This is a genomic window from Amycolatopsis sp. NPDC024027 (assembly GCF_040638975.1).
GTDB lineage: Bacteria > Actinomycetota > Actinomycetes > Mycobacteriales > Pseudonocardiaceae > Amycolatopsis.
The window spans coordinates 166,415-222,603 of the sequence record NZ_JBEZYY010000003.1; the positions used below are offsets into that span (position 1 = coordinate 166,415).

At 71.1% G+C, this 56,189-nt stretch carries 51 protein-coding genes and 2 pseudogenes (1 of these 53 cut by a window edge); 33 read left to right on the plus strand and 20 right to left on the minus strand.

All coding sequences use genetic code 11. The annotated features are described in order from the left end of the window. Window positions 1-24: 24 nt before the first annotated feature. Window positions 25-2,703 (minus strand): RICIN domain-containing protein, encoded by a 2,679-nt coding sequence (locus AB0F52_RS10020; protein ID WP_360167186.1) that lies wholly within the window; start codon window positions 2,701-2,703, stop codon window positions 25-27. Window positions 2,704-3,442: 739 nt separating this feature from the next. Between AB0F52_RS10020 and AB0F52_RS10025 the strand changes: the two genes are divergently transcribed. The 7 genes and pseudogenes from AB0F52_RS10025 to AB0F52_RS10055 all read left to right on the plus strand — a co-directional run bounded on the left by AB0F52_RS10025 (window position 3,443) and on the right by AB0F52_RS10055 (window position 8,106). Further along, a complete protein-coding gene (locus AB0F52_RS10025) occupies window positions 3,443-4,024 on the plus strand; it encodes a hypothetical protein (protein WP_360167189.1) in 582 nt (193 codons plus the stop codon). Window positions 4,025-4,038: 14 nt separating this feature from the next. Continuing rightward, window positions 4,039-4,173: a hypothetical protein gene (locus AB0F52_RS10030; RefSeq protein WP_360167192.1), complete on the plus strand. Its 135-nt coding sequence runs from the start codon at window positions 4,039-4,041 to the stop codon at window positions 4,171-4,173. Next, a pseudogene (locus AB0F52_RS10035) lies at window positions 4,170-4,777 on the plus strand (LLM class flavin-dependent oxidoreductase). The gene AB0F52_RS10030 and the pseudogene AB0F52_RS10035 overlap by 4 nt, the downstream one beginning before the upstream one ends. 180 nt (window positions 4,778-4,957) lie before the next feature. Then, window positions 4,958-5,236: a hypothetical protein gene (locus tag AB0F52_RS10040; RefSeq protein WP_360167195.1), complete on the plus strand. Its 279-nt coding sequence runs from the start codon at window positions 4,958-4,960 to the stop codon at window positions 5,234-5,236. A 107-nt stretch (window positions 5,237-5,343) separates the two neighbouring features. After that, the gene (locus AB0F52_RS10045; RefSeq protein WP_360167198.1) at window positions 5,344-6,885 is read left to right on the plus strand and encodes an adenosine deaminase; all 1,542 of its coding nucleotides are present in this window, start codon (window positions 5,344-5,346) and stop codon (window positions 6,883-6,885) included. A 31-nt stretch (window positions 6,886-6,916) separates the two neighbouring features. Then, entirely contained in the window at window positions 6,917-7,591 is a 675-nt protein-coding gene (locus tag AB0F52_RS10050; RefSeq protein ID WP_360167200.1) for a hypothetical protein, read from the plus strand. Next, complete coding sequence (locus AB0F52_RS10055; protein WP_360167203.1) at window positions 7,588-8,106, plus strand: CAP family protein; 519 nt, start codon at window positions 7,588-7,590, stop codon at window positions 8,104-8,106. Before AB0F52_RS10050 ends, AB0F52_RS10055 begins: the two co-directional genes overlap by 4 nt. 43 nt (window positions 8,107-8,149) lie before the next feature. Here AB0F52_RS10055 and AB0F52_RS10060 read toward each other — a convergent pair whose 3' ends face one another. The 5 genes from AB0F52_RS10060 to AB0F52_RS10080 all read right to left on the minus strand — a co-directional run bounded on the left by AB0F52_RS10060 (window position 8,150) and on the right by AB0F52_RS10080 (window position 13,426). Next, window positions 8,150-9,289: a mechanosensitive ion channel domain-containing protein gene (locus AB0F52_RS10060; RefSeq protein ID WP_360167206.1), complete on the minus strand. Its 1,140-nt coding sequence runs from the start codon at window positions 9,287-9,289 to the stop codon at window positions 8,150-8,152. A gap of 300 nt (window positions 9,290-9,589) precedes the next feature. Beyond that, a complete protein-coding gene (locus tag AB0F52_RS10065; protein WP_360167209.1) occupies window positions 9,590-10,267 on the minus strand; it encodes a response regulator transcription factor in 678 nt (225 codons plus the stop codon). Beyond that, complete coding sequence (locus AB0F52_RS10070) at window positions 10,264-11,580, minus strand: sensor histidine kinase (RefSeq protein ID WP_360167212.1); 1,317 nt, start codon at window positions 11,578-11,580, stop codon at window positions 10,264-10,266. Before AB0F52_RS10070 ends, AB0F52_RS10065 begins: the two co-directional genes overlap by 4 nt. 71 nt (window positions 11,581-11,651) lie before the next feature. Further along, window positions 11,652-12,491 carry an ABC transporter permease gene (locus AB0F52_RS10075; RefSeq protein WP_360167215.1) on the minus strand — a complete coding sequence of 280 codons (840 nt, stop codon included), beginning with the start codon at window positions 12,489-12,491 and terminating at the stop codon, window positions 11,652-11,654. Next, complete coding sequence (locus AB0F52_RS10080; protein ID WP_360167218.1) at window positions 12,488-13,426, minus strand: ATP-binding cassette domain-containing protein; 939 nt, start codon at window positions 13,424-13,426, stop codon at window positions 12,488-12,490. The genes AB0F52_RS10075 and AB0F52_RS10080 overlap by 4 nt, the downstream gene beginning before the upstream one ends. Before the next feature lie 351 nt (window positions 13,427-13,777). On the opposite strand from AB0F52_RS10080, the gene AB0F52_RS10085 reads away from it, so the two are divergent. The 3 genes and pseudogenes from AB0F52_RS10085 (at window position 13,778) to AB0F52_RS10095 (ending at window position 15,874) form a co-directional block, all read left to right on the plus strand. Next, on the plus strand, window positions 13,778-15,247 hold the full coding sequence (locus AB0F52_RS10085) for an endo-1,4-beta-xylanase (protein ID WP_360167221.1): 1,470 nt from the start codon (window positions 13,778-13,780) through the stop codon (window positions 15,245-15,247). A 41-nt stretch (window positions 15,248-15,288) separates the two neighbouring features. Beyond that, window positions 15,289-15,450, plus strand: a pseudogene (locus AB0F52_RS10090) (hypothetical protein); the annotation flags it as partial. Between the two features lie 136 nt (window positions 15,451-15,586). Further along, window positions 15,587-15,874 (plus strand): RICIN domain-containing protein, encoded by a 288-nt coding sequence (locus AB0F52_RS10095; protein WP_360168281.1) that lies wholly within the window; start codon window positions 15,587-15,589, stop codon window positions 15,872-15,874. Window positions 15,875-15,939: 65 nt separating this feature from the next. Here the strand turns inward: AB0F52_RS10095 and AB0F52_RS10100 are convergent, their stop codons facing one another. Both AB0F52_RS10100 and AB0F52_RS10105 read right to left on the minus strand, forming a co-directional pair. Continuing rightward, on the minus strand, window positions 15,940-18,825 hold the full coding sequence (locus AB0F52_RS10100; RefSeq protein WP_360167224.1) for a glycoside hydrolase N-terminal domain-containing protein: 2,886 nt from the start codon (window positions 18,823-18,825) through the stop codon (window positions 15,940-15,942). Between the two features lie 370 nt (window positions 18,826-19,195). Then, window positions 19,196-19,735, minus strand: coding sequence for a TetR family transcriptional regulator (locus AB0F52_RS10105; RefSeq protein ID WP_360167227.1), 540 nt, complete (start codon window positions 19,733-19,735; stop codon window positions 19,196-19,198). A gap of 85 nt (window positions 19,736-19,820) precedes the next feature. Here AB0F52_RS10105 and AB0F52_RS10110 point away from each other — a divergent pair, with 85 nt between their 5' ends. The 4 genes from AB0F52_RS10110 (at window position 19,821) to AB0F52_RS10125 (ending at window position 26,166) form a co-directional block, all read left to right on the plus strand. Continuing rightward, complete coding sequence (locus AB0F52_RS10110) at window positions 19,821-20,822, plus strand: amidohydrolase family protein (protein WP_360167230.1); 1,002 nt, start codon at window positions 19,821-19,823, stop codon at window positions 20,820-20,822. Between the two features lie 217 nt (window positions 20,823-21,039). Further along, window positions 21,040-21,705, plus strand: a complete 666-nt coding sequence (locus AB0F52_RS10115) for a patatin-like phospholipase family protein (protein WP_360167233.1) — start codon at window positions 21,040-21,042, stop codon at window positions 21,703-21,705. A 59-nt stretch (window positions 21,706-21,764) separates the two neighbouring features. Beyond that, on the plus strand, window positions 21,765-22,118 hold the full coding sequence (locus AB0F52_RS10120) for a TraR/DksA C4-type zinc finger protein (protein WP_360167236.1): 354 nt from the start codon (window positions 21,765-21,767) through the stop codon (window positions 22,116-22,118). A gap of 145 nt (window positions 22,119-22,263) precedes the next feature. Beyond that, window positions 22,264-26,166: a family 78 glycoside hydrolase catalytic domain gene (locus tag AB0F52_RS10125; protein ID WP_360167239.1), complete on the plus strand. Its 3,903-nt coding sequence runs from the start codon at window positions 22,264-22,266 to the stop codon at window positions 26,164-26,166. Between the two features lie 342 nt (window positions 26,167-26,508). Here the strand turns inward: AB0F52_RS10125 and AB0F52_RS10130 are convergent, their stop codons facing one another. After that, window positions 26,509-27,243 carry an SDR family oxidoreductase gene (locus AB0F52_RS10130; protein ID WP_360167242.1) on the minus strand — a complete coding sequence of 245 codons (735 nt, stop codon included), beginning with the start codon at window positions 27,241-27,243 and terminating at the stop codon, window positions 26,509-26,511. Between the two features lie 109 nt (window positions 27,244-27,352). On the opposite strand from AB0F52_RS10130, the gene AB0F52_RS10135 reads away from it, so the two are divergent. Both AB0F52_RS10135 and AB0F52_RS10140 read left to right on the plus strand, forming a co-directional pair. Continuing rightward, entirely contained in the window at window positions 27,353-27,937 is a 585-nt protein-coding gene (locus AB0F52_RS10135; protein ID WP_360167245.1) for a helix-turn-helix domain-containing protein, read from the plus strand. A 99-nt stretch (window positions 27,938-28,036) separates the two neighbouring features. After that, entirely contained in the window at window positions 28,037-28,957 is a 921-nt protein-coding gene (locus AB0F52_RS10140) for a sigma factor-like helix-turn-helix DNA-binding protein (RefSeq protein WP_360167248.1), read from the plus strand. Between the two features lie 128 nt (window positions 28,958-29,085). Here the strand turns inward: AB0F52_RS10140 and AB0F52_RS10145 are convergent, their stop codons facing one another. Then, on the minus strand, window positions 29,086-29,547 hold the full coding sequence (locus tag AB0F52_RS10145; RefSeq protein ID WP_360167251.1) for a hypothetical protein: 462 nt from the start codon (window positions 29,545-29,547) through the stop codon (window positions 29,086-29,088). Next, window positions 29,544-29,714: a hypothetical protein gene (locus AB0F52_RS10150; RefSeq protein WP_360167254.1), complete on the minus strand. Its 171-nt coding sequence runs from the start codon at window positions 29,712-29,714 to the stop codon at window positions 29,544-29,546. Before AB0F52_RS10150 ends, AB0F52_RS10145 begins: the two co-directional genes overlap by 4 nt. 410 nt (window positions 29,715-30,124) lie before the next feature. Between AB0F52_RS10150 and AB0F52_RS10155 the strand changes: the two genes are divergently transcribed. From AB0F52_RS10155 to AB0F52_RS10165, 3 genes are all read left to right on the plus strand, one after another. Then, window positions 30,125-30,925: a hypothetical protein gene (locus AB0F52_RS10155; protein WP_360167257.1), complete on the plus strand. Its 801-nt coding sequence runs from the start codon at window positions 30,125-30,127 to the stop codon at window positions 30,923-30,925. A gap of 41 nt (window positions 30,926-30,966) precedes the next feature. Then, entirely contained in the window at window positions 30,967-34,173 is a 3,207-nt protein-coding gene (locus AB0F52_RS10160; protein ID WP_360167260.1) for a glycosyltransferase, read from the plus strand. A 118-nt stretch (window positions 34,174-34,291) separates the two neighbouring features. Next, the gene (locus tag AB0F52_RS10165; RefSeq protein ID WP_360167263.1) at window positions 34,292-35,341 is read left to right on the plus strand and encodes an acyl-CoA desaturase; all 1,050 of its coding nucleotides are present in this window, start codon (window positions 34,292-34,294) and stop codon (window positions 35,339-35,341) included. 276 nt (window positions 35,342-35,617) lie between these two features. Here the strand turns inward: AB0F52_RS10165 and AB0F52_RS10170 are convergent, their stop codons facing one another. After that, entirely contained in the window at window positions 35,618-36,487 is an 870-nt protein-coding gene (locus tag AB0F52_RS10170) for a hypothetical protein (protein ID WP_360167266.1), read from the minus strand. A gap of 478 nt (window positions 36,488-36,965) precedes the next feature. Here AB0F52_RS10170 and AB0F52_RS10175 point away from each other — a divergent pair, with 478 nt between their 5' ends. Continuing rightward, complete coding sequence (locus tag AB0F52_RS10175; protein WP_360167269.1) at window positions 36,966-38,387, plus strand: hypothetical protein; 1,422 nt, start codon at window positions 36,966-36,968, stop codon at window positions 38,385-38,387. 102 nt (window positions 38,388-38,489) lie between these two features. Here the strand turns inward: AB0F52_RS10175 and AB0F52_RS10180 are convergent, their stop codons facing one another. Genes AB0F52_RS10180 through AB0F52_RS10190 form a run of 3 tightly spaced genes read right to left on the minus strand, consistent with a single transcriptional unit; the run spans window position 38,490 to window position 42,111 of the window. After that, window positions 38,490-39,974 (minus strand): glycoside hydrolase family 130 protein, encoded by a 1,485-nt coding sequence (locus AB0F52_RS10180; RefSeq protein WP_360167272.1) that lies wholly within the window; start codon window positions 39,972-39,974, stop codon window positions 38,490-38,492. Beyond that, entirely contained in the window at window positions 39,971-40,987 is a 1,017-nt protein-coding gene (locus AB0F52_RS10185) for a hypothetical protein (RefSeq protein WP_360167275.1), read from the minus strand. The genes AB0F52_RS10180 and AB0F52_RS10185 overlap by 4 nt, the downstream gene beginning before the upstream one ends. Further along, window positions 40,987-42,111 carry a glycosyltransferase gene (locus tag AB0F52_RS10190; RefSeq protein ID WP_360167278.1) on the minus strand — a complete coding sequence of 375 codons (1,125 nt, stop codon included), beginning with the start codon at window positions 42,109-42,111 and terminating at the stop codon, window positions 40,987-40,989. The genes AB0F52_RS10185 and AB0F52_RS10190 overlap by 1 nt, the downstream gene beginning before the upstream one ends. Window positions 42,112-42,520: 409 nt before the next feature. On the opposite strand from AB0F52_RS10190, the gene AB0F52_RS10195 reads away from it, so the two are divergent. Next, entirely contained in the window at window positions 42,521-42,733 is a 213-nt protein-coding gene (locus tag AB0F52_RS10195; protein WP_360167281.1) for an RGCVC family protein, read from the plus strand. Window positions 42,734-43,226: 493 nt separating this feature from the next. Here the strand turns inward: AB0F52_RS10195 and AB0F52_RS10200 are convergent, their stop codons facing one another. The 4 genes from AB0F52_RS10200 to AB0F52_RS10215 all read right to left on the minus strand — a co-directional run bounded on the left by AB0F52_RS10200 (window position 43,227) and on the right by AB0F52_RS10215 (window position 46,159). After that, a complete protein-coding gene (locus AB0F52_RS10200; protein WP_360167284.1) occupies window positions 43,227-43,397 on the minus strand; it encodes a hypothetical protein in 171 nt (56 codons plus the stop codon). A gap of 296 nt (window positions 43,398-43,693) precedes the next feature. Next, window positions 43,694-44,152, minus strand: a complete 459-nt coding sequence (locus AB0F52_RS10205) for a DUF5994 family protein (protein ID WP_360167287.1) — start codon at window positions 44,150-44,152, stop codon at window positions 43,694-43,696. A 313-nt stretch (window positions 44,153-44,465) separates the two neighbouring features. Further along, the gene (locus tag AB0F52_RS10210; RefSeq protein WP_360167290.1) at window positions 44,466-44,762 is read right to left on the minus strand and encodes a hypothetical protein; all 297 of its coding nucleotides are present in this window, start codon (window positions 44,760-44,762) and stop codon (window positions 44,466-44,468) included. 221 nt (window positions 44,763-44,983) lie between these two features. Beyond that, window positions 44,984-46,159: a YbdK family carboxylate-amine ligase gene (locus AB0F52_RS10215; protein WP_360167293.1), complete on the minus strand. Its 1,176-nt coding sequence runs from the start codon at window positions 46,157-46,159 to the stop codon at window positions 44,984-44,986. Window positions 46,160-46,483: 324 nt separating this feature from the next. On the opposite strand from AB0F52_RS10215, the gene AB0F52_RS10220 reads away from it, so the two are divergent. From AB0F52_RS10220 to AB0F52_RS10230, 3 genes are all read left to right on the plus strand, one after another. Next, window positions 46,484-47,452, plus strand: a complete 969-nt coding sequence (locus AB0F52_RS10220; RefSeq protein WP_360167296.1) for a hypothetical protein — start codon at window positions 46,484-46,486, stop codon at window positions 47,450-47,452. A 169-nt stretch (window positions 47,453-47,621) separates the two neighbouring features. Continuing rightward, complete coding sequence (locus AB0F52_RS10225; RefSeq protein ID WP_360167299.1) at window positions 47,622-47,978, plus strand: HPF/RaiA family ribosome-associated protein; 357 nt, start codon at window positions 47,622-47,624, stop codon at window positions 47,976-47,978. Further along, on the plus strand, window positions 47,975-48,433 hold the full coding sequence (locus AB0F52_RS10230; protein ID WP_360167302.1) for an STAS domain-containing protein: 459 nt from the start codon (window positions 47,975-47,977) through the stop codon (window positions 48,431-48,433). The genes AB0F52_RS10225 and AB0F52_RS10230 overlap by 4 nt, the downstream gene beginning before the upstream one ends. Before the next feature lie 117 nt (window positions 48,434-48,550). Here the strand turns inward: AB0F52_RS10230 and AB0F52_RS10235 are convergent, their stop codons facing one another. After that, a complete protein-coding gene (locus AB0F52_RS10235; protein ID WP_360167305.1) occupies window positions 48,551-49,720 on the minus strand; it encodes an AI-2E family transporter in 1,170 nt (389 codons plus the stop codon). 419 nt (window positions 49,721-50,139) lie between these two features. On the opposite strand from AB0F52_RS10235, the gene AB0F52_RS10240 reads away from it, so the two are divergent. The 9 genes from AB0F52_RS10240 to AB0F52_RS10280 all read left to right on the plus strand — a co-directional run. Further along, on the plus strand, window positions 50,140-50,613 hold the full coding sequence (locus AB0F52_RS10240) for a DUF5994 family protein (protein ID WP_360167308.1): 474 nt from the start codon (window positions 50,140-50,142) through the stop codon (window positions 50,611-50,613). Between the two features lie 281 nt (window positions 50,614-50,894). Then, on the plus strand, window positions 50,895-51,101 hold the full coding sequence (locus AB0F52_RS10245) for an RGCVC family protein (RefSeq protein ID WP_360167311.1): 207 nt from the start codon (window positions 50,895-50,897) through the stop codon (window positions 51,099-51,101). Continuing rightward, on the plus strand, window positions 51,098-51,256 hold the full coding sequence (locus AB0F52_RS10250; RefSeq protein WP_360167314.1) for a DUF6307 family protein: 159 nt from the start codon (window positions 51,098-51,100) through the stop codon (window positions 51,254-51,256). The genes AB0F52_RS10245 and AB0F52_RS10250 overlap by 4 nt, the downstream gene beginning before the upstream one ends. Window positions 51,257-51,399: 143 nt before the next feature. Further along, window positions 51,400-52,431 carry an acyl-CoA desaturase gene (locus tag AB0F52_RS10255; RefSeq protein ID WP_360167317.1) on the plus strand — a complete coding sequence of 344 codons (1,032 nt, stop codon included), beginning with the start codon at window positions 51,400-51,402 and terminating at the stop codon, window positions 52,429-52,431. Between the two features lie 193 nt (window positions 52,432-52,624). After that, entirely contained in the window at window positions 52,625-53,245 is a 621-nt protein-coding gene (locus AB0F52_RS10260) for a hypothetical protein (protein ID WP_360167320.1), read from the plus strand. A gap of 19 nt (window positions 53,246-53,264) precedes the next feature. Then, window positions 53,265-53,828 carry a sigma-70 family RNA polymerase sigma factor gene (locus tag AB0F52_RS10265; protein WP_360167323.1) on the plus strand — a complete coding sequence of 188 codons (564 nt, stop codon included), beginning with the start codon at window positions 53,265-53,267 and terminating at the stop codon, window positions 53,826-53,828. Window positions 53,829-53,966: 138 nt separating this feature from the next. Beyond that, entirely contained in the window at window positions 53,967-54,704 is a 738-nt protein-coding gene (locus AB0F52_RS10270; RefSeq protein WP_360167326.1) for a GAF domain-containing protein, read from the plus strand. Between the two features lie 30 nt (window positions 54,705-54,734). Beyond that, the gene (locus AB0F52_RS10275; RefSeq protein WP_360168284.1) at window positions 54,735-55,481 is read left to right on the plus strand and encodes a GAF and ANTAR domain-containing protein; all 747 of its coding nucleotides are present in this window, start codon (window positions 54,735-54,737) and stop codon (window positions 55,479-55,481) included. Between the two features lie 131 nt (window positions 55,482-55,612). Then, window positions 55,613-56,189: the 5' portion of a phosphoribosyltransferase family protein gene (locus tag AB0F52_RS10280; protein ID WP_360167329.1), read on the plus strand. 80 nt of this gene lie beyond the right edge of the window; only the first 577 of its 657 coding nucleotides appear in the window; the start codon lies at window positions 55,613-55,615; its stop codon lies beyond the right edge, outside the window.

Genomic DNA, 56,189 nt, shown 5'->3' on the forward strand with positions numbered 1-56,189 from the left:
GCAGGCGGGAACCGGGTCGTCCGGTCAGGCCCGGTTCAGTTGCCACTGCTGGTTGGCCCCGCCGTTGGAGGCCCACTGCACGACCTGCGCCCCATCGCTCGTCGCCGCACCGGAGACGTCCGCAACCAGTCCGCTGTCGTGGCTGACGATGGTGTAGTAGCCGTTGCCGGTGGACCGCAGGTACCACATCTGGTTGGTGCCGCCGTTGGCCGTCCACTGCTGCAGTTGCAGCCCGGCCGTGCTGCTGTTGGCGTTGACGTCGAGCGCCTTTCCGCTCGGGACGTACTGGAGGGTGTAGGAGCCGTCGGAGGTCGTGGCAATGGTCCAGGTGGCGGTGCCGCTCTGCTGGACCACCTTGGCACCGTCCGCGGTGGAGTTGCCCGCGACGGCGAGCGGCTTGCCGCTGTTGCGGTTGACGATGTGGTAGGTGCCCGGTGCGGGTCCGTCTCCGCCGCCTCCGGCGAGGTTGAAGTACTCCACCGCGTCGGTGAAGACGGGGCTACCGGACTTCGTGGTCGACAGCTGCAGGTACACGCGGTTGCCGGTGGCCGGGGTGGTGAAGGACACCGGCTGGGTGACCCGCGAGCCGAGCGGGACGGTCAGGGTCGTGCTTCCGGACGCGACGACCGCGCCGTCCGGCGCGTCGAGCCGCGCCGTCCAGGTGAAGCCCACCGAGGTGTCGGCGAAGTCGTCGTTGAAGACGGTGATGTTGCGGGTGACCGTGGCGTTCCGGGCGTAGCTGGGCACGGCCTGCGGCAGGGGGAACGTGCCGTTCGAGTCCGAGGCGCCGGAGGCGGACCAGTACGGGAGGTCGACCGCGGCCACCGGGTTGTACGCCGCCTGCACGCGCTGGATCTGCGGGTTGCTCCAGGGGGCCGGGAGGTTGTCCGCGCCGTAGATGGGGTGACCGCCCTCCTCCGGGGTGAAGTCGGTGGTCCGCACTCCGGGCACGACACTGGCCCAGGCGGACAGCAGCGTGTACGGACGCAGGTCGGTGGCGTTCTTGCCGCGCTTGGCCAGGGTTGCCGTGGCGAACCACTCGAAGCCCTGCTTGTTGTTGCACGCCGGCCAGATGAACTCGCCCTCGCCGTCGGGCCGCCCATTCGCGGTGACCACGCCCTCCCCGTACCTGCCGAAGCCGTCGATGTAGTGCGAGATCACCGCGAAGTTGGGGTACGTCATCCCGGGGTAACTGTTGACATTCGCGCCGACGCCCAGCTCGGCAATGACCGGCCGGGTGCCGTCGGCGCCGTTCATCGCCGCGTACAGGTCCTTCTCGAACTGTTCGGAATCCTGGCCGCTCTGGTTCGGCTCGTTGTTCTGACTCCAGCGGATGACCGCGGGGTGGTTGCGGTCGCGCAGGACCAGCGCACGGGCGTGGCTGACCATGTTGTCGTGCCCGGCGATCCAATCCTGCCCGGACTGGGAGCCGCGAATCGCGACCTCGTCGATGACCATCAGGCCCATCTCGTCGGCGACATCCAACATGTACGGGCTTGCGGGCTCCTGGTGGACGCGTATCACGTTGTAGTTGAGGCGCTGGTAGTTGTCCACCGTCTGCGGCCAGCCGCCGTTGTTCGACGAAGGGGGCAGGAAGCCGGGCAGGGTGTCGTAGGCGTCGCCCTTGCCGCCGTTGTTGATCCGGTCGTAGTCGGCACCCTGCAGGTTGTCGCCGCGGAAGTTCACGCGCACGCCGTTGAGGTAGTAGTAATCGCCGTTCTGGGTGGCCTCCCGGAACCCGAACCGGTACGTCGCGTCGCTGGTGTGCCCGTCATCGGTGACGGCGTGCACCGCAAGCCGGTGCAGCTGCGCCCGGTACCCCGGCCGGTACGGCACGTTGGGCCACCAGTACGAGGTGCTGTCGAGGTTCCACGCGACCGGCCCGACGGTCACGGTCGCGGTCGAGTGGGCGGCCACGGTGACCGTACGGCTGGGCAGTTCCGGGTAGCTGAAAGCCGTTCCGTTGTCGGACGACAGCGACCCGGTCACCGTCACCGACCGGGAGCTGCCCGACGTGTTGCGCACCGACACGTCGTAGCTCAACGTCTTGTTCGCCACCGACGTACGCACGAATGTGTCGCTGACGGACACCGCCGGGTACGTCCGCAGGAACGCCGAACGGTAGATCCCCTGGGGGACCGCCTCGGACCACTCGGCGGCGTCGGGCACCAGGTACCGGCCGTTGGACGCCTTCAACGCCCCGCGGCCCTTCACGTCGACGCTGATCGTGTGGGTGCTGCCGGGGGCCGCGTAGGCGGTGATGTCGAAGTTCGACGGCGTGAACGCCGTGGTCTGCGTCGCCACCACCCGGCCGTCGACCGACAGCGTCGCCTGGTGGTTGACCGCCCCGAACTCGATCCACGTCGACTGCGGCTGACCCGAGTCGGGCACGGTGACGGTGCGCGAGTACACCGCCTGGTTCACGTCGGTGAAGCCCTGCTTGTACCAGCCGCCGCCGGGCACGGTGATCGAGGTCGCCCCCCGGCCCGCCGGCGTGAAACTCCACGTCCCGGCCAGGTCGACCGAGGCGATCGCGGCGGCGCCGGCAGCCGCGGCCGCGGCCGCGGGGGCCTGCTGTGTTGCGACGGCCGGCTGTGCTGCGGCGGCGGGTTGCCCCGCGTCGATGATCGCGAGGAGTGTGGCGCCGGCCAGCGCTGCGCGGGCGAAGCGCTGGGACAGCGTGCGAGGGCTGTTCTGACGCATCAAGAAATCCCTTTCGCGGGTGTCGCGTCTACGGGGATGCACCGATCATCGGACCCATCGTCACTGCCGCCGGGCCGTCGAAATGGAGAGGTCCACCATGGACTCGTCTACCGGCTCCATGCCCGCGGAGCAGGGCATCGGTCGGTAGGCAATCGTGTTCGAACCGGTTCGACCAGAACGATAAGCGGGGTCGACTCGTGGTGTCAAACATGTCTGTGGCTGGCGACGAAGGAAGAGCGCGATCCCGGGAAACTTTCAAAGAAGAGCGCGTTCCCGGGAAACTTTCAGGCCGCGACTGGGCGGGATTGGTGGCTGTAGTTTGTCGATAGTTGGTGGCGTGAAAGTTTCAGCGAGGACAAAGCCGGAAAGCAGAACCCGAGCCGGTGGCAACGTCAGGTGGTGAACGCCCCGCAGCGCGTCGGACGCGATGGTCTCGGGGGCCGGCCAAGACCGAGGAGTTCGCCGCTGCGCTCGGCGCCACAACGGGGACCTTCGGCGCCACCCCGTCGGGTGACATCGTCATCCTCGCCGTGCCACACGCGGGCGAGCGCGCACGTGGTCACACTTCCCCGGCGACATCACCACAGCCGGTCGACGGCACGGGGAGAACGGCAACTCCGCCCACCCTGACAGGGAGTACTGATGCGCGTCTTCGTCACCGGCGGAACCGGCCATTCCGGTTCGTTCATCGTCTGTCGTCCACGTCGCCCACCGGCAGGACCTGCTCCGCACCGGCGGGATGAGCGCCGTGGCCGCGGCGGAGCTCCCGATCATGCACGCCTACGGTGAGGCGCTCGCGGGCACCGGCAAGCCGCTGGTCGTGGCCGGGAGCATCGGATCACCCGGCAACCTCGGCCGACCGATCGTCGAGGAGGACCCGGCCCTGCCCGGCGGCGATGAGCACCAGGGCGCCCTGCGGGCTCGCAACGCCGTGGAAAGGGCCGTGATCGACCTCGCCGAGCGAGGGGTCCGGTCGTCGGTCGTGCGGATCGCCAACATCGTGCACGACACCACCGACGATGCCGGCTTCCTTCCCCTGCTGCTCGCACTGGCGAAGGAGAAGGGTTTCGCCGGGCACCCCGGAGACGGCACGAACCTGTGGAACGCGGTACACGTTCGCGATCTCGCCTCACCATTCCGCTTGGCGCTGGAAAAAGGACCGGCCGGCAGCTACTGGCACGACGACGTGGCCACGCTGGAGGACTTCGTCCGAGGCGGAGAGGGGGCGCTGGCGATGGTCGACGAGAACGCCGTCTGGCGGGAGGCGGAGAGCTGTCCTGGGGTGGGGAATGGCGAGGGCCGGACGGGTTCGCACGCCTGACCCGTGAGATCGACGTGCTGGCAGAGCTCACCGCACGCGGGCACGAGATCGTCCGGGCAGGCGACGTGGTGGTGCTGCGGCTCGACGCCGTTTTCACCTCTCGCAAGAGCGGGCGGCAGGCTGTCAACGACCTGGTCGAGAACGGTTGACTCGCTCGGTCTTCATCCGCGCCCCAGCCGGGAACGACCACGAATTCAATCCCTACAAGGCCGACTTCCTCGACACCTGGACTCTGCTGTGCTGGGCGGCCGCGCGGACCGAGCGCATCGGCCTGTCCGGCAACGTGCTGAACCTGCCGCTACGCCAGCCCCCCGCCGTGCTCGCTCGCGCGATGGCCAGCCTCGACCTGCTCTCCGGTGGCCGAACGAGCCTCGGGCTCGGGGCCGGCTTCTACTGGGATGCCGTGCAAGCGATCGGCGGACGGCGGCTGACCCCGCTGCAGGGCGTGGCGGCCCTCAGCGAGGCCATCGACGTGATCCGCGGGGTTTGGGACGCCGACGTGCCCGGCACCCTCACTGTCGAGGGCGAGTTCCACAAGTCCACGGCGCCGAGCGCGGACCCGCACCCGCACACCACATCCCGATCTGGCTCGGCGCCCACAAGCCGAAGATGCAGGACCTGGTCGGACGCAAGGCCGACGGCTGGCTGCCGTCCCTGCCGGTCATGGAACCCGGCGGCCTGCCCAAGGGAAACGCCATCATCGACGACGCCGCACGCGCCGCAGGCCGAGACCCCCGCGACATGTTGACGTAGAGCCGGCGCGTCAGCAGCGTCGGGGGAGCGGTCGCGGACCAGATGTTTCTTGGTGCTGTCGGCCGGTTTCCAGCCGGTGATCGGGACGCCGCCGCTGATGACCGGCCGGGCGCCGGAGTCGCGGCGGTCAGCTGCGGCGGCGCGCTCAGCGCGTAGGTGCCGCCCGGGACGGACCTGTCCGTGGTGCAGCTCGTGGTCGATCAACGTGCGGCTGGAGCACTGGCCGACATGTGCCGCGTTGCGGTCTTCGGGCGCTGTGATTCAACGCGCGCAAATGATCGCAACCGATGGGCCGGTAAAAAAGTGAAATTGATGACGAATCGCGTCATGGCAAATTCTGCAACCCCTGTTTCGTCGAGGCTGACGCTACGCTTGCTCGAAGCGACCGGCAATACTCCGATGAGTGGATACCGTCGCACGGATTGTGCTGCATGGTCTGAATGGCGCAATTCACGGTGAGTTTTCCTTGATTCGGAAACGGATGGGCCTGCTCCGGCGACCTTCGACCGTGGATGCTCCCCGTGGGCTGCCCAGTTCGATAATCGTGGTAATCGGAAAGGAACGTCATGCGCAAACTGCGGGCCGGGTTGTCGCTCGTCACCGCCGGGCTCCTGAGCCTGGTGATCTCGGGCGTGGTCGTCTCGTCCGCGCAGGCGGATCCGGGTTCCGAGGGGGGCGTTGAGCGCTATCTCGACTCCGTCCGGCACGACCCGGCCCGGTTGCGGGCCTTCATGCTGGACCTGCCGAAGGGCGGCGACCTGCACAGTCACCTGTCCGGGGCGGCATCGACCGAGCTGCTGATCTCCCTGGCCGCCCGGGACGGGCTGTGCATCCACACCACGACGTTCGTCGCGGCGGCCGGGCCTTGTGGTGCGGGTCAGCGTCCCGCCGCGGCCACCTCGTCGGATCCTGCTTTCCGCCGTGCCGTGCTGATGGCGTGGTCGATGGAGGGCTTCCAGCCGGGGCAGGGCGAATCCGGGCACGACCACTTCTTCGCCACCTTCGGCAAGTTCGGTGCGGTCACCGGTGCGCACCGGCTCGACATGCTCGCCGACGTGCTGGACCGGGCCGGACGGCAGAACGAGCAGTACCTGGAAACGATGCTGACCCGGCAGGGCGGGCCGCTGTTCGACCTGTCACAGCACGTCACCTTCACCGACGACTTCGCCGCGATGCGGGCGCAGGTGCTGGCCGGCGGCACCATGGCGGGCATCACGGCCGCCGCGACGGCGGAAATGGACACCGACACCACGCGGCTGCGGTCACTGCTCGGCTGCGCCACGCCGGCCGCGTCGCCGGGGTGCGGTGTGACCCCGCGGTACATCCAGCAGGTCAACCGGAACAACCCACCCAACGTGGTGTTCACGTACATGGTGTCGGCCTTCGAGCTCGCCGCGGCCGACCACCGCACGGTGGCGGTGAACCTGGTCTCGCCGGAGGAAGGCGAGGTCTCCATCCGCGACTACCGGCTGCACATGCGGATGCTTGACTACCTGCGTGGCGTCTACCGCACCGGGCACATCACCCTGCACGCCGGCGAACTCGTTCCCGGCCTGGTCAAGCCGGAGGAGCTGACCTACCACATCCGGGAAGCCGTGCTCACCGGCCGGGCGGAGCGGATCGGGCACGGCGCGGACGTGCTCGGCGAGGACGACTGGCCGCAGCTGATGCGCACGATGGCCGACCGGCACGTGCTGGTGGAGATCAACCTCAGCAGCAACGAGCAGATCCTCGGGCTCTCCGGCCGGGACCACCCGTTCCCGAGCTACCGCGCGTTCCGGGTGCCGGTCACCCTCTCCACCGACGACGAGGGCGTCTCCCGCATCGACCTCACCCACGAGTACCAGCGCGCGGCCACCGGCTACCGCCTGCGCTACCGCGACCTGAAAACCCTGGCCCGCACCAGCCTCGACCACGCCTTCCTCGACGGCGCGTCACTGTGGCGCAGCCCGGACACCTTCGTGCCGGCCACACCGTGCGCCCGCGACCGGCTGGGCGCACCGCATCCCGGCCCGGCCTGCCGGACGTTCCTCGCCGGCAGCCCGAAAGCGAGCCTGCAATGGCAGCAGGAAGCCGGGTTCACCGCGTTCGAGCACCGCTACCGCTGAGTCCGGCACGATGTCGGGAAAGGAAGTCCGGATGTCTTCATGGCGGCGTTACCTCCCGGTTCTGTTCCTGCTCCTGGTGTCCGCGGGCTTCGCGCCACCCGCCCACGCGGTGGCGGCGGCCCACCGCGTGGTGTCCATCGCGCAGGCGCGAACCCTGCCGCCGGGCACGGTGGTCACCGTCGACGGTGTGGCGACAACCCCCTCGGGTGCGTTCGAGTCCAGCTTCTTCGACGAGGGTTTCGGACTGCAGGAGCGCAGCGCCGGCATCTACGTCAGCGTCGCGGTCGACCTGGGTATCACGCCCCGCACCCGGGTCCGGGTGACCGGCACGCTGCGCGACAGCTCCGGGTTGCGCGTCCTCGTGCCCGACGACCCGGCCGCCGTCGTCGTGCACGGCAACGGACCCGCCGTCCGGCCGCGGCTGCTCGCCACCGGCGCCGTCGGCGAGAACTCCGAGGGACAGCTGGTGCGCGTGGTCGCCACGATCACCCGGGCGCCGGCGCCGGATCTGCCGTACGGGTTCAAGTTCTCCGTCGACGACGGCTCGGGCGAACTCACCATCTTCGTCAACACCCAGACCGGCATCGACCTCGCCGGACTCGCCGCCGGCCAAACCGTCGGCGTGACCGGTTTCAGCAGTCAATTCGACACCCACTACGAGATCGACCCACGATTCGCGGCCGACATCACCAGCTGCCATCGATGATCCGCAACGGAAGGGACGACATGAAAACCGGCTACTCCGATCGCACCGATCAAGAATTCCTGACCAGCATGGTGGACAGCATCAACCAGCACCGGGCGAAGCACGGAGTCCCGCCCGTGGTCCTCGACCAGCAGCTCGTCGACTACGCCAAGTCCCGCGCCGAGCACGTCGCGGGCAAGGGAGCTCTCGTCCACGACGGAACCGGAGGGTACGGAGAGAACCTCTACTCGTCGAGTTCGTCCGAACCGGTCCAGGGACCGGCCACGGCGGCGAGCGACGCCTGGTACGCCGAAATCAAGTACTACAACTACGAGACGTTCGCCAGCAACGACCCGAAGAAGGCGATCGGGCACTTCACCCAGCTCGTCTGGAAGGACAGCACCAAGATCGGTGCGGGCCGCGTGTGCGGCAGCGCGGACAACACCTGGCACGACACCTACATCGCCGTGAACTTCTCCTCGGCCGGAAACATGTCAGGCGCGTACCAGGACAACGTCCTCCCGCCGGCCCCGTGACCGGATGACCGAGCGGCCCGCGCCGGAAACCGGCGGCGGGCCGTCACCGGCCGTTGAAGGCGCGTTCCCGGGTCCGGCCGTCGGGGCTGTCGCCGAAGAGGCGGGCGTCGTGGTCGGGCACGTGCTCCGCGGACTTCGGAACGGGAGCCGCCGGCGACTGCTCCGTGCGCACGCGGGGCAACGCGTACGGATGTGCCCGGCGGGCCCACTGCACGAGCTGCTCGCGGACCAGGCAGCGCAGGTCGAACAGCGTCGGCGCGTCGGCCGCGCTCACCAGCGCACGAACCCGGATCAGGGTGTTCACCGCGTCGGTCACCTGCAGCACGCTGACCCGGCCGTCCCAGAGGTCGGTGTCACCCAGGATCCGGCGCAGTTCCTCGCGCATCTCCTCCACCGGCACCGACCAGTCCAGATCCAGCTCCACCGTGCCCAGTAGCGCCGCCTCCCGGCGGGTCCAGTTCTCGAACGGCTGGGACATGAAGTAGGAGGTGGGCATCACCAGCCGGCGGTCGTCCCACAGGTGGATCACCAGGTAGGTCAACGTGATGTCCTCGATGCGGCCCCACTCGTTCTCCACGATCACCACGTCGTCGAGACGGATCGCATCACTGAACGCGATCTGCATCCCGGCGAACACGTTGCCGAGCAGGGATTGCGCGGCCAGCGCCGCCACCGCGCCGATGACCCCGGCCGAGGCGAGCAGGCTGGTGCCCGCGGCCCGCGCCATCGGGAAGGTCATCAGCATCGCGCCGAGCGCGATCAGTGCGACTCCGGCAACGGTGATCCGGCGGACCAAGGTGACCTGCGTCTGCAGCCGCCGGGCGTGCCGGTTGTCCGGGACGTCGACCCGCAGCCTCGAAAGCGCGGCCTGCTCGACCGACGTCAGGATCCCGGCAACGAGCCAGCCGCCGGCCCCGATCAACGCCAGCCCGAGCCCGTGGCTCACCGGCCCCCGCCACGGCCCGTCCGGGAGGCCGAAGGCGCAGGCGCTGCGCACCGCGATCACCGCGGCGAACCACAGGAACGGCCTGTGCGCGTGCACCGTCAACTCGGCCAAGACCGCGGACCGCCGCCCCAGCCGCCGCACCACCCGGCGGAAGAGGTGCTCGGCGACGAGGAAAAGCCCGAACGCCGCCGCCGCGACAACCACCGCGGACACCAACCGGCCCCATCCGTCGGACACTCGCCTTCCTCCTTTCGGGCATCTCGTGAGGCGTACCCACCGCGGTCGGGTCCCGACACGGTGGCTGTTCTCACAGCGCAGGAGCCGTCACCTCCCGATCCCGGCGCCCTCGCTCACGCCATGCTCGGCCTGGACCGCGCCGGCAACCGGCAGTCCGAGTGAGGCCTCCCGATCGGTACATCCCGGCTGACGGTCATGCGGATGCTGCGGACCCGGTGCGGTTTCTCCGCGCGGTCGCTGTGGCGTCGCCCATCGTCCGTGCGCTGGGGTTCGCCGTCGAGGCGTGGCGCTCCGGGCAGCTCAGGCGGGCGGGTTCGGGTGGGTCAGGCCGAGGTCGTAGGCGAGGATGACCGCCTGGATGCGGTCGCGGGCACCGACTTTCGCGAGCACGCGGCCGACGTGGGTCTTGACCGTCGATTCGGACAGCACGAGGCGCTCGGCGATCTCCCCGTTGGTCCACCCTTGCCCGATCGCCACCAGGATGTCCTGTTCCCGGGCGGTCAGCGACGCCCAGCGAGGATCGGCGGGTGGCGTCGGCGTGGCTCCGCCGTCGGGGAGCCGGTGGCCGTAGGTGTCGAGGAGCCGCCGGGTCAGGGCGGGGGCGATGACGGCGTCGCCGCCGGCGACGGCCCGGATCCCGGCGAGCAGCTCTTCGGGGTGGGCGTCTTTGAGGAGGAACCCGCTGGCTCCCGCGCGGAGGGCGGCGTAGGCGTATTCGTCGAGGTCGAAGGTGGTCATGACGAGGACGCGGGAGCGGCCGCCGGTGGCGAGGATCCGGCGGGTGGCTTCGATGCCGTCCATGCCGGGCATGCGGATGTCCATGAGGACGACGTCGGGCCGCAGCTCCGCGGTCCGGCGCACGGCTTCCGCGCCGTGGGCTGCTTCGCCGACGACTTCGGTGTTCGGGGTCGCGTCCAGCAGCATGCGGAAACCGAAGCGCTGCAACGGCTGGTCGTCGGCGATGAGGATGGTCGTCACGGTGTCCCACCCGGTGCACCGGGCAGCGGCGCGAGGTCGAGCACGGCCATGACGGCCCACCCGCCAGTGGGCGTGGGGCCCGCGTCGACCGTGCCGCCGTACAGTGCGGCACGCTCTCGCATTCCCGCCAGCCCGTTTCCCTTTTCCGGCGGGTCGAGGGGTTGTGCCGGGCCGTCGCCGCGCCCGCTGTCCCGGACGCGGATGCGCAGTTCCACGCCGTCGGCGGCGACCAGGACGTCGATCCGGGTGCGGGGGCCTGCGTGGTTGAGCGTGTTCGTGAGCGCTTCCTGGACGATGCGGTAGGCCATCAGCTGGACGCCCCGGTCGAGCGTGTCCAGTTCGCCGGCGGACCGGTAGACGACCTCCGGGCCGGCCGCGCGGATCCGCGCGCACAACGCGTCGAGGTCGGCGATGCCCGGTTGGGGATCCAGCTCGGGCGCGTCGCCCTTCTCGCGCAACACGCCCAGCATGCGCCGCAGCTCGCCCAGCGCTTGACGGCCGGCGTTGCCGACCAGCCGGAGTGCTTCCTTGCTGCGTTCGGGGGCGACGTCGGCCGCGTAGGCGCCGCCGTCGGCCAGCGTGATGATGACCGACAGGTTGTGACCGACGATGTCGTGCATCTCGCGAGCCACCCGGACGCGCTCGGTGGCGGCGGCCAGCCTGCTGCGCTGGTCGCGTTCGATCTCCAGCTGGGCCGCGCGGTCGCGCAGGCTGGCGAGCTGGGCCCGGCGGATCCGGACGGCCAGCCCCAGTGCGACGGCCGCGGTGACCGCGGTGAGCAGGAAGAACAGCGCCTCCCAGAACGACACGAACCCGGAAACCCGCGCGGCCACGGGAACCAGGAGCGCGACCTCGGCCGCGCAGGCCCACGGCAGGTGCCGCAGGCGCCCGTGCAGGGTCACGCTGTAGAGCGCCACGAGCAGCGCGACGTCGGCGCGCAGGACGACCCCGAGCGACCACTGGACCAGGAATGCCGCCGCGGTCAGGGCCAGCGCGACCGACGGCGCCCGCCGCCGCCACAGCAACGGCAGCACCAGGCCGGCCTGCAGCGCCAGGGTGCCCACCGGCGGCAGGTGCCTGAAGGTGAGGAGGAGTTGCTCCGGGCCCCCGTCTTCATCGTGCGGAATCAGATCCGGCAGGCAGAACACCACGAACAGCGCGGCGACGACGGCCAGGTCCAGTACCCACGGGCGGCGCCGGTCCGCCTGCCGGACCGACTGGCCGAGCCGGATCAGCCAGGTGACCAGCGGGTGCGCCGGCAGGGGAGCGGTCCACGACGAAGGCGGGTGGCCCACCTGTTCGTCGCTGCGCACGTGCCTCACCTGTCCATCGTGGAGGAAAACCGCCGGTGCGGCACCCGGGCGACGCACCGGCGGAACCTCGGTCAAGCGTCCGACCGCGCCAGCCGGTAGGCGGCTCCGGCCAGCAGCAGGACGGTCCAGCCGAGGAAGACCAGCAGCCCGGCCCCCGGGGCCAGGCTGCTGGCGTCGTGGGTCAGGGCGAACATCGACTGTCCCGCGTTGCTCGGCAGGTACGGGCTGATGTCGCCCTGCCAGGACTTCGGGAGCAGCGAAATCAGGCCGGGGATCAGCATGAGCGCCGCGACCAGGACCGAGATGCCGCCGGCGACCGAACGCAGCAGTGCCCCGAGCGCGACGCCGATCACGCCGACGAGGCCCAGGTAGAGACCGGCGCCCAGCAGGCTGCGCAGGACACCGGTGTCCGACAGCGTCATCGCCGCGGGTGTCCCGGCCACGATGGCGCTGCCGAACACGAAGGCCAGGAACGCGCCGATCACGCCGACGAGCAGCGCGACGACGCCGAACACCGCCGACTTGGACCACAGCACGGGCAGCCGGCGCGGGACTCCGGTCAGCGTCGAGCGGATCATGCCGGTGGAGTACTCGCCGGCGGTGACCAGGACGCCGAGCACGCCCAGCGCCAGTTGCGCGAAGTTCGTCCCGAAGAGGGACAGGTTCAGCGCGGTGGCGCCGGCGAAATCCTCGTCGAGCGGCTGGCCGGAGCTGATGTTGGACTTGTACCGGGCGGCGGAGATCAGCCCGAACGCGACCAGGAAGACCAGGCCGAGGCCGAGGGTGATCCAGGTGGAGCGCAGGGACCAGAGTTTCGTCCACTCCGAGCGCAGGACGTGGCGCCCGGTCACGCGGTAGGCCGGGCGGGCGGCCCGGGTGGCGGGGGCCGCGGGTGTGGTCAGGGTGCTCATGCGGCGCTCCCGAGCGTGTCGATGCCGGTGGTGGCGCCGTGGTACTCGACGGCGTCGCGGGTCAGGTCCATGAAGGCGTCCTCGAGGGAGACGGTCCGGGGGGAGAGTTCGAACAGGGCGATGCCGTGCTCGGCGGCCTTGAGCCCGATGGAGCGGGCCGAGAGGCCGCTGATTCGGAGTTCCTCGGAGCCGGTGCGGCCGGCGATCTCGACGCCCGGTCCGGCCAGGACCTCACGCAGCCGGCCCGGTTCGGCCGTGGCCACGTGCACGGTGTCGCCGCCGGCGTCCCGGACGAGGTCGTGGACGGTGGTGTCGGCGAGCAGCCGTCCCCGGCCGACGACGATGAGGTGCTCGGCGACGAGGGCCATCTCGCTCATCAGGTGCGAGGAGACGAAGACGGTCCGGCCGTCGGCGGCGAGGTCGGTGAGCAGGGTGCGGATCCAGAGGACTCCCTCGGGGTCCAGTCCGTTGACCGGCTCGTCGAGGATGACCGTCGCCGGGTCGCCCAGCAGGGCCGCGGCGATCCCCAGCCGCTGACCCATCCCGAGGGAGAAATTCCCGGCGCGCTTCTTCGCCACCGGCTGCAGCCCGGCCAGCTCGATCACTTCGTCGACTCGGCGGCATGGGATGCCGTGGGTCTGGGCCTGCGCGAGCAGGTGGTCGAACGCCGACCGGCCCGGGTGCACCGACTTCGCTTCGAGCAGGACCCCGACCTCTTGCAGCGGCGCGTGGTGTTCGGCGTAGCGGCGGCCGTTCACCTTGACCGAGCCACTGGTCGGGGTGTCGAGCCCGACGATCATCCGCATCGTGGTCGACTTGCCCGCGCCGTTGGGCCCGAGAAATCCGGTGACAGTGCCCGGCCGGACGGTGAAGTCCAAAGAGTCCACGGCGGTCTTTTCCCCGTACCGTTTCGTCAGCTGGTGTGCCTCGATCATCGCTCATCCCCTGAGATCCCGGATCGGACAGCCCGATCCGTTCGCCCCCGACGCTAGAAGCGGCACGGAGCCGGATCGTGGTACCGGAGGAGGGAATCCGGTGCCGCGGCGTAGTACCGCGGTACTACGAGATGATCTGACGGTCACGCACACAGGTATCAACGTTGGGGGAAAACAGGATTCGTCCGTTATCGGGCGCTCGTCCGGGTAAGTTTCACGCCCCGTTGGCCCGGCGGGAATTTCCGGTACCGTACGAACCGGTTCGAGGACGCCGCCGACGCCCGCCACCCGGCAGCCGCCGCGTTCCGGACTGCGCCGCTCGGAGATGTCGAAGACGCCATCGGAGGTCGCATGCGCCCCTTCACCCGCAAGCCGCGTCGATCACCCCGCTCCCGGCGCGGCGCGCTCGCCGCCGCACTGGGGCTCGCCGTCGCTCCGGTCTTCGCCACGGTCGCGGCACCGCCCGCGGACGCGGCGTCGACACTGCGTTCGCTGGCCGAGACCCAGAACCGGTACATCGGCACCGAGCTCACCGGCAACATGGTGAACAACGCGACGATCACCTCGCTCGCCGGCGCCCAGTTCGACATGGTGACCCCGGGCAACGAGATGAAGTGGGACACCACCGAGCCCGGCAACGGTTCGTACAACTTCGGTCCCGGCGACAGAGTCGTCTCCTTCGCGCAGGCGCACAACATGCGCGTGCGCGGGCACAACCTGGTCTGGCACGCCCAGCTGCCCGGGTGGGTGAACAGCCTGCCGCGCAACCAGGTCCAGGGCGCGATGGAAGCCCACATCACCACCGAGGTGAACCACTACAAGGGCAAGATCTACGCCTGGGACGTGATCAACGAACCCTTCAACGAGGACGGCAGCCTGCGCCAAGACGCCTTCACCGCCGCCATGGGCACCGGCTACCTCGCCGACGCGATCCGCACCGCACACGCCGCGGACCCGAACGCCGTGCTGTACATCAACGACTACAACATCGAAGGCGAGAACGCCAAGAGCAACGCGCTCTACAGCATCGCGCAGTCCCTGCTGTCCCAAGGCGTACCACTCGGCGGTATCGGCCTGGAAAGCCACTTCATCGTCGGCCAGGTCCCCTCGTCCATGCCGGCGAACATGCAGCGTTTCGCGGCGCTGGGGCTGGACGTCGCCATCACCGAGCTCGACGACCGCGTCCCGCTGCCGGCTTCCGGCGGCAACCTCCAGCAGCAGGCGGCCGACTACGCGACCGTGGTGAAGGACTGCCTGGCGGTCACCCGCTGCCCCGGCGTTTCGCAGTGGGGCGTCGGTGACGCCGATTCCTGGATCCCCGGGACCTTCCCCGGCTACGGCGCCGCGAGCATGTACGACAACAACTACCAGCCCAAGCCGGCTTACAACGCCACCGCGACGGCTCTGGGCGGCGCTCCTCCCACCGGCGGCGGGACCGGGCCGGTGCACGCGGTGGGCGCGGGCAAGTGCCTGGACGTGCCGAACTCGACCACCACGGCCGGCACGCAGGTGCAGATCCGGGACTGCTCGGGCGGCTCGAACCAGAGCTTCACCCTCACCTCATCGGGCGCGCTCAGCGTGTACAACGGCGGCGACTGCCTCGACGCCGGCGGCCGCGGCACGAGCCCCGGCACCAAGGTGATCATCTGGCCCTGCACCGGCCAGGCCAACCAGCAGTGGACCGTCCACTCCGACGGGACGGTCACCGGCGTGCAGTCCGGGCTCTGCCTGGACGTCACCGGAGCATCCACCGCCAACGGCGCCCTCGTCGAACTGTGGACCTGCAACGGCCGGAACAACCAGCAATGGACGCTCGGCTAGCCGCGTAACCACCACGTCCTCCGCCGGGAAAGAAACTCGCCGTGTCAAGGTTCGTCGGGCGGCCGCACGTTCGACGGCGTGGGGGCGATCAGCGGCGGTGGCGGCCCGGCTACGGCGCTTCGGTGCAGATCCTCAAGATCGAGATCGGCGGTGACACCAACTCCACCTCCGGCGCGGAGCCGAGCGTCGAGCACACGCGAGGGACCGTGCTGGATCGGCGGCGGCAACTTCTGGTCCACGGCTGGTACCGGAATCCGCGCTCCACGCTCAACTCGGCCGGCTACCCGGCGGTGAAGATCGCGGGCGCCGACTCCGACTGGTCGATCGCCAACGACGTCCATCACCCCGGGCAGCGGCGGGAACGGCGGCACGACGTCGACGGTCGTCGGCGCCGGTTCGGGCCGCTGCCTGGACGTGCCCAACGCTTCGCAGGCAGCGGGCGCCCAGGTGGAACTGTGGGACTGCAACGGGGGCGCCGACCAGCAGTGGACCTCCACCGCCGCCGGTGAGCTGCGGGTCTACGGCAGCTCCTGCCTCGACGCCGGCGGCCAGGGCACCACCCCCGGTACCAAGGCGATCATCTGGACCTGCGCCGGCGGGAGCAACCAGAAGTGGACGCGGAACTGATCCAGCGGGTGGTGCACGCATCACCCGCTCCTTGATCCGGTCTCCTGGCGAGAAGGGCGGTCGGGTCAGGTGTCGACGATTTGCCACTGCTGGTTGGTGCCGGTGTTGGCGGCCCACGCGATCACCCGGGCGCCGTCGTTCGCCGAGCCGCCTTCCACGTCCGCGCAGAGGCCGGTGCGGACGTTGACGAGCCGGTAGTAGCCGTCACCGGTGTCGGCGAGCTTCCACCACTGGTTGTCGGTGCCGGTGTCCTGCGCCTGGTCCAGCTGGGTGCCCTGGCCGGCTCCGGCCGGGCTGTCGAGGAGCCGGCCGCTGTTGCGGTTGACCAGGCGGACCGAGCCGTCCGGATTGGACAGATGCTGCCACTGCTGGTTGGCGCCACCGGACCAGGCCCACTGGACGACCTTGACGCCGTCGGCCGTTCCGTTGCCGGTGACGTCGAGAACCTTGCCGCTGCGCCGGTTGACCAGCCGCACGTACCCGCTTTGCGGGGGCTGGGACAGGGAGACGGTGATGTCGGTGCGCTGGTCCGCGGTCAGGGACACAACTCTTGCGTTGACACCCAGCGGCGATGTGGCGACGGGCGCCGTCGTCGTCACGGACGCCATGCCCCGGCGGCTGATCAGCGTGATGTCCTGGTCGATCGCCGACGTCACGGACAGCGTGGCCGTGCGGGCGGACAGGTCCCAGCCGAGACTGTGGACGCGGATCCGGCCGCGAGCACGCACTCCGGTGATCGAGCCCTTGGCCAGCTGCCCGGGCAGGGCGGGGAGGATCTCCAGCACGCCCGGCCGGGAGTAGAGCAACGCCTCGGCCAGCACGCCGGGTACCGCGTGGGCGGCATCGGCGTTGTAGGTCTGCAGGTTCGGGTTGTGCGACGTCATCAGCGACCGGAAGATCATGGTGTTGCCGAGGATCTTGCGGAGGTTGGCGTAGACCTTCCCGCCGTCCTTCAGCCGGGCGGCGGCCAGCGCCCGGTGCAGGCTCCCGTGGGCGGACAGGTTCTCGTCGCCGCGCAGTTCCAGGGCCCGCAGCGCGGGTGCGATCAGCTCGGGCCGGGTCTCGGGGTTGATCTCGTGCAGCGGCCAGGCGCCGTACAGGTGGTGGACGTGCCGGTGGTTGTAGTTGTCGTTGAGGCTCGGCCAGGACCACTCCGCCAGGGCGTTGTCGCCGTTGATCCGGTACGCGGGCAGTTTCCCGAGCAAGGCCGTCCAGCGCTGGACGCCCTGGCCGCTGCCCTGTTCCACGCCGAGCGCGTTGGCCGCGGAGATGGCGGCTTGGAGGGCGTGCTTGCCGGCCATGATGTCGCCGGTGGCGTTGACGGACAGGAGCACACCGGTGTTGCCGGGCGCGTTCTCCATCGAGAACGACGGGACGAACACGACTTTGCCGCCCGAGTCGGTCCGGGTCAGGAAGTCCTCGTAGAACAGCGCCAGTTCCATGAGCGCGGGGCCCAGCTTGTCCCGCAGGAACGCCTGGTCGCCGGTGACCTCCCAGTACTCGACGAGCGGGTAGAGCAGCCAGTCGGCGCCGCCGGTCCAGGTCTGGCCGGGGAACCCGGCGTCGAAGTGAAGCATGTGACCGTACTCGCCGTCGGTCCGGGACGGGGCCAGGAAACCCCTGGCGCCGTAGAGGTTCCGCGCGTTGGTGCGCCACTGGGCGAGCTGGCCGAGGATGAGGGTGAAGTAGCCCTGCATGGCCTCGGGGGTGTCGAGGATGTTGCCGCCGGCGACCTGGAGGTTGATGTTGGCGTCGGTGGTGAAGTCGTCGGCCCAGGCGCCGGTCCACGTCCCGGTCCAGATTCCCGTCAGCCGCGGCGGCAGGATCCCGCTGGAGCTGATGAAGAGGTATCGCCCCGAGTCGTAGAGCCGCTCGAGCAGCGCGAGGTCGATGACGCTCTGGTTGGTGTTCTGCCGGGCGATCAGCTGGCTGATCGGCAGTGCCCGGTCGGCGGCCGAGACGTTGAGGTCGAGCCGGGAGCGGTCGTACCAGGCCGTGTGGATCGCGGTGTGCCGGGCAAGCAGTGCGGTGTAGTCGGTGCCGACCGCGGCCAGCGCCGCGTGCAATGGCTGGGAGTCCCACGCGTTCGGCGTTTCGTACCGGTCGAGCTTGGTGAGCAGCAGCAGCCGTGATGCTCCGGACACGACAATGGTGGCTCCGCTGGCGGAGACGGTGCCGCCGGTCGGGACGACGCGGGTGACGCCTTCGTAGCCGAACGCGCCCTGCCCGGAAGGATAGGTGCCGCGCAGGTTCAGGTAACCGGAACCGTTGCCGAGGGTGGCCCGGGTCGTGAAGCCCACGCTGCCGGGGGTGCCGTCCAACGCGGTGTTCACACTCAGCGTCGCGTCGATCGTCCGGCCGGGCGCCGGCGTCAGTTCGTGGACGATCACGCGGTCGGCGCGGGAGACGAACGCCCGGCGGGACCACGTGCCGTTGCCGTCGGTCCAGCCGGTGGTGACCTCGCCCGTGCGGAAGTCGGTCACGCGGCTGTAGTCGTTGGCCGTGGTCATGGCCGGCGTCGCGATCCGGAGTTCGTACGCCGGGTGGTAGGTCTGGGTCCAGCGCAGCGACCAGCCGGCCGCGAAGTCCCGGTTCGCACCGGCGTAGTCACCGGCGAGCGCCTTGTCCCGGACGCCCGGCAGGCGTCCCGAAATCACCGGCGGGGTCAGCGATCGAGAGCCGTTGGGCAGGACGAGGCGGTGATAGTTGAAGATCACCTTCTCCTGCGACGGCGCGCCGTACAGCGTGGCACCGTACTCACCGTTGCCCGTGAGGAAACCGTCTGTCCAGGACGTCGCCGGGCCGGTGTCGTGGATACCCCGCTCGGGAAGCGTGATCTGCGATGACCGGGCCGCCGCCCGGCCGGACAGCAACCCACCGGGCAGGGCCGCGGCCCCGGCGGTCAACGCGGCGGCGGTGAGAAAGCGCCTGCGGTCGATGGGCAGGTCCATAACGCAAACTCCTTTGTCCGGCAGCCGTCCCTCGTCGCGCTTCGTCATGGCCTGGCCCGCAGAGGCGAGGACATGTGATGGATTTTCGGCTGTCGATCTCGCCGGTGTCCATACCCGGAAGCGGCAGCGCGACCAAATGCCGCCGAACAGCCCATATTCGACCGGCATCCGGTGGTGAGGACGGAGGCGGAGACATGTCTCCAGTCGGGAGACGTATGATGTCTCCGGCCAGGACAACGCCTCGACGGTGTGCCCGCCCCCATTGGCCGGTGGCGCCGGTGACCACAATGGACACGGGTGATCCTTGCTGCGGCGCGGCGCCCACCGGGCTCCGGAAGTGGCCGAACGACGAGGCGCCCGCTGATCGGTCTTACGAGTCGCGCGACAGGTATTCGGTCCAGCCGCGCGCAGCTTGCAGCAATCCTTCGTGGGAGGCGTCGTCGAAGGCGCGCAGCTTCAGGAAGTGCTGCGTGATCGTCAGGCCGAGGATGCCGCTCACGGCGATCAGGGCGCGCAGGTGTGCGTCGTCGCCCTCCAGTGACCTGGCGAGGTTGTCGACGCGTTCGTCGAGGTAGGACCGCATCGTGTCGGCGGCTTCCGGCACCGTGAGCATGGACCGGACGAGTGCGCTCGTCTCCGGGGGCAGTTCGCGCAGCCGGTTGGCGAGGACCTCCAGCAGGTGCTCGGCAGCGCTCTCGGCGTCCTCGCTGGGCAGCTGGACCGCGGCGGTGAACAGGGCCGCCTTCGAGCCGTAGTGCTGCATCACCAGCGAAGCGTCCACGTCCGCCGCGGCGGCGATGCCCCGGATCGTCGCCCCCTCGAAGCCCCGGGTCGCGAATTCCTGCCTGGCGGCCTCGAGGATCCGCTGGGCGGTACGGGCGCGTTTCGCGGCGCGGGAGGTCTCCGTCATGGCTTCACTCTACAACCGTTGAGTGATTCGTGTACCGTCTCGCTCAACGGCGGTTGAGCGGACTGCCCGGACCGGGAGGCCTGGCGTGGCACTGATCGCGATCGAAGAACACTGGAACCTGCCGGAGCTCACCTCGGCGGTGAAGGCGCTCCCGGAGGACCGCGGTGACCCGAGCGTCGTGCTCGACGAGCTGGGCGACAACCTCGAGCGCCTCGACGACCTCGGCGACGCCAGGATCGCCGCGATGGACGCCCAGGGCGTCGACGTGCAGATCCTCTCGCTGGCGCCACCCGGTACACACCCGCTGGAGCCGGCGGACGCGCGGACGCTCAGCAGGCGGGCCAACGACATCGCCGCCGAGGCCGTCGGCCGGCACCCGGCGCGGCTGCGGGCCCTCGCCACCCTGCCGATGGCGGATCCGGCGGCCGCCGGCGCGGAGCTCGAACGCGCGGCCGGTCTCGGGTTCGTCGGAGCGATGGTCTACGGGCGGACGGCCGAGACGCCGCTGGACGACCCGCGCTACGACGACCTGTTCGCCACCGCCGCGGCCCTGCGGCAGCCGATCTTCCTCCACCCGCAGATTCCTTCGCGCACGGTCCGCGAAGCCGTCTACCGCGGCTTCGACCCGATGACCGACCTGGCCTTGGCGACGTTCGGCTGGGGCTGGCACCTGGAGGCGGCGGTCGCCGCCTTGCGCCTGATCGTCCGCGGCACCTTCGATCGCCATCCCGGCCTGCAGCTCGTGCTCGGCCACTGGGGCGAACTGCTGTTGTTCTGGACCGACCGCGCCGACAGCCTCTCCGGCGTCGCGGGCCTGGACCGGAAGGTGTCGGACTACGTCCGCTCCCACATCCACGTCACCAGTTCCGGAATGTTCAACCCCGCGCTGCTGCGTCATGCCTTGGAGGTCACGACACCCGACCGGCTGCTGTTCTCGACCGACTACCCCTTCCAGAAGCCGGCCAAGACGGACATCGAGAAGTTCCTCACCGAGTTCCCGACCGACGAAGACCGCGACAAGTTCACCGCAGGCAACGCCTGCGCCCTGTTCGGCATCGACCTCACCTCACGGACGGAACAGCAATGACTTCTCAGGGGAATGGCTCACCCACCCGCGCGGTCGTTCTCGGCGGCGGCGGCATCGTTGGCGTCGCTTGGCAGACGGGCCTGCTCACCGGGTTGCGCGAAGCCGGCGTCGACTTGGCGGAAGCCTCGTCGATCGTCGGAACATCCGCGGGGTCCTGGTCGGGGCGCTGCTGTCGAGTGGCTGCGACGTCTCCGACGCGCTCGCCGTCCTGGCAGCAGTGGGGCACAAGCTGGACTTCGCCGTCCTGGCAGCAGGCGAGGAAAGCTTCCTGAGTGCGTCGCGCCAAGCTGTGCTCGCCGCCGACCCGCGGCAAGCGTTGCGAGCGATCGGTTCCGCGGTACGGGAAGCGACGACCACGCTCACCGAAGACGGATATCTCGGCCTGCTCGGAATCCTCGACGGTGTCGCCTGGCCCCCGGGGTTCCGCTGCACGGCAGCCGACACCGACTCAGGTGAGCTTGTCGTGTGGGGGCCGGAATCCGGGGTGCCGCTGCTGCACGCCGTCGCGGCCAGTTGCGTCGTACCGATGCTGTTCCCCGCCGTCACCATCAACGGAATCCGCTACATGGACGGCGGGATCGTCAACCACCTGAACGCCACGTTGGCGCCGCCGAGTGACGTTCTCGTGGTCGTATCCTGCCATCCTCTCGGAGGGCACGGTGGCGCCGCCGGCAGCGATCGATCCGCTTCGACGATCAGGGCGGACGCCGAAATGGCCCAGCTGCGCGAAAACACCAGGCTGGTGGCCGTCGAGCCCGACTTCGGCGACCTCGAGGCACCGGTGAAGATGCTGGACCCGGAGACGGCCGGCCGGGCGCTCCACATCGGCAGGCGCCAGGCCGAACGCGAAGCGGCAGCGATCCGGGCTGTCTGGGCTGCATGAAACGATTCAATCTACGTGACGCGGGTCGTCACCGTCAAGGTTCGTGGCAGACTTCGTGCATGGACGAGCGTCTCGCGGTGGAGCTGATCGCCCGGGCCCGGGCCGAGGCCGCGCGGCTGGCCGGCGCGCTCGCCCGGCAGCGGGACGGGATCGTGGCGGCGTCGGAGTTCACCAGCAACGACGACGAGCACGATCCGGAAGGTGTCACGATCGCGTTCGAGCGGGCGCAGGTCCAGGCCCTGCTGCGGCAGGCCCAGGACGACCTCGCCGACCTCGACCGCGCCGCCGGGCGCGTGCGCGCCGGCGTCTACGAAACCTGCGAACGCTGCGGGGAGTCGATCGCTGAAGACCGTCTCGTCGCCCTGCCGGCGACGCGGATCTGCATCACCTGCGCGAACAAGGCGCCGCGCTGAGCTGATCGAGTGCCTTCCCCGGCGTCATCCGGACAGGATCGACGCCGTTCCTTGTTTCCCTGCGACTGACGTTGTAAGAAGTCCCTCGGCTGATTGAAACGTTTTATGGCGTCAGGAGACGTTCATGCGCCGGTCGGGAACCTCGATGAAGAGGCAGGCTGTCGTCATCGCGCTCGTGCTCGCCGCGGCGGTCGCACCCACCACCGCGTCGGCGGAGCCCGCGCACGGCGGTCCGCTGCCGCCGACGTCGCTGCGTGCCGACGGCCAGGCGCCGAACGCGGTGGCAGCCAGTCCACAGCCGACGTTCGCCTGGACGGTGCACGACACCGGACGCGCGGAAACCCAGACGGCGTACGAAGTCCGTGTCGACGGACCGCGGTCCCACTGGGACTCCGGGCGCGTGCCGTCGGCGAACTCGGTCGACGTCGCCTACACCGGACCGGCGCTGGACAGTGACCGCACCTACCAGTGGTCGGTGCGGACCTGGAACAGCGAAGGCCGGCCGTCGCCGTGGTCGGTGCCCGCGCGGTTCGACACCGGCCTGCTCCGGCCCGCCGACTGGACCGCGTGGTGGCTGCAGGCCGACGACGGTGCGCTGGTCCGGGGCAGCTTCGACGTCACCAAGCCGGTCGCTCGTGCCCGGCTGTACTTCGGCGCCCAGGGTGTCGCCGAGCCGCACCTCGACGGCGCCCGCGTCCAGCCGGACCGGGTGCTCGACTCCGCGGTGACCGACTACGCCGCCCGCGTGCTCTACCGCGCCCTCGACGTCACGAACCTGGTCAAGCCCGGCCGCAACGCGCTCGCGTTCATGGCCGGGAAAGGGCAGTACACCGGCCGCCCGGCGCTCGTCGCTCAGCTGAACGTCACCTACACCGACGGCTCGGTGGCGCGCTTCGGCACCGGCCCCGGCTGGAAGACCCACGCCGGCCCGGTCACCGGCGACGACTTCTACTACGGCGAAACCTATGACGCCCGCAAAGAGATTGCGGGCTGGGACACGGCCAGGTTCGACGCCGGCGCCTGGCCCGCCGCGCTCGCCGTCGCCCCGGCCTCCCACCGCCGGAGCCTGGCGCAGGGCAAGCCGGTCACCGCGTCGGACACCACCACCTGCTGCGGCTGGTCCCCGGCGGCCGCGACCGACGGGATCGACGGCTCGAGCGACGTGTCGGAGGGCTACCACTCCGCCATCGATGCCAGTGCCGACAACACGAAGTGGGCGCAGGTCGACCTCGGCTCGGCGCAACGCCTCGGCTCGGTGACGCTGTTCCCGGCGCGGCCGACCAACGACCCCGCGGGGGACTTCGCCGGGGCAGGCTTCCCCGTGCGCTACCGGGTCGAGGTCGGCGACGATCCGGCGTTCGCCACGGCGACGACCGTCGCCGACCGCACGGACGCCGACCAGCCCAACCCGGGCACCACGGCCGTCACCCTGCCCGCGGACGTGACCGGCCGGTACGTGCGGGTGACGGCGACGAAGCTCGCCTGCGCCGGCCCGAGCTGCACCTTCCGGCTGGCCGAGATCGGCGTCTACGGCCCGAACCCGGCGGTGGTCGACAGCGGCATCACGCAGCTGCGGCCCGACACCACCCCGCCGTCCCGGATCGTCGCGAACTTCAAGCCGGTGAAGGAAACCCGGCCCGCGCCGGGCGTGCGCGTGTACGACTTCGGCCAGAACCGCACCGGCCAGGCGACCCTGCGGGCCGCGCAGCCCGCCGGGACGACGGCGTCGCTGAAGAAGGGCGAGATCCTCGACGCGAACGGCCGCGTCACGACCGCGAACATCAGCTTCGACGGCTCCGAGCCGCCGCGCCAGACCGACCACTACACCTTCAGCGGCACCGGCACCGAGACCTACCTCCCGCACTTCGACTACGCAGGCTTCCGCTACGCCGAGCTGACCGGCGTTCCCGACGACGCCGCGGTGACCGTGACCGCGCAGGAGATCCACACCGACGTCGCCTCGACGGGCCGGTTCGACACCTCGGACCCCGGGCTGGACAAGATCCAGGCCGCCGTCACGCAGACCCAGCTGAACAACCTCGAGTCGATCCAGATGGACTGCCCGACCCGGGAGCGGCACGGCTGGCTCGGCGACGCCGCCGACTCCGACCAGGAGGCGATGGCCAACTTCGAGATGCAGGCGTTCTACACGAAGTGGCTCGGCGACATGGTCACCAGCCAGGGTGCCGACGGCAGCCTGCCCTCGGTCGCGCCGGTCAACGGCCGCGCGGACTGGCTCACCGATCCCGCGTGGGGCACCGCGTACCCGCAGATCATCTGGGACTCCTACACCCAGTACGGGAACACCCGGCTGCTCGCCACGCACTACGACCACGTCAAGGCGTGGGTCGACTACCTCGGCACGATCAGCGACGCCGACCACGTCGTCGTCAACCCGCCGACGTCGTGGGGTGACGACTGGCTCTCGACGGTCAGCACCCCGCACGGCTACTTCCAGACTGGCTTCTCCTACCTCGACGCGACGCTGCTGGCGAGGATGGCGGCGGTACTGGGCAAGCAGGCCGACGCCACGAAGTACAACACGCTGGCGAGTCGGATCTCGGCCGGCTTCCTCAAACGCTTCTACTCCGCCGAGACCGGCGTCTTCGGCACCGGGACCCAGCTGTCCTACGCCCTGCCGCTCGTGTTCGGGCTCGTTCCGGCCGGTCGCGAGCAGTCCACAGTGGACCATCTCGTGGCTGACATTGCGGCGCACCAGAACCACGTCACGACCGGGTTCGTCGGCACCACGCTGGTGTTCCAGGCGCTCGGCAAGTACCAGCGCAACGACGTGGCGCTCGCCATCGCGCAGCGCACCGACTACCCGAGCTTCGGCTACATGGTGAACCAGGGCCCGGGGACGATCTGGGAGAAGTGGGACAACTCCTCGGCGCCGGACGGCACGTCGTCGAAGGACCACATCGGACTCGGCGGCGCCATCGGGCAGTGGTTCCAGCAGCAGCTCGCCGGGATCCAGCCCGGCATTCCCGGCTGGCGCGAGTTCACGCTCGCCCCCGCCGTCGCCGGGGACCTCACGCACGTGACGGCGTCGCAGCAGACCGTCCGGGGGACCGTGGTCAGTTCGTGGCAGCGGAACGGCAGCACGCTCATTTACCACGCGACGGTTCCGGTCGGGGCGAAGGCGACGATCCGGCTGCCGCTGCTGGGTGGCAAGCAGTCCAGCGTGCGCGAGAGCGGACGGACGATCTTGGCCGACGGCCACCCGGCCCAGCCCGACCCCGGCCTGATGGTCGGCCGGGCCGACGACGAAACGCTCACCCTGACCGCCGGTTCGGGCGACTACACGTTCACCGTCACGCCGCCGCGCACGCCGTTCACCCGGCTCGCGCTCACCACCGGCACCGTCCCGGCGATCACCGCGGGCAGCAGCGGTGACGTCCCGGTGGTCGTCGAAGGCCGGTCTACAGTGGACACGCGGGCGACGCTCGGTGCGCAGGTTCCTCCGGGCTGGACGGCGACGGCGCCCCGGATTCCGCTGACTCCGGCCATGTCCGAGACGCCCGGGAGGGTGCGGATCACCGTGCCCGCCGGGGTCGTGAGCGGGCTGTACCCGGTGACGCTGACCGTGAAGGCGCCTCGCGGGGGAGAGGCGCAGACGACGGTGAACGTGCCGGTGTTCGGCAGCTGGGCGAGCGGCACGACGGCCTCGGCTTCGAGCGAGCACGCGCCGAACGTCGTCAACGGTGCGACCCGCACATACCTCGCGTCGAACGCGATCGACCACGATTTCGCGACGTTCTGGAACGACGACACCGACGGCCGGTACCCGGACACCCTCACCGTGACGGCGCCGGCCGCGACCGTGCTGACCGGCGTCGGCTTCGCCTCCCATGCCGACGGCGTCCCGACCGACTTCACCGTGCAGACCCGGAACGGCGCCCAGTGGGTAGACCAGGTCCACGTGGTGGGTGATGCGGCGGTCTCCCGGTGGATTCCGTTCCCCGCGCCGGTGACCACGGCTCAAGTGCGGATCGTCGTCGCGGCCGCGCAGAACAGCTTCACGAGGATCGCGGAGGTGACGCCGTGACAGGCGGTCGGCGACCGACGCGGCGGCCGGTGGCCCCTCGACCGCGAGCCGGCCGGTGCCGATGCGGCCGTCGCTGAGCACGTCGAGCGTGGTCAGCAGCCGGGCGAGGTGTGGTCCGTGGGTCAGATGGGTGCTGTCCACGGCTCTTGAGGAGGCCGCCACGCCCGCCTTGGCCTGCGCGTTGTCACCGGCGAGGAAGACGTCGGGCCGGCCCTTCTCCAGGACGGCGCGAACCGTCGTACAACAGAGCCGTGATGACGATGTCCCCGGCCGGGACGGCGCCCCACTTGCCTGCCGTCGCGCCGCCGCCCAGGGCTCTCGTCCTGTTTCCCGGCGGGTGGTTCAGAGGGCGGTGGTGCCGCCGTCGGTGACCAGCTCCAGGCCGTTGACGTAGCTGGAGTCGTCGGAGGCGAGGAACAGGGCGACGGTGGCGATTTCTTCGGGGCGGCCCATCTTCCCGCGCGGGATGAGGGATTCGAATGCGTCCTTCGTCGCCTCGTCGAACAGTTCTTCCTGCTTGGCGGTGGCGACCTGGCCGGGCGTCAGGACGTTGACCCGGATCTTGCGGTCGCGCAGTTCGTTGAGCCAGACGCGGGCCCAGGCCTGCTGAACGGCTTTGCTTCCCGCGTACAGGCTCCAGCCCGGGAAAGCGCCGAGAGAGGCGTTGGATCCGGTCATGAAGATCGAGCCGTGGTCGTTGAGCAGCGGCAGGGCCTTCTGCACGGTGAACAGGGTGCCGCGCGCGTTGAGCGAGAAGGCGCGGTGGAACTGTTCCTCGGTGATCTCGCCGAGGACGGCGGGTTCACCCATCCCGGCGCTGGCCCACAGCACGTCGATCGAGCCCTTTTCCCGCTTGACCGTGTCGTACAAGCGGTCGAGGTCGGCCAGGTCGGCCGCGTCACCCTGCACGGCGGTGACGTTGCGGCCGAGCGACTCGACGGCGTCGTCCAGTGCTTCCCGCCGCCGGGCCTGGATGAAGACGTGCGCTCCTTCCTCGACGAACAGTTTGGCGCCGGCCAGCGCCATGCCGGTCGAGCCGCCGGTGATCACCGCTACCTTGCCGTCGAGCTTTCCCACGATCACTCCGTTCGTTAACTACACCAATCTGTGTACTTAACGTACTCGACGACCGGCCGGGCCGCAAGCTAGGTACACCGATCGGTACCGAACGGGCTATGCTGGAGACATGACGGAGTTGGAGAAGGGGCCGCTGGGCCGGCGCCGCGGCCGGGGTGCGCGCGAGCGCATCCTCGGTGCGTCACAGCAGCTGTTCCGCGATCAGGGCATCAACCGGACCGGCATGGACGAGCTCTGCGCCGTGGCCCAGGTGTCGAAGCGGACGGCCTACCAGCACTTCGCCGGCAAGGACGAGCTCGTCGCCGAATACCTGCGCCGATTCGATCCCGACGTCATGCCCGGGGTGTTCGACCGCACCGACCTCACCCCGCGCGAACGGCTCCTCGCCGCCTTCGAGATGCCCGCGTCCACGCCCTTGTGCCCCTACATCGCGGCGGCCGTCGAACTCCACGACCCCCAGCACCCCGCATCCCGGTACGCACGCGACTACAAGACCGCCATCGCCGCGCGGCTCACCGAAACCGCCCGCGAAGCCGGCGCCACCAACCCCGAACAGCTCGGCGAACAACTGGCCCTGCTCATCGACGGCGCCTCGGCCCGCACCCGAGTCCTCGACAGCGACTCCTTCCCGACCGCCGCCGCCATCGCCGCGGTCCTCATCGACAACGCCATCCCCGCGTCACCTCCCCGGTAGCCCGGCGCGGCTGGAACGCCGGCGGGCCACGGCCTTGGAGATCGCCGGCTCCACGGCTGACCCGGTCACCACGGTCCACGGTCCGGCATACTCACCCAGGTGATCCCGGCCGCGCAGTTCGACACAGGACGACAGCGGCTGTTCGGACTGGCCTACCGGCTGCTGGGAGTCGCGGACGAGGCCGAAGCCGCTGTCGAGGACGCCTACCTGAGCTGGGAACGAGCGGACCGCGGGGCGACCACGCACCCCGAACTTTGGTTGACGAAAGCCGTCACCCGGCTCTGCCTCGATCGGCTTGGCGCGGTGCGCGCGACCCGCGCGCGCGACCTCGGCCCGTGGCTGCCGGCGCCGGTCCTGACCACCGCGCTGGGTCCGCTGTCAACGGCCGAGCAGCGCGACTCGGTTTCTCTCGCCCTGCTGGTCCTGCTTGAACGCCGGACGCCGCACGAACGGGCGGTGTTCGTGCTGCGCACCGCTTTCGGGTACAGGTACCGCGCGATCGCGGAGTTCCTGGAGCTGTCGCCGGGCAACTGCCGACAGCTCTATCACCGCACGACACGGCATCTCGCGAACCGGGGCTTGTCTTGCCAGCCGGACCGCGCCGGGCGGGTGCGCCTCGCCGAGCAGTTCCTCGTGGCGATCAAGGCCGGCGACCTGGCCGGTCTCGAAGCGATCTTGGCCCAGGACGTCACGGTGTGGGCCGATGGTGTCCGCCGTGTCGCCACCGCGCGTACTCCCGTTGTCGGCCGGGACGATGTTGTCCCCTACCTCGTCGCGGCCTTCCGGAAGATCTCGGCGCCCGTCAGGTTCGGGCTCGCCGAGGTGAACGCGAGCACGGCGATACTTGCGGCAGCAGGAGGGACGCTGCTGGCCGTGGTGGCGCCGGAGATCGACGGCGGCCGGATCGTCGGCCTGCGTATCGTCGCCAGCCCGGAGAAGTTGTTGTTCGTGGCCCATGGGTTGTCAGCTCGAACGGGGCGCGTGCCGGTTCTCGACGAGGAACGCAGAAGGGACTGCTGAGGAACCAAGGACGCCACCGTCTTCGTCATCGACAAGGTGCTCACCCCTCGGCACCAGCAGCACCCGCAACGCTGGGCGAACCGGTGCCGAGGGCGCTGTTCCCCGACGGAGAACCCCGCCGTGCGTCTTTACCCGGGCAGCGTGGCCTTCGACGTCACGGTTCGCAGCGCGCCCCGCAGCAGCCGGGCGATCTGCGGGGACGTCCAGCCGGTGCGTGTGGCGAGTTCGGCCGTCGTGAGGTGGTCCACCGCCGTCGACCACAAGGCGAAGCGCTGGCGGGGCGGGAGCAGCGTCACTTCGTCGAGCAGTACCGCGTCCCTCAGGGCCGCCTCCAGCCGTGGCCGGTCGACCCGCCGGCCCAGGTCGGCGCGCAGCTCCGTCAGGACGCGTGCGCGCACCTGCCGTCCGGCGTCCACGCCCGCCCGTGACTCGGTGACATCCGGCTGTGCACACAGGATTCGGCTGCACAACGTGGCACTCGTCCGCCGGGAATGACCGGTCTGGCACGCGACCCGGTAGACCAGCGTCAGCATCCGGCCGGGCAGATCGACCTCCGCGGACTGCCACTCCGGCACCGGGCCGGCCGTCATCCGGTCACCTTCGGCCGCGCTGAATCCGCCGGCAGGTGCTCCAGCAGCCAGACGAGTTCCGCGGCGTCGATGATCCCGGCGTCCGCGGCGCGGACCCAGGCGTCGGCCGCTCGCCGGATGAACTCGTGGGTGATGAGGGGTTTCTTCGTGTCCTGGACGCTGGTCATCAGCTGCTCCCGGTGGGCGGGTGACGCGTGTTCGGCCACCGGGGTCCGGGGTTGCCGCGAGGTGCTGCTCTTGACGAATCGTAGGCCGACTTCCGCCGGGGAGCGAATCCGGTGACCGACATTCCGCACCCCTCCAGCGGGAGTCGGGCCGGGTGCGCCCGAAGTTTCGCCTCGCGACCGGGTTCAGCTGAACGGACCAATACTAACCCGGTTGGGGGATGGAAAAGCTGGATGGTTGGTCTCTTCGGCGCAGTTGATGTGACACAAGGCCCTAGCCGTCACCCGGCTTGGAGCGGACGCTCGGAATACGGAGAGCAACACGCGGGTGGCGTGTGGAGTTGTCACACTGCTTCCGCGGCGCTGGGGCTCAGTCGCACGTGGTGCTTGCCGCTGCCGAGTCTCTCCGGCCCATGACCGTTTCCCCTGATTCACAAGTGCATGAAGGAGCCATCGTGGTCGCCCATCATTATCCCCGCGGTCCGGATCTGTTCGCCGGACTCGGTTCCGGCAAACGTCAACAGGCCCAGCACGTCGAGGCGAACCGTCGCGTCGATCCGGTGTTCGTCGATCCGAGCGGGCGCCGGCGGCTGCTGGTCCGCGGTTCGGCCGGAGTGCTGGCCGTCGCCGGAGTCGCGTTCATCGCCGGTACCGGCCTGTTGCTGGCCAACCAGCCGGCGACGTCCGCCTCCGGCGACGCCGGGTCGAATTCCGTACCGGGCGGTCACCTGGCCGCGCCGGGTGCGGAACAGCCGGCCGCCGGCGCGGGAGAGAAGCAGTCGCCGGGGACGGGCCGGAGCTTCGGCCCGCAGATCGCCATCCCGGTGAACGTCCTTCCCCTGTCCCCGGTGGCGGGCGGCAACGCGCCAGGAGGACAGCAGCCGGTAGCAGGCGGCGCCGCTCCCGGGGGACATCAGCCCGCAGGCGGAGCGCAGATTGGCACGAGCGGGCCCGCAGCGGCGGTACCCCAGCAGCCGGGCAACCAGGCGGCCGTCGGCCAGGCGCCGGCGAACCGGGCCGATCCCGTTCAGCCGGCGCGGCCGGTAGCCGTGGTCCCGCCGGTAGCGGTGGTTCCGCCCGCAGTCGTGCAGCTGCCTGCTCCGGCGGCGGTGGCGCCGGTCGTGTCCGTCGTCCCACCCGTGCTCGAGGTCGTCGAGGGCGTGGTCGCACCCGTGACCGGGGCGGTCGGCTCGCTTCTCGGTAACCTGCTGTGACCGGGCGCCGGAGGTGGCGAGGCCGCCTCCGGCTGCCTTGGGTGTTCGCGGGCATCGCGGTGGCCCTGCTGTCGGTGATGCTCGTCATCGCGGGCCTGGCGAGCTCTCAGGTCAGCAACGACGCCAAGGCGCACGACCCGGTGGGCACCTCGTCGGTGCCTGCCGCGGTGATCAACGGTGGCGCGGTGGTCGACGCGACCCGCTCTCCGGTGGTCTCGCGGGCGCCGGCCGCCAAGACCGTCGCACTGACCTTCGACGACGGACCCGATCCGACCTGGACTCCCCAGATCCTCTCCATCCTGCGCAAGCACCAAGTGCCCGCGACGTTTTTCGTCGTCGGCTCGATGGCTTCGCGCCATCCGGAACTCGTCCGCAGGATCCACGACTCCGGTTCGGAGATCGGGCTGCACACCTTCACCCACCCCGACCTGGTGGACGTCTCCCCGTGGCGGCTGGACCGGGAGCTGGACCAGACGGAAATGGTGCTCGTCGGCAGCACCGGCCTGACGACCAACCTCTTCCGGCCGCCGTACTCCTCCAGCGTCTCCGCTGTCGACGATCTCGGCTACCGCACCGTGCAGTCCGCGGCCGCGCGCGGCTATCTCAGCGTGTTCACCGACACCGACAGCGATGACTGGGCCCGGCCGGGGGTCGCGGCGATCGTGCACAACGCCACGCCGCCCTCGGACGCGGGTTCGATCGTGCTGCTGCACGACGCCGGCGGCGACCGGTCAGAGACGGTCGCGGCACTGGACCTGCTGATCCCGCGGCTACAACAGCAGGGCTACCGCTTCACCACCGTCACCGCCTCGGTCGGGATGGCCCCGGCCAACCAGCCCGCCACCGCCCGGGACCGGGTGACCGGTGAGGTCCTGCTGGGCGCCATCGATGCTTCCCTCGCCGTGGTCGCCTGGCTGCAGTGGATCCTGCTGGGCGTCGGCGTGCTGGTGATCGTCCGCCTGCTGCTGATGCTCGTGTACGCGGGCAGGCACGCCAGGCAGCGCCGCCATCCGCGCTGGAGCTGGGGACCACCGGTGACCGAACCGGTCTCGGTCATCGTGCCCGCTTACAACGAGTCGGTCAACATCGAGGTGGCGCTGCGGTCCATCCTGGCCAGTGACCACCCGGTGGAGATCGTGGTGGTCGACGACGGGTCCACCGACGGCACCGCCGACCTCGTCGAAGCTCTCGAGCTGCCCGGAGTACGGGTCGTCCGCCAGCGCAACCAGGGCAAGGCGGCCGCGCTGAACGCCGGGATCGCGCAGGCCCGGCACGACCTGGTCGTCATGGTCGACGGCGACACCGTGGTCGAACCCACCACCGTCCGGCGCCTCGTGCAGCCCTTCGCCCGGCCCGGGATCGGTGCGGTGTCCGGCAACGTGAAGATCGTCAACCGCGACACCTTCCTGACCAGGCTGCAGCACATCGAATACGTCATCGGGTTCAGCGTGGACCGCCGCATGCACGACCTGACCGGGTCGATCTGCACGATTCCGGGCGCCGCGGGCGCGTTCCGGCGTGCTGCGATCGCCGATGCCGGCGGCGTGAGCTCGCTGACCCTGGCCGAGGACACCGATCTGACCATCGGGATCGGCCGCGCGGGCTGGCGCATGGCCTATGTGGACGATGCGGTCGCCTGGACCGAGGCCCCGGCGACCCTGCGGCAGCTGTGGCAGCAGCGGTTCCGCTGGACCTACGGCACGATGCAGTCGGTGTGGCGGCACCGCCGGGCGGTCGTCCAGCGTGGCGCGGCGGGCCGCCTGGGCCGGTTCGGGCTCCTGCACGTCCTCGCGTTCCAGATCGTGCTGCCGGTGACCGCACCGCTGATCGACGTGTTCTTCGTCTACGGGCTGTTCTTCCTCGACCCCGGGACGACGCTCGTGCTCTGGCTGTCGGTGATGCTGCTGCAGAGCGCGGGCGCCGCGTACGCCTTCCACCTCGACGGCGAGCCGAAAAGCGCGTTGTGGCTGATCCCGATGCAGCAGCTGGTGTACCGCCAGCTGATGTACGTGGTCCTCATCCAGTCACTGGGCGCGGCGGTGTCCGGAATTCTCGTGCGCTGGCAACGGATGCACCGCATCGGTGCGCTGCGGGCCACCGTGCGGGCCGAGGTGGCGCCCGCCGAGCCGGTCGAGCCTCGGGTCGCTCCGGCCGACGAACCCTCGCCGCCGGGGCGCCGGGACCGCTGGCTCGACAGCCTGCGCGCGGTCGCGCTCGTGCGGGTCGTGCTCTACCACGCCACGGGCTGGGGGTGGCTGAGCCTCGTCTTCCCGTCCATGGGCGTGATGTTCGCGCTCGGCGGTTCCCTCATGGTGAGCTCACTGCGCCGCACACCCGCGGTGGACGTCGTCGGCCACCGCATCCGCCGGCTGTTGCCCCCGCTGTGGCTCTTCGGCCTGGTCGCCGTCGGGCTGATGCTCGCGCACGGCTGGGCGCGCGACACCGGTGACCTCGCCCTGAGCTGGCCGCAGATGGTGCTCTGGGTGTTCCCGATCCTGGACCCGCCGGGCAGTCTCTGGGGTGCGGACTTCACGGTGGTGCTGTGGTACCTCCGCGCCTACCTGTGGTTCGTGCTGCTCAGCCCGGTGCTGTTGCTCGCGTTCCGCCGCCGTCCGGTCGTCACCGTGCTCGCCCCGCTGGCCTTCGTCGCGGCGGATGCCGTGCTGGGCTCCCCGCTGACCGATTCGGGGCCGGTCGGCGAGGGCGTGCTGGACTTCGTCACCTTCGGGGCGTGCTGGGTGCTGGGGTTCGCCCACCGTGAAGGCATGCTTCGCCGGATCCACCCGGCCGTGCTGGCGGGACTGTTCGCCGTCGCGGTCGGGCTGGGCGCCTGGTGGACGGCGGGGCACCCGCTGCCGGACGGGACGTTCGACCTCAACGAGATCCCGCTCGGGCAGGCGTTGATCTCCGCCGCCGCGATCCTCGTGTTCCTGCGGGTGTCGCCCAAGCTCGCCTGGCTGGACCGGACGCCGGTGCTCGGCCGGCTGGTCACCCTGCTCAACGCCCGTGCGGTGACGATCTACCTGTGGCACAACGTCGCCATCGACCTGTCCTACCCCGTCGACGACCGGCTCGGCTGGTCTTCGCGGCCGGTTCAGCTGGCGACATCGGCCGTCCTCACGGCCGTGGCCGTCCTCGCCTTCGGCTGGGTCGAGGACCTGGCGGCCCGCCGTCCCCTGCAGCTCCTTCCCGGTGGCCGCCGGAAGCCGGTCGTTCCCCCGCGCGCGGTCGTTCCCGCGAACACCTGACGATTCTTGTGGTGCCGGTCCTGTCCCGTTTGGTACGTGAGGTCACCGGGAATCCGGACCGGGTAGTGAACACGTGGTCGCCCCAGTCCCCGGCGCCAAGATTCGGAAGAGGGCTTCCATGGTTGTATCTCCGGAGAGCGTCGACGTCGGCGTTCGCGCGAAGTCGCGTAACGACTTCACTGATCTCGTTCACCTCGTGCGGGGTGAAGGCCTGCTTGACCGTCGCCACGGTTACTACGCGGTGAAAATCAGTCTCACGCTGCTGGCGCTGGCCGGCGGGTGCGTGGCGTTCGCGGTGCTGGGCGATTCGTGGTGGCAGCTGACCACCGCGGTCTTCTTCGCGGTCGTGTTCGCCCAGATCGCGTTCCTCGGCCACGACGCCGGCCACAACCAGATCTTCCGCACCGGGCAGGCCAACGACCGCGCCGGCTACGCGTTCGGCGGCCTCGTCGGGATGAGCTACGGCTGGTGGATGGGCAAGCACCGACGCCATCACGCCAATCCCAACCACGAAGGCGACGATCCCGACATCGACATCCCGCTGCTCGCCTTCACCCGGGGGCAGTCGGCCGAGAAGAGCGGGTTCGTGCGCTGGACTTCGAAGCACCAGGCGGCCCTGTTCTTCCCGTTGCTGCTGCTGGAAGGGCTGAGCCTGCACTGGGCCGGCATCCAAGCGGTGTGGCGCGGCGAGGTCAAAGCCCGTCGGCTCGAGGCGGTGCTGCTGGTCGCCCACGTCGGTGGCTACCTCGCTGCGGTGTTCGTGGTGTTGTCCCCGCCCGTGGCGGTCGCGTTCATCGCGGTGCACCAGGGTCTGTGGGGTGTCTACCTGGGCTGCTCGTTCGCACCGGGCCACAAGGGCATGCCCACCTACACCGACAAGACCCAGCTCGACTTCCTGCGCAAGCAGGTGCTCACCAGCCGCAACGTCCGCGGTGGTCCGTGGGTCGACTTCGCGCTCGGCGGGCTGAACTACCAGATCGAGCACCACCTGTTCCCGAGCATGCCGCGGGCCAACCTGCGCCGCGCGCAGCCCCTGGTTCGTGCGTTCTGCGCCGACCACGGGATCGACTACGCCCAGTGCGGGCTGCTGAAGACCTACCACTACGTCCTGCAACACCTGCACGACGTGAGCGCGCCACTCCGCGCGAAGAGCGCACTCGCGCGGTAGCCCGCGGGCTGGTAACGGCCGGCCCGTTGGTCCAGCACGACCCCCGCCGGCCGTGGCCCGCGGGGGTCGTGCTGGTCGTGCTGGTCGTGCTGGGGGTGTTACAGCGGTAGGAGGGGGAGGAGGACGGCGCCGGCGGCGCTGGTGATGGCGACGACGGCGCCGTTGACGATGCCGACGACGGAGTCGAGCAGGCCGCCGATGATGACGATGCCCATGATGGGTTCTCCTTTGTTTCGGGTGGATCCGGTTTTCGGTTCGCGGGTCCGGCGCGAGGGGTCAGCCGGTGCAGTTGGGGACGGCGGGGACGCTGCCGACGCAGTTGTTGGGCGTGTTGGCGGTGATGGGGGCGTTGGTGGTCGTCATGGTGCCGCCCTGGCGGTAGACGCCGCCGGAGTTGCCCAGGAGCAGCAGTGCGTGGTTGTCGGTGACGGCGGTTTGGGTGAGGGTGGTGGCGGTGGAGTTGATCGTGGAGATGCCGCCGCCGCGGCCGGCGTTGTTTCCGGTGATGAACAGCGGGCTGCCGGAGACGCCCGTGACGGAGAGGGTGCCGCGGAGGCCGTTGTAGATGGCGCCGCCGTCGCCGAGGAGGGTGGTGTTGCCCGACAGTGGGCTGTTGGTGAACGTGGCGGCCGGTGCGGTGCCGGTGGGGGTGTCGTTGTTGGCGAGGCCGCCGCCGTTGCCGGTGGCGGTGTTGCCGGTCAGACTGCTTCCGGTGAGGGTGACCGCGCCGCGGTTGAGGATGCCGCCGCCGTCGCCGACGACGTTGCCGCGGGTGAAGGCGACTCCGGTGACGAGGGTCAGGTTGCCCGTCGGGCCGACTTCGGCGATCCGGAACATTCCCAGGCCCAGCAGCGAGGCGTTGGTGACGGTGGCGGGACCGGTCATCTGGATCGGGGTGGTGATGACCGGGAGCGCGTTGGCGGCACCGCCGTGGGCGGTGGTCATGCCGTAGGTGCAGCCACCCGCCAGGACGAGGGTGTCCGAGGTGGGCGTGGAGTTGGCCAGGTTCACCGCCGCGACGAGGGCGGTTTCGCTGCAGGCCACCGGAATGGTGATGGCCTGCGCTGCCGGGGCCAGCGCTATCAGGCCTCCGGTCGCGACGGTGGTTCCGAAGATGATTCCGGCTAGACCGTGGATGCGACGCATGACGTTTTCTTTCCTGGGGCACAATAGTGGCGGACTGCGACGCGGCGCGCCGGCAGCGGAATTCCGCACGGATCGACCCGATTCGCCGAACGGGCTGGGGTGGATTGGTCTACGAAAAAGACCTCGGCTCGTGATCTGCGCCGCAATCGTGGCGAGCAGGTCGATACCGAGGTCTGGGGTAGTGCGAGTAAACCTAACCCAGTCCGCCGGATGATCGGTACCGGGGTCCCCCAAATGGCGGCAGGCAAAGGGGTGCAGTTGCCACATCTGCAACGATGTGAATGGCGGACGGGCCCGCGCCGCGCGATTAATCGGATTCAGTGGAATTCAATGGTTGTCTGCGGATCCGGCTTCTCATATCGGCGGATATCCGCGCAGGGGAGTGAACTATCGTCTTTTGGTTGCCAAGTGTCCGTGACAGGGCGAGGGTGGGCCTCGGGAGTACTGGCGGACCCTGCCTCGGATATCCGGCACGGAAATGCCATCGTCAAAGTGGTTATCAGCCGCACTCCCGGTTCCGTGGCTTCAGCCCGGATCCACTCAACACCATGAAGGTTTTCCCATGAGATCAAGTGCACGTACCACCACGGCTCGCCGAACCCGTACCGGCCTCATCGGACTGGGTACCGCCGCCGGGTTCGCCTTGATCGTCCCTGGCGCGGCCCACGCCGACCCGGTCGGCTGCACCCGTGTCTTCAACGGTTCCGGTGACACCGTCACCTGCATCGCCGGCATTCCCTCCGGGCAGATCCTCACCGGTACCGCCGGCAACGACTTCGTCACCGTCACCGGTGGGCCCATGGGCGGCACCATCGACGCCTTGGCCGGCAACGACACGATCACCATGACCGGCACGACCGGCACCACGGGTGTTGCCGGTGGCGCCGGCGGAGCCGGCACGAGTACCAGCCCGGCCGGATTCGCCGGCGGGGCCGGCGCCGCAGGTGGCGTAGGTGGCCTTGCGCTGGCCAGTACCGGGACGGTCAACGGCGGAGACGGCGCCGACAGCGTCACCGCCGCCGGTGGCGCCGGTGGGACCGGTGGCCTCGGCGGGACCGGCGGAGCCGGAGTCCTCGGCGGAGCCGGCGGTGCCGGTGGAGTCGGCGGCGCGGGCGGAGCGGGCGGCCAGGCCGGCGTCGGCGCCATCCACGGCGGTCTCGGCAACGACACGGTGAAGGTCACCGGTGGCGCGGGTGGCGCCAGTGGCGCCGGTGCGCTCGGCGGCCCGAGCGGTCCGAGTGCCGGTACCGGCGGCGTCGGCGGCGTGGGGGGCGCGGGCGGCGTGGGCGGTATCGGTCTCGGCAGTTCGGGGCTCGTCAGCGGTGACGACGGTATCGACGGCATCACGGTGGCCGGTGGCGCCGGAGCCAATGGCAGCGCGGGTGGGAACGCCGGTGCGGGTCACGGCGGTGGCGCGGGCGGTTTCGGTGGCGTCGGCGGTGCGGGCGGGATCGGCAGTTCCGGTTCCGTCACCGGCGATGCGGGCAATGACACCGTGAAGGTCGACGGCGGGGGCAGCGGCCTCGGCGGGACCGCGGGCAAGGGCGGCAACGGCATCGGCGGTGGCCAGATCGGTGGCGCCGGTGGCGGTGGCGGTGCCGGTGGTGCCGGCGGCGTCGGCAACAGCGGGACCGTCAACGGTGGCCTCAACGACGACGGCATCACGGTGACCGGTGGCAAGGGGGCCAACGGCGGCACGGGTGGCGGCGGCGGCAACGGCTGCAACCCGGGCGCTGGTGGCGCTGGTGGCGCCGGCGGGACTCTCGGCGCCGGTGGCGTCGGCAGCTCCGGCACCGTGGCCGGTGGCGGCGGCACCGACGTCCTCGTGACGGCGAACGGCGTCGCCGGGTTCAACGGCATCGCCGGTGCGTCCGGCATCACGGTCGTGTGCTTCGCCTGAGCACGACTCTCGCTGAACCCAGCCCGGCAGGGGCGGCTCCGGCCGTCCCTGCCGGGCTGTTCGCCGTCCAGGCCGAGAAGCAGGCTGCTCACCGGTACGCGGTCACGCACCCGCTTCTTGGAGCCGGGCGACGAGGGCGTCCACCGGTACGGTGGCCAGGGCGACCCGGGTGTCGCTGCTGCCGTAGGGCAGCCAAAGCGTGCCGTCGTGGATCAGCCCGCCGCAGGAGTAGACGACGTTCGGGACGTAGCCGTCACGCTCGTCCTCGTCCGGCAGGAGCAGCGGCTCGGGGAGCGCGCCCACGATCCGGGCCGGGTCGGCGAGGTCGAGCAGCAGGGCGCCGATGGCGTAGGTCCGCATCGGGCCGACGCCGTGGGTGAGCACCAGCCAGCCCGCCGGCGTTTCCAGCGGCGAGCCGCAGTTGCCGACCTGCAGCAGCTCCCAGGCCGCTGTCGGGCCGTGCAGCGGCACTTCGCCGGACCAGGAACGGCCGTCGGACGAGGTCGCCAGGCTCATCGTTTCCCCGTCCCCGCGACACAACGCGAGGTGCCGGCCGCCGACGAGCCGGGGGAACAGCGCCATTCCCTTGTTGCGGGCCGCCGGTCCGGTGAGGGCGAACGCGCTGAACGACGTCAGGTCGGCGCTTTCCAGCAGCCGGGGTGTCACGGTGGCGCCGTTGTACGCGGTGTAGGTGGCCCGGTAACCGGCCACGCCGTTGTCGCCGGTGAAGCGGACGAAGCGAGCGTCCTCCATGCCGTGGCTTTCGGTCGCGCCGACCGGCCACAGCAGCCGTTGCGCGAGATCGGTGTCGCCGGGGAAGTTCACCGTGTAGCCGGAGGCGGCGAGTTCGCGGATGCGCTGGGTCGTGCCGGCCGCCCCGGCGCGTTCGAGCAGGCGGGGATCGAGTGTGGCGAGCGCGTGGTCGAGGTCGTACTGGCCGAAGGGATCGGGGAGGGTCGCGATCACGGTGGCGGTGATCTCGTTGTCGCAGTCGTCGTGGTTCAGGGCGGCGCGCAGCCACGAGCGGCTCCAGGAGTCCGGCTGGCGCTCGCCCGTGCTCACCGGCCCGGTCCGGGAATGCCACTCCGCGCGTGTCCCCGGCCCCAGAACGCCGGTGGCGAACCCGATCGAGGAAATGTGCCCTTCGCCGATCCCGCGCAGGCTGAGTACCACTCGCGCCTGCCCGGGCGACAGCCCGTCCTGCCGGGGGTGCGCCACCAGGGACGGATTGCACAGCGCAGCCGCCTCGACCGCGTACTCGTGCGTGAAGTACGCACCGAGGAGCAGCCGGCGCCGGGCGTCGAGAGAGCGCGGATCGACGAGCCGGTGGCTCATGATCGACGCGTGGTGTTCGAGCACGGCGAGCAGATCCCGGTGGCGGCCGGAGAAGCCGGCCAACACCCGGTCCACTGTGGACTTGACCGAGCTTTCCGGCAGGGCCAGGACCCGCGCGATCAACGCGGCCGCCCGCGACCGGGTCTCGGGTGCCTCCTCGCCGGGGACGAACAGCTTCGTCACGACCCGGGTGGGGTCGGGCCGGAGCCCGGCCGGGTGCCGGGTCGCCAGTCCCGCACTTTCGGCGGTCACGCCGCACCGACGCCGGTCAGCACGCCGGCACGCAGCCGCAGCAGTTGGAAGGTCGCGAGCATCGCCAGCATCGATTCGGCACCCTGGTTGCGGTTGACGCCGTCGGCGCGGAGCCCGTCGCCGCAGCCTCCGGTGTCCTGGTCCAGCAACGGCATGCCGGCGTCGTTGGCGCCCAGGAACCAATCGCGAGCCCGTTCCACAGTGGACGTCCAGCGCGCGTCGCCGGTGACGGCGTTGGCCCGGGCGCAGGCCGCCGCGAGCGCGGCCACCTCGATCGGCTGCTGGTCGAACCCTGGGGGCGACTGGTGTGGCGCCCAGCCGCCGGCGGGCACCACCGAGAGCCTGCCGTCCCTGGTCTGCCGGTCCACCAGCCAGTCCAGGGCACGCAGGCCGTCGGCGAGTGCGCCGGGGTCGGGCAGCACCGCACCGGCGGCGATCAGGACCTCGGCGACCGCGGCGTTGGCGTATTCCAGCCGGGGCTGCGGCCACGGCCAGTCCGGGCCGGAGGGGATCGGCCCGATCGTCGTGGCAGCGGCGGCGAGCAGCGCCCGCGCCGGCTCGTCCGCCGGGAACCGGGTGAGCACCTCGGCGGCGCCCAGCGCGGCGAACACCATGGCACGCTGGTCCGGAGACCGGCGGCGGGCTCCCGCGTCGAACAGCAGCCGCGCTTCGGCGCGCAGCCACCCGCGTCCGGCGTGTGCTGCCGTACTGCCGAGCCCCCAGAGCGCGCGGCCCCACCAGTCGCCGAGACCGGGGGCGTCCTGCCAGCCGCGGTCGTAGCCGAGCCGGTTGCGGAAACGGCCGTGTTCGTGCGCGTGCGCGGTGAAGGCGAAGAGCGTTTCCTGCAGCCGCGACAGCCGCGGGGTCAGGTCCTCCTCACGGCTCAGCACCACCAGGCCGCGAGCGACGTCGTCGAGGCAGTATCCGTGCTCGCGACGCGGGATGGCCCCGCACGCGTGCTCGAAGAGACCGACGTCGTCGGACATGCGCAGCAGGTGACGGTCGTCCAGCATCACGCCACGACCCGGGGCCGGGCGGAGGCGAGTTCGGCGCCGAGCCGGCTGTACTGCGCGGCCACCGACGCCCAGCCGAGGCTCCCGGCGGCGATCCCGGCGGCCGCGGCCATCCGGCCCGCCGCGGCCCGGTCGATGAGGATCTCGTGGAGCGCGTGCGCGATGGCCGCCGGATCCCGGTGGTCCACGAGCAGCCCCGCGCCGCCGGAGAGCAGCTCGACGGCGTGCGGGAAGCGGGTCGCCACCACCGGTGTCCGCGCGGTGACGGCTTCGATGAGCACCCCGGAGGTGACCTGGTCGCGGGAGTCGTAGGGCAGGAGGACTATTTCCGCCTGCGCCACCAGGCGCCGCAGCGACGCGGCGGCCAGGTAGCGGGAGTCGAACCGGACGCGGTCCCGCACGCCGAGCCGCTCGGCCCGGAGCATCAGCGCCCGGCGATAGCTTTCTCCCTGCTGCGCCTGCACTTTCGGATGGGTGCGGCCGGCGACCAGGTAACGCGGCTCCGGCCACTGGGCGGGCAGCAGGGCCATCGCCTCGATGCCCCATTCGATGCCCTTGCCGGGGCCGAGCAGGCCCCACGTCAGGATCTGGCGGTGCTGGCTGTGGTGCGGCGCGGCCGCCGGGCCACCGTTTTCGGGCGCGCCGTGCGGGATCACCACGAGCCGCCCGGCGGGGACGTCGTAGCCGGCGACGATCCGGGCGCGCGCGGTCTCGCTCATCACCACGATCGCGGCCGCGGCGGCGAGCACACCGTCGAGGACCGCGCGCTGGTGCGGTGTCGGCGCGCTGAGGACGGTGTGCAGCACGACGATGGCGGGCACACGCAGCAGTTCCAGGACGCGCAGGACGTCTTCGCCGTCCGGGCCGCCGTAAATGCCGTATTCGTGCTGGATGATCGCCACGTCGTCCCGGTCGAGCAGGGCCGCCGCCGCGCGGCAGCTCGCCGGCGAGCCGGCGACCAGGTCCCCGACCACTTCGGGGCCGCCGGTGGGAGCAGCGGACTCGACGGAGCGGACCACCCCGCCCGCGGAGCCCGGCGGCAACGCGGCGCGCAGCGAGGCGGTGAACGACGCGAGGCCGCAGAGCGTGGGCGGATAGGTACTCAGGAGACCGAACGTGATCACACGGGCCCTTCGGGTCGGCGGCTGCGCACGGCAGCCGGGAACGCGGTGAACGGTGCTGCCCGGAACTCACCGGGCGGGCCGTGCCGTTCGACGGGACGTCGCGCAGCCGCGGTGCGGGCGGTACGTCATCCTCGTGTCCGGGGCGACGCCGAGGTCATGCAGCGACTCTGTCTTCGTTGCGCGGCCTGGGCCTAGAGTCGTGCGACCTTTTTTCGAGGGGCGTTCGGCGGCCGGGGCCGGCGCGTGGGTGTGGCCGGCACGGCGCGTAAGATGGAGGCATCGCCCCGGACCTCGGCGTATTCGGTGGAGCCGGGATTCGAAGCCGGAATATTCAGCGAGCCCTGACTCTTCTCGTCCGATCAGCGGGCCGCGCCCGCGTGGTCAGCCAACTGAAAAAGGAGAATCCGGTATGTCGAGGATCGATGTCGAATCGGGCGTGGCCATCGCGGAAATCGGCGATCCGGTGGCGACCGGCTGTGCGGTGTGTCCCCATCCCGCCGAATCGCACGACGTGATCGCGCGCCGATTCTGCACGGCCACGCAGGCGGGCGCGTTCAACCGCGGCTGCGTCTGTTCGGGCGGACCGGAAAAAGCGGCCGCCGCGATGCGTGTCCGGAAATGACGTGCTTGTCGGACAGCACCGCGGGCCCCGTGGTCGGCGCGAGGCCGTCGAGCAGCGGCTGCGGGTGAAATCGCCGGGCGCGGTCAAGGGCTGCTTCGACGGCGCCTGATGGCCACGCTCGCGGGAACCGGTCGCGGAATTCAGCGCCCTCGCCGCGGACTCGGGCCCGGTCCGGGAGGACGTCGGACACTTCCGGCAGCTGGAGCGGGTCATGGAGGCGCTCTCGGACTGATCGTGGCCGGCAAGCAGGAGCACCTGCAGTACCTCGACCTCGAAGCCGCGGCCGCCCACTGCGCCGCAGGAGCGTCCACATGGGGCTGGCCGGCACCGAGACGGCCGGCGGCGAACCCGACGTCGTGCTCGCCGCCGCTGGTGACGTGCCGGCCCTGGCTGGACGTGGGCGCTGAGCGGAAGCCGGGTCAGCTCGGGACGGAGGGCTCGCTTTCGGGGGTCCGGGTGGCGAAGCCCCCGGCCCGGGGCGAAGCCCCGGTTGTCACAGCCCGCCCTCCGGCGCGGTGAGGCCGTCGGCGGGGTTCAGCCCGAGGATGGCGAGAAGCGTGGCGCAGTCGCCGGCGTCGTCCGCCGCCGACGCGACCACGCGGGCACCACGCCGGCGTTGCTCGCGGCTGAGGGCGAACGGGTCCGGCACCGGTCGCGGTGCCACCTTCGGCTGCCTCATCGGCGTGGGGACACGAGAGGTGCGGTTCGCCGGGGACCCGGCGCGCCCGGTGTCGCAGTGATCATCACGGCCCTCCGCTCGGTCCGGCCACTTCGGGGTGGCACCGCCGAGGTCCGGGGCGGACATCACCGAGGATAGCCCCGGCGAGCCGGTCGGGGCGTCGGCGAACGGGTGGGTCCCGTGGTTCCGGGCCATCGTGTGCACGAGCCCTTGCTCGTCCACGGCTCGCCGACGGCCGCCGTCGCCGCTCCCGGGTTCGGCGAGCGGTTCGGCGGCAGAGTTCAGGAGACGTGCCCGCCTTCGGCCTCCCAGTCGTCTTCGGTGGTGTCGTGCCGGGGCCGGCGTGCTGCCGGAACGACGAGCGCCCCGCTCGCGGCGAGGATGTCGGCCGGCCGGTCGGTGTTGCCACGGCGGGACGCGGTCATCAGCGCGCGGTGGCCCGCTGTGTCCACCGCCTCCGGTGGGATGACGAGGAGCGTGAGGTTCGGTTCCGGCCCGGTGACGGACAGGACGTGGCCGTCCCGCTCGAGGAGACCGTCGAGCCGGATGACGTGTCCGCCGATCTCGAGCCGCCGCGGTGCACTGTCCCATTCGGACACGGTGTACGCCACCCTGGTGAGGTAGCCGATCCTGGCGGTGAGCGCCGCGGCCAGCCCCGGCAGTTCCGCCGCGAGATCGCGCGACCACGGCCACCAGCCGCCGTCGACGTGACCGGCCTGTCCGCTCTGTGGTTTCCACACCAGTCTGGGCGGCGGAAGAGTGCTCTGACGCGGCCGCGCGGAGGACGTTCCGGTTCTGGTGGGCGATTTCGGCGTCATGCCGCTGTCCCGTCCCGATCGCAGTGACCGATGTGGAGGGAAACCGAGGACGGTACCGGCTCTGCCGCCGGCGCGCGAAATGCTCTCGGTACCCCGGATTCTACACCCGCCGCCGCGCGATCACGGTCTCGTGCAACGGTGCCGGCCGTGTTCCGGGCGGAAGGCCGAACCGCACCCACGGGCCTCGCCCGCGCCGTCGTCGATCGCCGCAGTGCGCGATCCTCACGCGCACTGTTCAGGGGCGTCCGGGGACCGGTCGTTCGCCGGCCGGCTGCGCGGTCACGGCGATGATGTCCCGCTCGTCGACCCAGTGCACCAAGGCCGCGGGGCCGTCGTCCGCGATGACGGGGACGCGGGCGCCTCCGGGCCCGAACTCGGTCCGGCCGGCGACGGCGCCGGTCCGCGGCGAGCGTGGATCCGGGCCGGCGTAGGTGACGCGCCAGTTCCCGACGCTGAACGCGATCTGGCGCCGAGGTGGGCGGGGAGTGACATCGTCCACTGGCGCGATACCGTCCGGGTTCCGGGCAGTCATCCGTCGTCTCCTCGGCCGTGGGTGCGTTCCGCGCGGTGCGGGGAACGGCGGGCACGCCGAGGTCTGGGGCGGTCCGGACAGCCTAGGCGTCCTACGCCGTTCACCAGGACCGAATCCCCCGGATGAGGGACCTCGAATGGAGGCGACGGCTCCGCCTCCGGGCGGCGCGCCGGATCGTTCGCCTTGTGGCGCCGCAGACCGCGGCCGTCGCCGGAGCCGGCTCAGCCGTCGTGGACGGCCACCGGTCGTCGCCCCGGCACCGGGCCGGAGCCACCTCTCTCGGCAAGAGTCGTCGAGGCCAGTTCCGCCACGAACGCGGCCGGTGAGCCGGCGTCGGTGAACAGCGCGCGTTGGCGTGCCGCGCCGGTTTCCCCGGCCCGCACCGCGGCGAGCTGCCGCTCGACCGTCGCGAAGTCCCCGTTGGCCTCCAAGGCCGGCCGGACGTACTCCAGGAGCCGGCCGGCGAGCACGTGCTGCGGGAGGACCTGGCCGGTGCAGGGGTCGATGCCGTCGCCGGGGTAGCCACCGCGGGCCGCGGCGGTCAGCGATGCGACGACCAGCGCGGTCCGGACCGGCCGGGGCGCGACGCCGGCCCGGGCCTCCGCGAGGATCGTGACCACGAGGGCGCGGGCCAGCCCGGCGAGCAGCACCGCGTCTTCGGCCGTCAAGCCGACGTCCGCGATGCGGATCTCGACCGTCGGGTACTTCGGCGAGAGCCGGGCGTAGTAGTAGACCCCGTTGCCGTCCAATGCCTCACCACGGAGTACCGCGCCGTCGACACTCGCGGCGTAGGCGGTCGCGTCCGGCCAGTCCAGCGGCGGGTTCGCGGTCGGCCAGCGCGACCACAGCGGGTACCGCCCGCTGGCCCACCCGGAGTCCTCGTCGTGCGCGAGCGGCGAATTGGCGCTGATGGCGAGGAGCGGCGCGAGCCAGGGGCGCAGGCCGGCCAGGACCCGGACGCCGAGTGCCGGGGACGGGATGCCGACGTGCACGTGGCAGGCGCACGTGCCGGCTTCCGGGAGGAGCGCGGGGTACCGGGCGGCCAGGGCGCGGTACCGGGGTTCGGCGGTGACGCCGGGCAGGCCCGGCAGATCGCCGCACGGGGGTGTCCCGGACGCCAGCACCAGGCACCCGGCCTGGCCGGCCGCGTCCGCCACGAGCCGGCGCAACCCGAGCAGCTCCGCCCGGATTCCGTCGAGCCCGGTGTGGATCCCGGTGGCGGTTTCGATCTGGAACCGCAGGAACTCGGGCATCACGGCGGGTTCGCCGTCGAGCAGCTCCAGCACCCGGGGCGCGGCGAGCGCCACCGCACCGGTCGCCGGGTCCGCGAGGACGAATTCCTCCTCTACGCCGAGGGTGAGGTCGTTCCTTTCCGGCAGGGAAAGTCGCACGTGCACGGCCGGGCTCCGTCCCTCGTTCGGATCGCCAGTCTCACCGGTTCGCCCGGCCCTGCGTAGGGCCTCAGGTCACCCCTCGGGGAACTTTCGGCCCTTCCGCGGGACCGATGGAGGACAGATTGGAGTGCACAAGGCGATCGGGGTGGTCTTCCGCATTTCTCGTTTGTGTTCCAGTGGATGCACGTGAATGTTCCCGCCCTTTTCGGAAAAATCATCGGAATCACCGGTCCGGGCGGGGTTCGTGGCACTCACAATCGTTTAAACTCGGTTGACGCTCCGGACCCTGGTGGTGCATCCGGCCACACCTGAAACGGAGCCGCTACAATGATCACCGCTGCGCGAGGCGAACCGCTGCCGTTCCGGGTCGAGGTGAGCGATCTCGAAGCGCTCGAGGCGACGACCCGCGCGTTCCGCGCCCTGGACTACCGGTACGGCGGCGGGTACTGCCACGCCCCGCTCGCGGCGCTCGCCTCGTGGACGGTTCTGCTGCGCGAGGGATCCGTTCCGCCGCGCCTGCGGCGACGGCTGTGCCGCGGTCTGGCCGACCTGCACAACCTGCTGGCGTGGACGGAGTTCGACTCCGGCCGTGACGAGTCCGCCCTCCGGTCGTTCGACGTGGCGGCCGAGCTCGCGGTGGAGGCCGAGGACCACGACCTGCTCGCCAACGTCAGCTACCGCCGCGGCCGGCTGCTCCTGCACCGCGGCTCGGTCGACGACGCGCTGGCGGAGTTCGATCGGGGGCAGGACGCGGCGGTGCGGGGGTCGTCGGCCCGGGCGCGGGTCATCCTTTCGATCAACCAGGCGTGGGCCTGGGCGATGCGGGCGAACGAAGCCGCCGCCTTGCAGCACCTGGGCCAGGCGATCGACGCGTTCCCCGCCGCCGTGGCGGCGGCGCCCTGGACGCGGTTCTTCGGCGCGACCGACCTCTCCGCCATGACCGGAACGGTCCGGGTCGAACTCGCGTGCTCCGTGGATCGCCGTCACGCGGCCCTCGCCATCCCGTTCCTCGACGACGCAGTGGCCGCCTACGGGCCGGAGATGAGCAGAAGCCGTTCGCTGACCCAGATCATGCTCGCCCTCGCCCACGCCGTCCGGCATGACACCGAGGCGGCCGCACGCGTGGGGACCGAGGCCATCCGCGTCGCACGCGAGATCCGGTCGGTGCGCGCGACGGGGCGCCTGCGGCCGCTGGAGGCCGCGCTCCGGGCCGGGCCGGCCAGCCGGGCCGGCCGGGAGCTGCTGACCCGGATCGTCGAGTTCCGGGCGGGAGCCGGGGGCGTCCCGGCCCGCTGAGCCCGGTCGGCCGGCCGGAGGCTGTCACGGCGGTGGACGTGAGAAAGGTTCCTTCGGCCCTCGGGCCGGGGGCGGGTGGCCCTGGGCAGGCCGTCGCCGAAGTGGACACGATGGCCGGAGGCAGGACGCCCGCGTCGCAGACCCGGGCCGGCCGGCGAGAGGACAACGCATGCAGATCCAGATCAGCACGGATCGGACGGTGCCCGGCGGCGAAGAGCTGATCCGGCACTTCGAAGGGGAGCTGGCCGCCCAGTTGTCGCGGTTCAGCGACCACATCACACGGCTGGAAGTCCACTTCAGCGAAGAGTCCGCGGCCGCCGACGGAATGGACCGCCGCTGCGTGCTCGAGGCCCGGCCGACCGGACGGCGGACGGTGGCCGTGAGCCACCACGCGGGTTCGGTCGCCGAGGCGTGCCGGGGTGCCGTGCACAAACTGGAGAGCGTGCTCGAAGGCGTGTACGGGCGGAGGGACCACCACAAGGGCGGGGACTCCATCCGGCACCAGGGCGGGGGTGCGGGATCATGACCGTCCGCGATGGACAGAGTTCGTCCGGCGAGCCGATCGTGCCGTCCGTCGTCATCGACTTCCCGCGCCCGCGCCCGTTGCCGGCCCACCGGTACCAAGATCTCACGATCTCCGTGGAGAGGCTCAGCGGCACGTTGGTCGTGACCGTGGACGGTGAGACCGACCTCTGCACGGCACCGATGCTCCACGACGTCCTGGAAGCGAGCTTGAGCCTGACGCCGCAGCGGATCGTCGTGGACCTGTCACTCGTCCGGTTCCTGAACACCGCCGGGGTGCAGGTGCTGCTCGACGCCCACCGCCGGGCCGCCCCGGGCACCGACTTGCGGCTGGTGGCCACGACGCGCGCGACCCTGCGGCCGCTGCGGCTCACTCGCGCGGACGAACGCCTGGTCGTGCACACCTCGCGGGCAGCGGCCATCGCGGCGCCGCGCTGGGCGGCGGCGGACACCGGCTGACCGCGGGACCCCGGTTTTCGCCTGCCTGGCCACACCTGCGTGAAAAGCGGCGGCTCAGCTCCCGGTTCGCTCGTCGGAACCGGGGCCGCCTTCGCTCGCGGCGCACGGGGTGCACCGTCATGGAGCGTCGGGGTCCGGAGCGCGGTCTTCCGGGCTGGAAGGGGAAACCCCGGTCACGGTTCGCCCGGGCGAGTGGTCCTCCGGCCGGGTGGCCAGGCTTCGCACGCCCGAGCTGAAGACGGCGAGCAGGGGCACGGCGAGCAAGGCACCGACGATACCGGCTGCGACCAGCCCAATCGCGAGGGCGAGGACCACGGCCAAGGGGTGCAGCCGGACGGCGCGCCCGAGCAGCAGTGGCTGCAGGACGTGGCTTTCGAGCTGCATGACACCGACGACGACGGCGAGCACGATGACGGCCGCCCACACGCCGTTGGCCACCAAGGCCACGAGGACGGCGATCGCGCCGGCGATCACCGAGCCGATGACCGGGACGAACGCGCCGAGGAAAACCAGCGCGCTCAGCGGAGCCGCCAACGGGACCCCGATGATCACCAGGCCGAGGCCGATCCCCGCGGCGTCGACGAGCGCGACGGCCGCCGTGCCGCGGATGTAGTGCGCCAGGGTGGTGAACCCGCTGCGCCCGGCGACGTCGACGCGGTCGCGCAGGCCGGTCGGCACGGCTCGCAGCACGAACACCCAGATCACGCGGCCCTGGGCGAGGAAGAAGATCAAGCAGAACACGGCGAGCAGGGCCTCGGCGAGCAGTTCTCCCACGGTCACTGCCGTGGTGAGGGCGCCCGACGCGATCGCCGACTTGTTCCGGCCGAGCGTGGCGGTCAGGTTGCCGAGCATTTCGTCGAGCTGGACCTGGCTCAGGTGCAGCGGCCCGGTGCGCAGCCAGGTGTGCAGATCGGTCAGGCTCGCGGTGACCTGGTCGATCAGCCCGGGCATGCCGACGGTGACGCTGATGACCACGAACGTCACCACGCCACCGGCCAGCACGATTCCCCCGACCAGCACGATCGCGGCCGCCAATCCGCGGGGGACCTTCTTGCCCGCCAGCCAGGAAACGGCCGGGGAGAACAGGCCCGCGAGCAGCAGCGCGACGGCGACCGGGACCAGCACCGAAGCCAGCTTGACGGCCACGAAGCCCACCACCGTCAGGGCACCCGCCACGATCAGCGAGCGCCAGGCGACGGCGGCCGCGACCCGGAGCCCGTAGGGAACCGCGGACAGCACATCCGCGGGGGATTCGCTCTTCCGGTTCACCGGCCGACCGGCTGTCATGAGGTCTCCGCCTTTCCGCGGTTCGTTACCCGTCCCGGCGAGGACGTGACCGGGCCCAGCGTGCCCCCGATGTCCCCGCGCCGCCGAGCGGCGAACGGCCGAACGCCACCGTGTGCGAGCCGACGTGAACCACCCGGCGACCAGGACACCGCCGCCGCGCCGTCGGGATCCGCGACGGCGTCGTCCGGAATCCCGCCGTCCTGGCCTTCCAGCATCGCGCGGCGGAGTACCCGCACGTCGTGGAGCAGGGACGCACGGCCGGTTCGTCCCCCGACCGTGTCGCACCCGTCACACACGCTGCGCAGTCGTCGTGTACGCTGAGTGTTGACCGAGAGCATTTCGTGCGCAAGTGATCGAACCTGCGCCGTCCTCGGCCCCAGTCCGGCCGGTAGTCGACAGCCGGAGACGGGAGCACCGACATGCTGTCGGGCCCGAACACCACCCTCGCCACCCACCCGGTCACCGAGCCCCGGCTACGGCTGAAACCGGCGGCACCCGCCACCGGACACGTCGACGGTGCATGGTGGCCCCGGACCCGCGAGCTGACCGCCGAACTGCCCGCGCTGCTCGCGGTACTGGCCGCCCGGCTGGGCCGCGTCGACCGGGTCACCTACCACCTCGGCGACTGGCCGGAGCCGCCCCGCCGCGTCACCTCCGACGGCAGCGGCGTCCGGCTCGAGGGATTCCGGTCGCAGCCCTCCGGCAGCTTGACGGTGATCGGCTGGGACCGGCACCGGACGACCCTGCTGGTCGTCCCCCCGGAAACCAGCCCCGACGCCGCACAGCAGGCCCTCACGGCCGCCGCGGACCCGGACAACACCGGCCGCGGCACGGATCTGCTGGCCGCCACCGGGCAAACGCCGACCGGCAGCGGCGCGCCACTGCCCTCCTGAACCGCGCTGCCACCCCCGAAAGGACCCGCGATCAGCATTCCCACGCTCGACAGTTCGCTGTTCAGCCACCCCATCGCCGAGCAAACAAGGCCCGGGGCACTCACCGCCGCCCAGGACGACCGGTACGGGAGCCTGTTCCGCCAGCCGGTGTACACCCCGGCACCGCCGACCGGAGCCGAAACAGCACCCGGCCCGCAACGGCGCCCCGGCGCGGGGGCACACGACCCGTCCGGACGCCGCGCCGGCCGATGACACCGGACCGGGCGTCGGCTTCCGCTGTCATGACAGCCGGGGCCGCCGCGAAACCGGGCGACGCCGTCACCGAGACCGGCGGCACGGCGATGGTTGCGTGCGCGGCCTGTCAGCATGCCCGGCACACCCATGATCCGGTCGCACGCCGGTTCTGCACGGCGACTGTGGCGGGTGGCTTCAACCGCGGATGCGTTTGCGTCGGCGGGCAAGACGAACTCGAGAAGGAAACATCATGACCACGAAAGCCGCCTTCGCGTCCCGGTACGACCTGCGCGTCAAGCTGGTGCGAGATGTCCTGAAAGAGAACACGAAATTGCCGGACACCGCCTGCCGGGCCCTCGCTGTGCAATTACTGCACACCATGGACACGATTCCCGAACAGCTGCGGTGAACGACCGGCGTGCGCCGGTGGGACGGAGAATTCCTCAGCCTCCGTTCCACCGGGTTTAGGCCGCCGTCGGCGGGCTAACCCCCACATGATCGCCCCGGACCCTGGCGGACAGGACAAGTACGTCAGCAGGAAGAGCGATCGAGATGACACGTACGTTGCAACGGCCGCCGAAGGCGGCGGAGCCGATGCTCGCGGGAGAAAAGTCCCGCACCGAAACCTTCCTGGTGAAGCTGTTCGCGGTGGTGCCGTTGCTGGCGCTGGCCGGGGCGGTGCCGTTCGCGTGGGGCTGGGGCCTCGGGTGGACCGATGTCGCCCTGACGGCCGGGTTCTACTTCCTGACCGGGCTCGGGGTGACGATCGGGTTCCACCGGTACTTCACCCACGGCGCGTTCAAGGCCGGCCGCGGCCTGCGGATCGCGCTCGCGGTCACCGGCAGCATGGCCATGCAGGGCCCGGTGATCGGCTGGGTCGCCGACCACCGCCGCCACCACGCTTTCGCCGACCGCGACGGTGATCCGCACTCCCCGTGGCGCTACGGCACGTCCGCCGCCGCGCTCGCCAAAGGCTTCTGGCACGCCCACATGGGCTGGTTGTTCGACCGCGAGAAGACCAACGCGCAGCGGTTCGCCCCCGACCTGCTCGCCGACCGCGACGTCGTCCGGATCGACCGCTGGTTCCCCGCGCTCACCGTGGTCACCCTGCTCAGCCCGGCACTGATCGGCGGCCTGGTGACGATGTCCTGGTGGGGTGCGCTGACCGCGTTCTTCTGGGCCGGCCTGGTGCGGGTGGCGGTGCTGCACCACGTCACCTGGTCGGTGAACTCCCTGTGCCACCTGATCGGCGAACGGCCCTACGCCGCCCGCGACAAGTCCGCGAACTTCTGGCCGCTGGCCATCGCGTCGATGGGCGAGTCGTGGCACAACTCCCACCACGCCGACCCCACCGGCGCCCGCCACGGCGTCCGCCACGGCCAGCTCGACATGTCCGCGCGGCTGATCTGGCTGTTCGAGAAGCTCGGCTGGGCCACCGACGTCCGCTGGCCGAGGGCCGAACACCTGGCCCGCAAGCTCAACCCCGGTTACACCGCGGCCCCCCGCGGGTTCGGCAGGCTGGAACGCGGACTGCTCACCGAGACGCCGGCACGGCCGCACCCCGGCGACGGGAGCCGGTCATGACTGCCGCGCAGCAGACGAGCGCTGGGCGGCCACCACTCTGAAGACCGCCGCGCCGAGCGGGCCGCCGGCGCGGGCGAACGGGTAGCGAACGGGCGCCGGGGCTACACTGGGCACAACGCCCCGGACCTCGGCGATCCTGGTTCTCCGGCACGGCTTACGCGGCCGGCGCCCGACCCGGACGGTGAGGCGCACGATGGTGGGACGTTCGGTGGTGGCCGTTCTGATCGGTCCCGTCAGTGCCCTGGCCGCGATCGGTGCCCTGACCTTGCCGGGTGACGTCCTGTTCGGCTGGATCCTGCTGGGAGCCGGCGCGGGGATCCTCGGCGCTTTCGGCGCTTCCCGGCTCCGCCCTGGGCGGGGTGGGGCAAGTGGGCCCGATCTCCCGGTGGGCGCGGCCACGGCGGCGGCGTTCGTCACGGCGTGCCTGGTCCTCGCCGGCTTGCTCGCGACGGTGGGCGGCGTCCTGACCGCGACCGTCCTGGTCCTGCTCGTCGCAGGCGGGCTGGCGGCCGGCTACCGCCACCGCGTTGCCCCGCCCACCGCACCCGAGCCCCACGACCGCCCGGCCCCGCGCCCCGTGCCGCCCGTCGCGGTGGCCGACCTGGCCACCGAGGACCTGTGCGTGGCGTGGCGGCGCAGTTACTTCCTCCTGATCCTCGCCACCGACGAGCCGGCGCGCCGGCTCGTCGTCCAGCGCCGGCAGGACTTCCTCGACGAGATCGAACGACGGGACCGCCGCGGGTTCCTCCGCTGGCTCGACAGCGGCGCGAAGGCCGGCAGCGATCCCAGCCCCTACCTGACCACGCGAAGCTGACCGAGGCCGGAAGGACATCATGTGGGTCGACGGCGCACTCCTGGCGTCGGCGGTGTCGGGCGACCGCACCGCGACGGGCGCGTTGCTGGGTCTGCTGCACCCGGGCGTGCTGCAGTACTGCCGGGTCCGGCTGGGGGACCGGTGGCACCGCGACAGCGACGCGGACGACTGCGCGCAGGAGGTCCTGATCGGCGTGCTGGGCGCGTTGCCGGGCTACCGGTACGGCGCCGGTAAGTTCCTGGGCTTCGTCTACGGCGTCGCCGCGCACAAGGTCGTCGATGCGCACCGGCGCCGCGGCGCCGACGTCAGCGTCCCGGTTCCGGAGTTCTCCCCGGAACCTTCCGGGCAGCGGGGACCGGTTCACCACGTCGAAGACCTCGAGCGGCGGCAGCGGCTGCACCACCTGCTCGACCTGCTGCCGCCGCAGCAGCGGGACGTCGTGGTCCTGCGGGTCGTGTTCGGTATGTCGGCCCGGGACACGGCGGGCGTGCTCGGCGTCTCGAGCGCGGGCGCGGTGCGGGTGAGCCAGCACCGGGCGCTGACCGCGCTGCGCCGGCACATCGCCGCCGCGCCGGTGCCGTGATGGCCCGGCCAGGCCCGCAGTTGCGGGTAAGGTGGGTGACCGCAGCCGCGACAGCGGTGCTGATCCGGACCTGGCTGTGTCCGAGTTGGTGTGGCGATCACGTACACCGACACGGGCGGAACCGGATGTGGAAACGCGGTGGCTGAGGTCGAAGTCTTGCGCGCGAGCGTGGTGGCCGCCCTGGGCGAGGTGGGTGCCGGCAGCGGCGTCGACGTCGTCGGGCGGGTGTGCCGGGCGTGCGTGCGCCTGCTGCCGGTGGACGGCGCGGCGGTCTCGATGATGGTCGACGCCGGGCACCGCGAGATCGTCTACGCCAGTGATGCGGTGAGCACGGCGTTGGCGGAGCTGCAGTTCTCCTTGGGTGAGGGGCCGTGTTTCGAGGCGTACACGCTCGGTGGCCCGGTGCTGGTGCCGGACCTGGCGGCGGGACCACCATCGGCGTGGCCGGTGTTCGCGGCCGAGGCCGCGGCGCAGCCGGTGGCCGCGTTGTTCACGTTCCCGGTGCAGATCGGCGCGGTCCGGGTGGCGACCCTCGACACCTATCGTTCGACGCCGGGTTCGCTGAGCCCCGGCGAGCTGTCGACGGCGCTGCAGGTGGCCGACATCGCGGCGCTCGCCCTCTCGGGACTGCGCGCCGGAGGCGGTCTGTGGCTCGACGGGGACGGGCGATGGATGGAGGGCGCGGGGATGCGGTACCGGGAGGTGCACCAGGCCACCGGGATGCTCATCGCGCACCTGGACCTGCCCGCGTCCGCCGCGTTGGCCCGGTTGCGGGCGTATGCGTTCGGGCACGGACGTTCCCTGCTCGAGGTCGCGGCCGACATCGTGGCGGGACGGCTGCGGTTGGACGAGGCGTTCGGTGGGGATTCACCATGAAGGCAGCTGACGAACCAGGAGATGGTGGGCATGGCCGACCGTGAACGACAAGTGACCAGGGCGTTCGTCGCATTGGCGGACACGCTCGTCGACGACTACGACGTGGCCGACCTGCTGCACACGCTGGTGGTGCAGTGTGTGGAGCTGCTCGACGTCGCCGCGGCTGGGCTGACGCTGGTCGACGAGCGAGGCGGTTTGCAGGTGTTGGCGTCTTCGACCGAGCAGGCGCGGCTGTTGGAGCTGTTCCAGCTCGACATCGACGAGGGCCCGTGCATCGAGTGTTTCACCACCAGCACGCCGGTGCTGGTGGCCGATATCGCCGGGGCGGCGGGGCGGTGGCCGCGGTTCGCGGCCGAGGCGGCCAAGGACGGGTTCGCGTCGGTGCACGCGTTGCCGTTGCGGCTGCGCAAGCAGACGATCGGGGCGCTGAACCTGTTCGGGCAGAACCCGGGGGATTTGTCGGCGGAGGACGTGGCGCTGGCGCAGGGGCTGGCCGACACCGCGACCATCGGCATCCTCCATGAGCGGGCCTTCCGTCAGGAGGAGATTCTCTCCGAGCAGTTGCAGACCGCGTTGAACAGCCGGGTGATCATCGAGCAGGCCAAGGGTGTGCTCGCCGTCAGCGGGCAGCTGAGCATGGACGGGGCTTTCCGGGCGTTGCGCGGTTTCGCCCGGCGGAACAACCTCCGGCTCAGCGACGTGGCCCGCGCTCTGGCCGACCGCGAACTCGCGCCCGCGGCCGTGCTGGCCCCCGCGGAGGCGTCTCCCTCTCACTGACGGAGTCCGTTGCGGCACCGGTGAAAGGGTGCCGAACGGTCCACCTCACGGTGACCAACGGCCCTCGCGACCCCGACCCCGTGCCGTGATGCTGGAGGCGGCCCACCGGCCTTCGACTCCAGGGAGTTCCCATGCGGTTCCGTGATCGCCGGGAAGCCGGCGAGCGGCTGGCTCTTCGGTTGCGACCGCTGCGCGGCGACCGGGCCGTGGTGCTCGGCCTGTCCGAGGGCGGGCTGGTGGTGGCCGGCGAGATCGCCGACATCCTGGGCGCGCCGCTGGACATCCTGCTCACCGGCCGGATCGAGGCCGCCGGGCCGCCGCCGACGACGCTCGGCGCCGTCGGTGAGGGCGGCTTGGCCGTCTGGGACCACGATGCCATCCGCCGGTTCGACATCGACCCGGCGGAGCTCGCCGGGCTCCTCGACGGGGCGCGGGCCGGACTGGCCCGCCAGGTCGCCGTCTACCGGAGCACGGTCGCGCCGGTGTCCATCGCCGGCCGCACGGTCGTCCTCGCCGACGACGGCGCCGCCACCGGCACGACCGCGCACACGGCGATCCGCGTCCTGCGGGCCCGCCAGGTCCGCCGGATCGTGCTGGCGGTCCCGGTCGCCCAGACCGACGTCGCCGACCGGCTCGCCCGCGAGGTGGACCAGTTCTCCTGCCTGCGCCCGGTGCCCTGGCTGCACGCCGTCCGCAACAGCTACCGGA

Bases quoted from the DNA above. Each gene is read 5' to 3' on its own strand.
- AB0F52_RS10020 (WP_360167186.1), bottom strand. From the start codon at position 2,703: ATGCGTCAGAACAGCCCTCGCACGCTGTCCCAGCGCTTCGCCCGCGCA.
- AB0F52_RS10025 (WP_360167189.1), top strand. From the start codon at position 3,443: ATGAGCGCCGTGGCCGCGGCGGAGCTCCCGATCATGCACGCCTACGGT.
- AB0F52_RS10045 (WP_360167198.1), top strand. From the start codon at position 5,344: ATGCGCAAACTGCGGGCCGGGTTGTCGCTCGTCACCGCCGGGCTCCTG.
- AB0F52_RS10050 (WP_360167200.1), top strand. From the start codon at position 6,917: ATGTCTTCATGGCGGCGTTACCTCCCGGTTCTGTTCCTGCTCCTGGTG.
- AB0F52_RS10055 (WP_360167203.1), top strand. From the start codon at position 7,588: ATGATCCGCAACGGAAGGGACGACATGAAAACCGGCTACTCCGATCGC.
- AB0F52_RS10075 (WP_360167215.1), bottom strand. From the start codon at position 12,491: ATGAGCACCCTGACCACACCCGCGGCCCCCGCCACCCGGGCCGCCCGC.
- AB0F52_RS10080 (WP_360167218.1), bottom strand. From the start codon at position 13,426: ATGATCGAGGCACACCAGCTGACGAAACGGTACGGGGAAAAGACCGCC.
- AB0F52_RS10085 (WP_360167221.1), top strand. From the start codon at position 13,778: ATGCGCCCCTTCACCCGCAAGCCGCGTCGATCACCCCGCTCCCGGCGC.
- AB0F52_RS10100 (WP_360167224.1), bottom strand. From the start codon at position 18,825: ATGGACCTGCCCATCGACCGCAGGCGCTTTCTCACCGCCGCCGCGTTG.
- AB0F52_RS10105 (WP_360167227.1), bottom strand. From the start codon at position 19,735: ATGACGGAGACCTCCCGCGCCGCGAAACGCGCCCGTACCGCCCAGCGG.
- AB0F52_RS10120 (WP_360167236.1), top strand. From the start codon at position 21,765: ATGGACGAGCGTCTCGCGGTGGAGCTGATCGCCCGGGCCCGGGCCGAG.
- AB0F52_RS10125 (WP_360167239.1), top strand. From the start codon at position 22,264: ATGAAGAGGCAGGCTGTCGTCATCGCGCTCGTGCTCGCCGCGGCGGTC.
- AB0F52_RS10135 (WP_360167245.1), top strand. From the start codon at position 27,353: ATGACGGAGTTGGAGAAGGGGCCGCTGGGCCGGCGCCGCGGCCGGGGT.
- AB0F52_RS10145 (WP_360167251.1), bottom strand. From the start codon at position 29,547: ATGACGGCCGGCCCGGTGCCGGAGTGGCAGTCCGCGGAGGTCGATCTG.
- AB0F52_RS10150 (WP_360167254.1), bottom strand. From the start codon at position 29,714: ATGACCAGCGTCCAGGACACGAAGAAACCCCTCATCACCCACGAGTTC.
- AB0F52_RS10155 (WP_360167257.1), top strand. From the start codon at position 30,125: ATGACCGTTTCCCCTGATTCACAAGTGCATGAAGGAGCCATCGTGGTC.
- AB0F52_RS10165 (WP_360167263.1), top strand. From the start codon at position 34,292: ATGGTTGTATCTCCGGAGAGCGTCGACGTCGGCGTTCGCGCGAAGTCG.
- AB0F52_RS10170 (WP_360167266.1), bottom strand. From the start codon at position 36,487: ATGCGTCGCATCCACGGTCTAGCCGGAATCATCTTCGGAACCACCGTC.
- AB0F52_RS10175 (WP_360167269.1), top strand. From the start codon at position 36,966: ATGCCATCGTCAAAGTGGTTATCAGCCGCACTCCCGGTTCCGTGGCTT.
- AB0F52_RS10185 (WP_360167275.1), bottom strand. From the start codon at position 40,987: ATGCTGGACGACCGTCACCTGCTGCGCATGTCCGACGACGTCGGTCTC.
- AB0F52_RS10195 (WP_360167281.1), top strand. From the start codon at position 42,521: ATGTCGAGGATCGATGTCGAATCGGGCGTGGCCATCGCGGAAATCGGC.
- AB0F52_RS10210 (WP_360167290.1), bottom strand. From the start codon at position 44,762: ATGACTGCCCGGAACCCGGACGGTATCGCGCCAGTGGACGATGTCACT.
- AB0F52_RS10220 (WP_360167296.1), top strand. From the start codon at position 46,484: ATGATCACCGCTGCGCGAGGCGAACCGCTGCCGTTCCGGGTCGAGGTG.
- AB0F52_RS10225 (WP_360167299.1), top strand. From the start codon at position 47,622: ATGCAGATCCAGATCAGCACGGATCGGACGGTGCCCGGCGGCGAAGAG.
- AB0F52_RS10230 (WP_360167302.1), top strand. From the start codon at position 47,975: ATGACCGTCCGCGATGGACAGAGTTCGTCCGGCGAGCCGATCGTGCCG.
- AB0F52_RS10235 (WP_360167305.1), bottom strand. From the start codon at position 49,720: ATGACAGCCGGTCGGCCGGTGAACCGGAAGAGCGAATCCCCCGCGGAT.
- AB0F52_RS10240 (WP_360167308.1), top strand. From the start codon at position 50,140: ATGCTGTCGGGCCCGAACACCACCCTCGCCACCCACCCGGTCACCGAG.
- AB0F52_RS10245 (WP_360167311.1), top strand. From the start codon at position 50,895: ATGACAGCCGGGGCCGCCGCGAAACCGGGCGACGCCGTCACCGAGACC.
- AB0F52_RS10250 (WP_360167314.1), top strand. From the start codon at position 51,098: ATGACCACGAAAGCCGCCTTCGCGTCCCGGTACGACCTGCGCGTCAAG.
- AB0F52_RS10255 (WP_360167317.1), top strand. From the start codon at position 51,400: ATGACACGTACGTTGCAACGGCCGCCGAAGGCGGCGGAGCCGATGCTC.
- AB0F52_RS10260 (WP_360167320.1), top strand. From the start codon at position 52,625: ATGGTGGGACGTTCGGTGGTGGCCGTTCTGATCGGTCCCGTCAGTGCC.
- AB0F52_RS10265 (WP_360167323.1), top strand. From the start codon at position 53,265: ATGTGGGTCGACGGCGCACTCCTGGCGTCGGCGGTGTCGGGCGACCGC.
- AB0F52_RS10275 (WP_360168284.1), top strand. From the start codon at position 54,735: ATGGCCGACCGTGAACGACAAGTGACCAGGGCGTTCGTCGCATTGGCG.